The sequence below is a fragment of the Gluconobacter cadivus genome (assembly GCF_015244745.1).
Classification (GTDB): Bacteria; Pseudomonadota; Alphaproteobacteria; order Acetobacterales; family Acetobacteraceae; genus Gluconobacter; species Gluconobacter cadivus.
Genome location: NZ_JABCQI010000009.1, coordinates 1 through 56360 on the forward strand (window position 1 = coordinate 1; position 56360 = coordinate 56360).

Annotated in this window: 61 protein-coding genes and 1 tRNA gene (1 of these 62 running past the window's edge); 40 read left to right on the top strand and 22 right to left on the bottom strand. The window is 55.7% G+C overall.

Annotated elements, in window-relative coordinates:
* Positions 1–34: 34 nt before the first annotated feature.
* The 4 genes from HKD28_RS12725 (at position 35) to HKD28_RS12740 (ending at position 3463) form a co-directional block, all read left to right on the top strand.
* Positions 35–111: transfer RNA gene (locus tag HKD28_RS12725), tRNA-Met, on the top strand.
* A 283-nt stretch (positions 112–394) separates the two neighbouring features.
* The gene (locus HKD28_RS12730; RefSeq protein WP_194268647.1) at positions 395–1861 is read left to right on the top strand and encodes a catalase; all 1467 of its coding nucleotides are present in this window, start codon (positions 395–397) and stop codon (positions 1859–1861) included.
* Between the two features lie 90 nt (positions 1862–1951).
* Entirely contained in the window at positions 1952–2416 is a 465-nt protein-coding gene (locus tag HKD28_RS12735) for a nuclear transport factor 2 family protein (RefSeq protein ID WP_194268648.1), read from the top strand.
* A 126-nt stretch (positions 2417–2542) separates the two neighbouring features.
* Positions 2543–3463, top strand: a complete 921-nt coding sequence (locus tag HKD28_RS12740; protein WP_194268649.1) for a LysR family transcriptional regulator — start codon at positions 2543–2545, stop codon at positions 3461–3463.
* A gap of 24 nt (positions 3464–3487) precedes the next feature.
* On the opposite strand, the gene HKD28_RS12745 is transcribed toward HKD28_RS12740, so the two are convergent.
* The 6 genes from HKD28_RS12745 to HKD28_RS12770 all read right to left on the bottom strand — a co-directional run bounded on the left by HKD28_RS12745 (position 3488) and on the right by HKD28_RS12770 (position 8632).
* Complete coding sequence (locus HKD28_RS12745; protein WP_207728993.1) at positions 3488–3892, bottom strand: DoxX family protein; 405 nt, start codon at positions 3890–3892, stop codon at positions 3488–3490.
* A gap of 202 nt (positions 3893–4094) precedes the next feature.
* Entirely contained in the window at positions 4095–4682 is a 588-nt protein-coding gene (locus tag HKD28_RS12750) for a YceI family protein (protein WP_194268651.1), read from the bottom strand.
* Between the two features lie 4 nt (positions 4683–4686).
* On the bottom strand, positions 4687–5298 hold the full coding sequence (locus HKD28_RS12755) for a cytochrome b (protein WP_194268652.1): 612 nt from the start codon (positions 5296–5298) through the stop codon (positions 4687–4689).
* Positions 5299–5302: 4 nt separating this feature from the next.
* Complete coding sequence (locus tag HKD28_RS12760; RefSeq protein WP_194268653.1) at positions 5303–5920, bottom strand: YceI family protein; 618 nt, start codon at positions 5918–5920, stop codon at positions 5303–5305.
* 143 nt (positions 5921–6063) lie between these two features.
* The gene (locus HKD28_RS12765) at positions 6064–7671 is read right to left on the bottom strand and encodes a Na+/H+ antiporter (protein ID WP_194268654.1); all 1608 of its coding nucleotides are present in this window, start codon (positions 7669–7671) and stop codon (positions 6064–6066) included.
* A gap of 52 nt (positions 7672–7723) precedes the next feature.
* Positions 7724–8632 (bottom strand): LysR family transcriptional regulator, encoded by a 909-nt coding sequence (locus tag HKD28_RS12770; protein WP_194268655.1) that lies wholly within the window; start codon positions 8630–8632, stop codon positions 7724–7726.
* 118 nt (positions 8633–8750) lie between these two features.
* Between HKD28_RS12770 and HKD28_RS12775 the strand changes: the two genes are divergently transcribed.
* Positions 8751–9839, top strand: coding sequence for an alkene reductase (locus HKD28_RS12775; protein ID WP_194268656.1), 1089 nt, complete (start codon positions 8751–8753; stop codon positions 9837–9839).
* 361 nt (positions 9840–10200) lie between these two features.
* On the opposite strand, the gene HKD28_RS12780 is transcribed toward HKD28_RS12775, so the two are convergent.
* From HKD28_RS12780 to HKD28_RS12790, 3 genes are all read right to left on the bottom strand, one after another.
* The gene (locus tag HKD28_RS12780) at positions 10201–11286 is read right to left on the bottom strand and encodes a hypothetical protein (RefSeq protein WP_194268657.1); all 1086 of its coding nucleotides are present in this window, start codon (positions 11284–11286) and stop codon (positions 10201–10203) included.
* 322 nt (positions 11287–11608) lie between these two features.
* Positions 11609–12034 carry a hypothetical protein gene (locus HKD28_RS12785; RefSeq protein WP_207728994.1) on the bottom strand — a complete coding sequence of 142 codons (426 nt, stop codon included), beginning with the start codon at positions 12032–12034 and terminating at the stop codon, positions 11609–11611.
* Positions 12035–12176: 142 nt separating this feature from the next.
* Entirely contained in the window at positions 12177–13694 is a 1518-nt protein-coding gene (locus HKD28_RS12790) for a hypothetical protein (RefSeq protein ID WP_194268658.1), read from the bottom strand.
* A 373-nt stretch (positions 13695–14067) separates the two neighbouring features.
* Between HKD28_RS12790 and bfr the strand changes: the two genes are divergently transcribed.
* The gene (gene bfr / locus HKD28_RS12795; protein WP_194268659.1) at positions 14068–14556 is read left to right on the top strand and encodes a bacterioferritin; all 489 of its coding nucleotides are present in this window, start codon (positions 14068–14070) and stop codon (positions 14554–14556) included.
* Positions 14557–14599: 43 nt separating this feature from the next.
* Here bfr and HKD28_RS12800 read toward each other — a convergent pair whose 3' ends face one another.
* Both HKD28_RS12800 and HKD28_RS12805 read right to left on the bottom strand, forming a co-directional pair.
* Positions 14600–14800, bottom strand: a complete 201-nt coding sequence (locus HKD28_RS12800) for a (2Fe-2S)-binding protein (RefSeq protein ID WP_194268660.1) — start codon at positions 14798–14800, stop codon at positions 14600–14602.
* An 87-nt stretch (positions 14801–14887) separates the two neighbouring features.
* Complete coding sequence (locus HKD28_RS12805; protein WP_194268661.1) at positions 14888–15352, bottom strand: Lrp/AsnC family transcriptional regulator; 465 nt, start codon at positions 15350–15352, stop codon at positions 14888–14890.
* Between the two features lie 117 nt (positions 15353–15469).
* Between HKD28_RS12805 and alr the strand changes: the two genes are divergently transcribed.
* The 5 genes from alr to HKD28_RS12830 all read left to right on the top strand — a co-directional run bounded on the left by alr (position 15470) and on the right by HKD28_RS12830 (position 19779).
* On the top strand, positions 15470–16618 hold the full coding sequence (alr, locus tag HKD28_RS12810; RefSeq protein ID WP_194268729.1) for an alanine racemase: 1149 nt from the start codon (positions 15470–15472) through the stop codon (positions 16616–16618).
* 85 nt (positions 16619–16703) lie between these two features.
* Positions 16704–17150: an RrF2 family transcriptional regulator gene (locus HKD28_RS12815; RefSeq protein WP_194262735.1), complete on the top strand. Its 447-nt coding sequence runs from the start codon at positions 16704–16706 to the stop codon at positions 17148–17150.
* Between the two features lie 208 nt (positions 17151–17358).
* The gene (locus HKD28_RS12820) at positions 17359–17676 is read left to right on the top strand and encodes a DUF2849 domain-containing protein (RefSeq protein ID WP_194262736.1); all 318 of its coding nucleotides are present in this window, start codon (positions 17359–17361) and stop codon (positions 17674–17676) included.
* Positions 17673–19346 (top strand): nitrite/sulfite reductase, encoded by a 1674-nt coding sequence (locus HKD28_RS12825; protein ID WP_194268662.1) that lies wholly within the window; start codon positions 17673–17675, stop codon positions 19344–19346. Before HKD28_RS12820 ends, HKD28_RS12825 begins: the two co-directional genes overlap by 4 nt.
* Complete coding sequence (locus HKD28_RS12830; RefSeq protein ID WP_194268663.1) at positions 19333–19779, top strand: DUF934 domain-containing protein; 447 nt, start codon at positions 19333–19335, stop codon at positions 19777–19779. The genes HKD28_RS12825 and HKD28_RS12830 overlap by 14 nt, the downstream gene beginning before the upstream one ends.
* Here the strand turns inward: HKD28_RS12830 and corA are convergent.
* A complete protein-coding gene (corA, locus tag HKD28_RS12835) occupies positions 19776–20753 on the bottom strand; it encodes a magnesium/cobalt transporter CorA (protein WP_194268664.1) in 978 nt (325 codons plus the stop codon). The genes HKD28_RS12830 and corA overlap by 4 nt on opposite strands.
* 182 nt (positions 20754–20935) lie before the next feature.
* On the opposite strand from corA, the gene trpB reads away from it, so the two are divergent.
* On the top strand, positions 20936–22174 hold the full coding sequence (trpB, locus tag HKD28_RS12840; RefSeq protein WP_194268665.1) for a tryptophan synthase subunit beta: 1239 nt from the start codon (positions 20936–20938) through the stop codon (positions 22172–22174).
* Entirely contained in the window at positions 22171–22983 is an 813-nt protein-coding gene (gene trpA / locus HKD28_RS12845) for a tryptophan synthase subunit alpha (protein WP_194268666.1), read from the top strand. The genes trpB and trpA overlap by 4 nt, the downstream gene beginning before the upstream one ends.
* Before the next feature lie 43 nt (positions 22984–23026).
* Here trpA and HKD28_RS12850 read toward each other — a convergent pair whose 3' ends face one another.
* On the bottom strand, positions 23027–23590 hold the full coding sequence (locus HKD28_RS12850) for an HdeD family acid-resistance protein (RefSeq protein ID WP_194262742.1): 564 nt from the start codon (positions 23588–23590) through the stop codon (positions 23027–23029).
* 273 nt (positions 23591–23863) lie between these two features.
* Here HKD28_RS12850 and accD point away from each other — a divergent pair, with 273 nt between their 5' ends.
* Genes accD through HKD28_RS12865 form a run of 3 tightly spaced genes read left to right on the top strand, consistent with a single transcriptional unit; the run spans position 23864 to position 27614 of the window.
* Entirely contained in the window at positions 23864–24733 is an 870-nt protein-coding gene (accD, locus tag HKD28_RS12855) for an acetyl-CoA carboxylase, carboxyltransferase subunit beta (protein ID WP_194262743.1), read from the top strand.
* Positions 24733–26055 carry a bifunctional folylpolyglutamate synthase/dihydrofolate synthase gene (locus HKD28_RS12860; RefSeq protein WP_194268667.1) on the top strand — a complete coding sequence of 441 codons (1323 nt, stop codon included), beginning with the start codon at positions 24733–24735 and terminating at the stop codon, positions 26053–26055. Before accD ends, HKD28_RS12860 begins: the two co-directional genes overlap by 1 nt.
* 44 nt (positions 26056–26099) lie before the next feature.
* Positions 26100–27614 (top strand): replicative DNA helicase, encoded by a 1515-nt coding sequence (locus HKD28_RS12865; RefSeq protein WP_099286014.1) that lies wholly within the window; start codon positions 26100–26102, stop codon positions 27612–27614.
* Between the two features lie 540 nt (positions 27615–28154).
* Here the strand turns inward: HKD28_RS12865 and HKD28_RS12870 are convergent.
* Positions 28155–28463, bottom strand: a complete 309-nt coding sequence (locus HKD28_RS12870) for a helix-turn-helix domain-containing protein (protein ID WP_235993467.1) — start codon at positions 28461–28463, stop codon at positions 28155–28157.
* 197 nt (positions 28464–28660) lie between these two features.
* Between HKD28_RS12870 and HKD28_RS12875 the strand changes: the two genes are divergently transcribed.
* The 24 genes from HKD28_RS12875 (at position 28661) to HKD28_RS12990 (ending at position 48290) form a co-directional block, all read left to right on the top strand.
* Positions 28661–28966, top strand: coding sequence for a transcriptional regulator (locus HKD28_RS12875; protein WP_194262746.1), 306 nt, complete (start codon positions 28661–28663; stop codon positions 28964–28966).
* Complete coding sequence (locus tag HKD28_RS12880) at positions 28966–29532, top strand: hypothetical protein (RefSeq protein WP_194268668.1); 567 nt, start codon at positions 28966–28968, stop codon at positions 29530–29532. Before HKD28_RS12875 ends, HKD28_RS12880 begins: the two co-directional genes overlap by 1 nt.
* Positions 29533–29972: 440 nt before the next feature.
* Positions 29973–30125 (top strand): hypothetical protein, encoded by a 153-nt coding sequence (locus HKD28_RS12885; protein ID WP_194268669.1) that lies wholly within the window; start codon positions 29973–29975, stop codon positions 30123–30125.
* 76 nt (positions 30126–30201) lie between these two features.
* Positions 30202–30570 carry a hypothetical protein gene (locus HKD28_RS12890; protein WP_328750532.1) on the top strand — a complete coding sequence of 123 codons (369 nt, stop codon included), beginning with the start codon at positions 30202–30204 and terminating at the stop codon, positions 30568–30570.
* Positions 30554–31867, top strand: coding sequence for a phage terminase large subunit (locus tag HKD28_RS12895; protein WP_194268671.1), 1314 nt, complete (start codon positions 30554–30556; stop codon positions 31865–31867). Before HKD28_RS12890 ends, HKD28_RS12895 begins: the two co-directional genes overlap by 17 nt.
* Before the next feature lie 46 nt (positions 31868–31913).
* Entirely contained in the window at positions 31914–33332 is a 1419-nt protein-coding gene (locus HKD28_RS12900) for a phage portal protein (protein ID WP_194268672.1), read from the top strand.
* On the top strand, positions 33329–33844 hold the full coding sequence (locus HKD28_RS12905; RefSeq protein ID WP_228125544.1) for a phage scaffolding protein: 516 nt from the start codon (positions 33329–33331) through the stop codon (positions 33842–33844). Before HKD28_RS12900 ends, HKD28_RS12905 begins: the two co-directional genes overlap by 4 nt.
* A gap of 70 nt (positions 33845–33914) precedes the next feature.
* Positions 33915–35294, top strand: coding sequence for a DUF4043 domain-containing protein (locus HKD28_RS12910; RefSeq protein ID WP_194268673.1), 1380 nt, complete (start codon positions 33915–33917; stop codon positions 35292–35294).
* Between the two features lie 54 nt (positions 35295–35348).
* Entirely contained in the window at positions 35349–35750 is a 402-nt protein-coding gene (locus HKD28_RS12915; RefSeq protein ID WP_194262753.1) for a hypothetical protein, read from the top strand.
* A gap of 10 nt (positions 35751–35760) precedes the next feature.
* Complete coding sequence (locus HKD28_RS12920; RefSeq protein WP_194268674.1) at positions 35761–36360, top strand: hypothetical protein; 600 nt, start codon at positions 35761–35763, stop codon at positions 36358–36360.
* Positions 36361–36372: 12 nt separating this feature from the next.
* A complete protein-coding gene (locus HKD28_RS12925) occupies positions 36373–37359 on the top strand; it encodes a hypothetical protein (RefSeq protein WP_194268675.1) in 987 nt (328 codons plus the stop codon).
* Positions 37360–37455: 96 nt separating this feature from the next.
* Complete coding sequence (locus HKD28_RS12930) at positions 37456–38943, top strand: phage tail sheath protein (protein ID WP_194268730.1); 1488 nt, start codon at positions 37456–37458, stop codon at positions 38941–38943.
* Complete coding sequence (locus HKD28_RS12935; protein WP_062108428.1) at positions 38944–39369, top strand: hypothetical protein; 426 nt, start codon at positions 38944–38946, stop codon at positions 39367–39369.
* Positions 39366–39683 carry a hypothetical protein gene (locus HKD28_RS12940; protein WP_194268676.1) on the top strand — a complete coding sequence of 106 codons (318 nt, stop codon included), beginning with the start codon at positions 39366–39368 and terminating at the stop codon, positions 39681–39683. The genes HKD28_RS12935 and HKD28_RS12940 overlap by 4 nt, the downstream gene beginning before the upstream one ends.
* Positions 39684–40137: 454 nt before the next feature.
* A complete protein-coding gene (locus tag HKD28_RS12945; protein WP_194268677.1) occupies positions 40138–40695 on the top strand; it encodes a hypothetical protein in 558 nt (185 codons plus the stop codon).
* Between the two features lie 18 nt (positions 40696–40713).
* On the top strand, positions 40714–41628 hold the full coding sequence (locus tag HKD28_RS12950; protein WP_194268678.1) for a hypothetical protein: 915 nt from the start codon (positions 40714–40716) through the stop codon (positions 41626–41628).
* 4 nt (positions 41629–41632) lie between these two features.
* Positions 41633–41845: a hypothetical protein gene (locus HKD28_RS12955; RefSeq protein WP_235993468.1), complete on the top strand. Its 213-nt coding sequence runs from the start codon at positions 41633–41635 to the stop codon at positions 41843–41845.
* A complete protein-coding gene (locus tag HKD28_RS12960; protein ID WP_194268679.1) occupies positions 41842–42903 on the top strand; it encodes a hypothetical protein in 1062 nt (353 codons plus the stop codon). The genes HKD28_RS12955 and HKD28_RS12960 overlap by 4 nt, the downstream gene beginning before the upstream one ends.
* The gene (locus tag HKD28_RS12965; RefSeq protein WP_194262761.1) at positions 42900–43523 is read left to right on the top strand and encodes a phage baseplate assembly protein V; all 624 of its coding nucleotides are present in this window, start codon (positions 42900–42902) and stop codon (positions 43521–43523) included. The genes HKD28_RS12960 and HKD28_RS12965 overlap by 4 nt, the downstream gene beginning before the upstream one ends.
* Positions 43520–43879, top strand: a complete 360-nt coding sequence (locus HKD28_RS12970; RefSeq protein ID WP_194262762.1) for a phage tail protein — start codon at positions 43520–43522, stop codon at positions 43877–43879. The genes HKD28_RS12965 and HKD28_RS12970 overlap by 4 nt, the downstream gene beginning before the upstream one ends.
* A gap of 44 nt (positions 43880–43923) precedes the next feature.
* Positions 43924–45063, top strand: a complete 1140-nt coding sequence (locus HKD28_RS12975) for a baseplate J/gp47 family protein (protein ID WP_194268680.1) — start codon at positions 43924–43926, stop codon at positions 45061–45063.
* A 41-nt stretch (positions 45064–45104) separates the two neighbouring features.
* Complete coding sequence (locus HKD28_RS12980) at positions 45105–46343, top strand: hypothetical protein (RefSeq protein ID WP_194268681.1); 1239 nt, start codon at positions 45105–45107, stop codon at positions 46341–46343.
* A 4-nt stretch (positions 46344–46347) separates the two neighbouring features.
* The gene (locus HKD28_RS12985; RefSeq protein WP_194268682.1) at positions 46348–47034 is read left to right on the top strand and encodes a hypothetical protein; all 687 of its coding nucleotides are present in this window, start codon (positions 46348–46350) and stop codon (positions 47032–47034) included.
* Positions 47034–48290: a glycine-rich domain-containing protein gene (locus HKD28_RS12990; RefSeq protein WP_194268683.1), complete on the top strand. Its 1257-nt coding sequence runs from the start codon at positions 47034–47036 to the stop codon at positions 48288–48290. The genes HKD28_RS12985 and HKD28_RS12990 overlap by 1 nt, the downstream gene beginning before the upstream one ends.
* A gap of 5 nt (positions 48291–48295) precedes the next feature.
* On the opposite strand, the gene HKD28_RS12995 is transcribed toward HKD28_RS12990, so the two are convergent.
* From HKD28_RS12995 to HKD28_RS13030, 8 genes are all read right to left on the bottom strand, one after another.
* Complete coding sequence (locus tag HKD28_RS12995; RefSeq protein ID WP_194268684.1) at positions 48296–49609, bottom strand: cytochrome c; 1314 nt, start codon at positions 49607–49609, stop codon at positions 48296–48298.
* A complete protein-coding gene (locus HKD28_RS13000; RefSeq protein ID WP_407925772.1) occupies positions 49606–51381 on the bottom strand; it encodes a GMC family oxidoreductase in 1776 nt (591 codons plus the stop codon). The genes HKD28_RS12995 and HKD28_RS13000 overlap by 4 nt, the downstream gene beginning before the upstream one ends.
* Complete coding sequence (locus HKD28_RS13005; RefSeq protein ID WP_194268685.1) at positions 51381–52082, bottom strand: gluconate 2-dehydrogenase subunit 3 family protein; 702 nt, start codon at positions 52080–52082, stop codon at positions 51381–51383. The genes HKD28_RS13000 and HKD28_RS13005 overlap by 1 nt, the downstream gene beginning before the upstream one ends.
* Before the next feature lie 152 nt (positions 52083–52234).
* Positions 52235–53056 carry a hypothetical protein gene (locus HKD28_RS13010; protein WP_194268686.1) on the bottom strand — a complete coding sequence of 274 codons (822 nt, stop codon included), beginning with the start codon at positions 53054–53056 and terminating at the stop codon, positions 52235–52237.
* Between the two features lie 19 nt (positions 53057–53075).
* The gene (locus tag HKD28_RS13015) at positions 53076–54035 is read right to left on the bottom strand and encodes a hypothetical protein (RefSeq protein ID WP_194268687.1); all 960 of its coding nucleotides are present in this window, start codon (positions 54033–54035) and stop codon (positions 53076–53078) included.
* On the bottom strand, positions 54032–54961 hold the full coding sequence (gene hslO, locus HKD28_RS13020; RefSeq protein ID WP_062108400.1) for an Hsp33 family molecular chaperone HslO: 930 nt from the start codon (positions 54959–54961) through the stop codon (positions 54032–54034). Before hslO ends, HKD28_RS13015 begins: the two co-directional genes overlap by 4 nt.
* Positions 54961–55905: an ornithine carbamoyltransferase gene (argF, locus tag HKD28_RS13025; protein ID WP_328750548.1), complete on the bottom strand. Its 945-nt coding sequence runs from the start codon at positions 55903–55905 to the stop codon at positions 54961–54963. Before argF ends, hslO begins: the two co-directional genes overlap by 1 nt.
* Positions 55902–56360 carry the final stretch of an aspartate aminotransferase family protein gene (locus tag HKD28_RS13030; RefSeq protein WP_194268688.1) on the bottom strand. 738 nt of this gene lie beyond the right edge of the window, so 459 of the gene's 1197 nt are visible here — the last part of the coding sequence; the start codon falls outside the window, past its right edge; it ends in the stop codon at positions 55902–55904. The genes argF and HKD28_RS13030 overlap by 4 nt, the downstream gene beginning before the upstream one ends.

Sequence of the window (56360 nt, forward strand, 5' to 3'; positions counted from 1 at the left end):
CAACTCTCAATCCCCCAACATCACACAATACCCACGCGGGGTGGAGCAGCCCGGTAGCTCGTCAGGCTCATAACCTGAAGGCCGCAGGTTCAAATCCTGCCCCCGCAACCAACTGAACTGGCGATGCGAACGCATCACAAACCCCACTCCGGAAACGGGCTGGGGCTTTCGTGCGTCTGCCCGGAATACGGAGTATTTATCGGGATTATCCAGCAATTAACGCGGATAATCATGATATGGTTAGAGGCGTGTTTGTCTCTAATGGCTGGAACCACTTTGTATGGCTGTGCGTAGTGTCTGAATATTCAGTCAGATGTCATCTTTTAGACGACGTTTGACGAGCTGCGTCGGTGTTTTGCGGTTCATATTCAGAAAGTGTTCGAAGGAGATGGTTATGACGGATGAGACGAAAACAATTCATACGACTGAATCGGGTATCCCTGTCTCCAGTGACGAACATTCTCTGACAGTTGGTGCGGATGGTCCGATCCTGTTGCACGACCACTATTTGATTGAACAGATGGCGGCGTTCAATCGCGAGATGATCCCGGATCGCCAGCCGCATGCTAAGGGAAGTGGCGCGTTTGGCCGGTTTGAAGTTACCCAAGACGTCAGCCGATATACCTCGGCGAAATTTCTTCAGCTTGGTGTGGTGACTGAAGTTGTAGCGCGATTTTCAACAGTTGCCGGCGAAGCTGGAAGTCCGGACACATGGCGCGATCCCCGCGGTTTTGCTCTGAAATTTTATACTGAAGATGGCAATTTCGATATGGTCGGCAATAACACGCCGGTCTTCTTCGTGCGCGATCCCCTCAAGTTTCAGCACTTTATTCACTCGCAGAAACGCCGCGTCGATAATGGTTTGCGCGATAACGACATGCAGTGGGATTTCTGGACACTGAGCCCAGAGACCGCGCATCAGGTAACGTGGCTGATGGGTGACCGCGGCATTCCGGCTAGCTGGCGTCATATGGACGGGTTTTCCAGTCATACCTATTTGTGGGTGAATGCGACGGGAGAGCGCTTCTGGGTCAAATATCACTTCAAAACCGATCAGGGCATCAAGTGTCTGACGCAGGAGCAGGCAGGTCAGCTTGCAGGCACTGACGCCGATTATCACCGGCGCGATCTTCATACGGCGATCAAACGTGGTGAGCATCCGAGCTGGACGCTCAAGATGCAAATCATGCCGTATGAAGAGGCCAAGACCTATCACATTAATCCGTTCGATCTGACTAAGGTCTGGCCGCAGGGCGAATATCCCCTGATTGAGGTCGGCAAACTGACATTAGACCGCAATCCGACGGATTTTCACTCCCAGATCGAACAACTCGCGTTCGAGCCGAATAATTTCGTGCCAGGAACCGGACTGTCCCCTGACAAGATGCTGCTGGGGCGTTCGTTCGCTTATGCGGATGCACATCGGGCACGGCTGGGCGTGAACTACAAACAGATCCCGGTTAACGCGCCGAAATGCCCTGTTCACGGCTATATCAAGGGTGGTGCGATGCGGATGCGCGAGGCGCGCGATCCGGTATATGTTCCGAACTCAAAGGGTGGTCCCGTTGCCGACGCGCAGCGCTTTCCGGAAAGTGCAGTCTGGGCGGCAGATGGCGACTTCGTGCGTGCGGCTTATACATTGCGTCCGGACGATAATGATTTCAGTCAGGCCAATGCCCTGATTAACCACGTTATGGACGATGCGGCGCGCGACCGACTTGTGAATAATATTGTCGGCCATGTGTTGCAGGGCGTTGAAGAACCCGTCCTGTCGCGAGTGTTCGAATACTGGTCGAAAATCGATGCGACCATCGGATCACGGGTGAAAGACGGTGTGCTTTCCAAACGGACTGCACATTAAAACTGTTTGAAGTTGGGGTCTCGACGCATGGCCTGAGGCGGTGGAAGCTGTAGCCGTTTTTCCACAAGTTTTTGGAACCGGAGATTTATTATGTCTCGTCCGCCACTACCGCCTTTCAATGCCGAGACCGCCGCGCTTAAGACACGGTTGGCCGAAGATGCGTGGAACAGTCGTAACCCGCAAAAAGTCGCGCTTGCGTATAGTCCTGACAGCCGGTGGCGCAATCGGGAAATATTCGTACAAGGGAGAGAAGAGATCGTCTCTTTCCTGACTCACAAATGGGCATGTGAGCATGAGTATCGACTTATCAAAGAAGTCTGGGCGTTTTGGGGGAACAGGATCGCAGTACGCTTTGCCTATGAGTGGCATAATGGCGAGGGACAGTGGTTCCGGTCTTACGGCAACGAAAACTGGGAGTTCGATGAAAACGGTCTGATGAAACGGCGTTTTGCCGCGATCAATGATTTGCCGATTGAAGCCGGTGCTCGGCTGTTTCATTGGCCACAAGGAAGACGGCCGGATGATCATCCGGGTCTTTCGGATCTGGGGCTTTGAAAGGGCACATTGCAGTCGACTAAAAAGCCTGCGATTATTTCCAAGGTGGGTTTTGTGAGATTTCCTCCGTGACATGCTCAGAAACCGGCAGCGTGTGGCGAACTGCTGGTGTCGGGGATTGTTGATATGAGGTTACCGGATTTCGAAGCCTGGGCCATTTTCGCCAAAGTGGCTGAACGCGGTTCTTTCGTACGGGCAGCCGAAGAGCTTCAGCTTTCCAAACCGACGATTTCGAAAGCCGTCAGTCGTCTGGAGCAGTCTCTAGGTGTGGCGTTGTTCAGCCGGAATTCGCGACAGATGTCCGTGACGGAGACAGGTCGTATGCTGCTGGGGCATGCGAACCGGATTCTTGCTGAAGCAGAAGCTGCTGAAAGCGAAGCCCGTGGAGGCACTCATCGTCCTTCAGGCCTGATTCGGGTTGCTGCTCCCATGACGTTTGGAATCAGACATCTTTCCCCCGCTCTTCCGGCCTTTTTGGAGAAATATCCGGATATCGACATCACCGTGGACTTTAGTGATTCCCTCGTTGATCTCGTGGCTGAAGGTTACGATCTGGCTTTGAGGATTGCATCTCTGGCCGATTCTTCTCTGCGCGCCCGGCATCTTTGTGGAGTCCGCCTCCTTCTGGTCGCAACGCCGGAGTATTTGGATCGTATTGGACGTCCGACGCATCCGCGTGATCTCGAAGGGCAGAAAAGCTTCGTTTATACAAATACGTCCGCTCCCGGTACATTGCGCCTGACCTCCACAAAAACCGGTGAGGACTATGTGCTGTCTCAGGCTTCGCGCTTTCGGGCAGATAATGCAGAGGCTTTTCTGCCGGCCCTGAAAGCGCATCTGGGGTTTGGTTTGTTTCCCGAATTCATGGTCTGGGATGGTATGCAGGATGGTCGGTTTGAACAGATCCTGCCGGACTGGGATGCCGCAAGCATTGCGCTTTATCTCGTGACATCCAGCAGTACGCTCCGGCCTTTCCGGGTCAACGCCTTGATGGATCATCTGGTCTCGGCGTTTGAACATCCCCCCTGGGCCAACACGACCACATGAGGTTGGGCCAGAAAGATTGCGGACTTATCGACGCAGGGCGTCCACAGAGAAACGACCGGCCCCTGAAGCAGCAAGAGCGAGAAGGCCGCCTGCAATACTGAAATTCTTGTAAAAATGGATCCACATATCGTAACGGATCATACCATCGAACGTCCAGTAATGATGCCCGATGAACGCGGTGATGATCGTATAGACAGCCAGAAGAATGGAAAGCGGCGTCGTCAGGAAACCGGCGACAAGAGCCAGTCCGATACCGAGTTCGATCATGATGGCGATAATAGCGGACACTGTCGGAACCGGGGCACCTGTGCTGGCCATATATCCTACGGTTCCCTCAAAGCCCGTCAGTTTGCTCCATCCCATCAGAACGAACAGAAGGGCCAGAAGGATGCGTGAGGCGAGAAGAACCTGATCGCGTGGAAAGGCCATGTTCATCGGTTTGTCTTTCGTGTTTGAAAGTATCTGACATTCAGCCGGAAGCTTGCAGGACTGCTCTTCGGGGCTGTTGATGTCTGTTTTACCGACGCTTCATGTGCTAATAAATGGAAATGATAGAAATATTATGTTTCCATTTTTTTATTTAAAAGGCCGCGTCCATTCCGTCAGCCGAAGGACGCAGCAATGAATTCTGTTACTGATGCGGCGATGACCCAAACGTCTGGGTTGCGGTAACATCAATGCTTACACCCACCTGAAGCGCAACCCACTGCCCAGTAGCCCACGGCCCCTGACCAACGCCGAAGGCGGAGCGGATCAGATCAAGATGGCCTTTGGCGTGAGCTGTCTGGCCACTGATATCGAGTGTGAAAGGCAGGGTTTCGGGCCTGCTGACACCACGGATCGTCAGCGTCCCAACAGCTTCGTACGCATTACCGCCTTTGGCCCGAAAGCTGCGGGCTTCAAACGTCGCAGTCGGAAAACTGGCCACATTGAACCAGTCACCGCCCGGCATGGCCCCATCACGCTGTTTGTCCGCTGTCGTGGCGCTTGCGATATCGATTGTAATTTTCGCATGCCCATCTTCGGGATAAGCCGGATCGAAAGAGATGGTTCCGCCGAATTTTCCGAAATGTCCCGTAAAGGCATTTCCGGTCTGTGTTCCCGAAAAACTGATCGCGCTGTGAACAGGATCAATCGTCCAGTCTGCGGCGAAAACAGGTGTCGCCGCCAGAACGCTCATGGCAAACGCTGAAAAGACTGCTTTTTTAAGGAAAGCCATGATGTCAGTTTCCGTGTCTGGGAACGGGCTTTCTACCAATGGCAGGAAGCATCTGTCGCAGAGTATTATCGTTCAGAACGAAATGATGACGAAGGGCGGCCGCGATATGCAGACCAATCAGCGCCAGCAGAAACCAGCCGCCCCAATGATGAACCGCTTTCAGTGCGGCTTCGACGGGTGCCTTGTTCTGCAACGTTGAAAGCACCGGCAGATCGGGCCAGAGGATGGTACCATACAGAAGGGTTGGAATGCCCAGAGCGGACACCGACACCATGGCCCATCCGCTCAGCGGCATGAATATTTGCATGCCGTACAGAGCACCATGCGTCAGATGGGCCGCCACGCGCTCGAGCCCTTTCGTGTCACCAGGAAGCTCTGGAGGCCTGTGCGTCAGGCGCCAGACAATCCGCAGCGCAATGAGGACCATGACCGTAATACCGATCGACTTGTGAAGCTGGTACAGCTGAAAAACACGCATTGGATCGAGGGACAGATGATCCATGACCAGCCCCATGACAATCAGGGTCAGGATTCCCGCAGCGATCAACCAGTGAAGGAGGATCGCCACGCCCGTATATCGCGTGATCCCGCGGCTCTGCTTTGCGGGCGCTGTCATGAACTCAGCCCTGCTTTTCGAAAGCGCCAGCAATCCGCAGCTGCACGGCATCGCTGACATACGGGACATACATCTTCACGCCGAAATCGCTGCGCTTGATGGTGCCTGTGGCTTCAAAACCGGCTGTGTATTTCTTGTCGAGCGCGTTCACACCTGCGCCGATGAAATGAACCTTCAGCGTCTCAGGCTTCGTAACACCATGGAGCGTCAGATTGCCGGTGACGATGGCATCGGCTTTGCCCGTGCGGCGGACGGAGGTGGATTCAAACGTGGCGTTCGGATACTGCGCCGCATTGAACCACTGATCGCCCTTGAGTTCTTCGGTCAGCTTGGCGCTGGTCGTCTGAATCGATCCAACCGGAATGCTCACGGAAAGATGGGATGCGGCCGGGTTTTTATCATTGAGGTCCAGTGTGCCGGAAACGTCCGAAAAGACGCCCTGATAGTTCGTGAAACCAAAATGCAGAACGGAAAAGCCAACCTGAGTATGGCTGGGCTCAACGTCATAGGTGCCGGACTGCACCTGTTCCGGGGCCGTGACGACCTGAGCTCCTGCCGGATGCGGAATGACGGATGCAAATGTCAGGGCGGTGAGGGAAAGCAGAAAGAAAGAGGATTTCATGTCGGGTTCTCTGGTCAGAATGAAGAGGCAGGGACGGAGAGACAGGGCCTGAAAGAACCTGTCGTGCATCCTTGTTGACCAGAAAAATAAGTGAGAATTACCGGGCAATAAACAAAAACAACAGAAACTCATTGTTTCCTTTTTTACACTATCTTTTCCTCCGAAGCCCCCAGATGACCAGCCGCCTCGATTTCCTGCATATCCATGGCCTGTTCCATTTCCCGCAGAACCCGGTCATGGATCTGCCCTGCATGATGCAGGCGCAGAATTTCCTCCCGGCCCGCTCCGATGGCCTTCAGAACGGCTTCATAATGGGCAATTTCCTCAGGGCGATGCGTCGCGGTATCCTCTGCATACTGACGTGTCACATGCAGGCGATAGCGATATTGTTCCAGAAGACGTGGATGCCGCTCACTCCCGTCCGGAAGCCGGGACGCCTCTTCAATGGCACGAAGCTGCGCCTCGGCAACAGCAATCCAGGCCCGGTTTTCATCCGACTGGATAACACGCAGTTCTGACGCTCCATTGATCCTGAGCAACCCGATCAGAGGCGCCAGCGTCGTCCCGTGAACCAGAACGGTGACCAGAATTGAGACAAAGGCGCAGGCCAGCGCCAGATCACGTCCGGGAAATCCTTCCGGAAGTGACAGGGCCGCCGTCAGGGTCACGACCCCTCGCATGGCCGCCCATCCCATAATCGTTGAAATGGCCACAGAGGGACGCGCGAACCGTTCCGGCCAGCGCCGACGCAACAGACCGACAATTCCGTCCGACGCGAAAAGCCACACAAACCGGGACAGGACCATCGCCACCAGTACGATCCCGACGGGATAGACGAGATGGTGCAGAATATCAGGTGTGCCTCGAAGACGGCCCAGAACACCCCGAAGGGATAGCCCGATCAGAATGAACAGAACGGATTCCAGCAGAAAGACGAGCACTTTCCAGAACGCATGAGACTGCAGGCGTGTTTCCGCATCAAAATCCCTGTGCTGATGCCAGCCCAGAACCAGTCCCGTGGCGACGGTGGCCAGAACACCCGAAACATGGAGATGGTCCGCACCGATATAGGACACTTCCGCCAGAAGGACCGTCGTAATGATAACCATGTCACTGTCGCGCAACCGACGGATGACAAACAACCCAAGAAACCCGGCGACAAGACCAATCAGCACCCCGCCAACAGAGACGACACAGAATGTTGTCAGGGCCTGAAGCGGACGGAAAATTCCTGTCAGAGCAGCGACAACCCCAAAGCGGAACAGAACCAGCCCAGTCGCATCATTCAGCAGGCTCTCCCCCTGAAGCAGTGACGTGACCCGACCGGGTAACGACAGGCGCTCCAGAGCCGCTTCGGCTGCAACGGCATCGGGCGGAGAAACGATCGCGCCTAGCGTGAAGCACGCGGCCCATGGAAGGGCGGGAACGACGAGATGCGCCGCCACACCTACGGCTGCGGTCGTGAACGTCGTGGTGCCAACAGCCAGAAGTAGAATGCCGGACAGATTTTTCCGGAACTCCCGCCAGGCCGTAAACCATGCACTGCTCATCAGCAGGGGCGGAAGAAAGACAACCATGACCAGTTCGGGGTCGATCGTGACTTCAGGTGACCAGGGCGAAAGAGCAAGCCCCGTACCACCCAGAATGAATGCCGCCGCAGGAGGGAGCTTCAGTTTCCGCGATAACAGCTCAAGAATCAGGATGACAGTCAGAAGAAACAGAAAATACTCGTAACGCGCCGTATCAGACATGTTGCGTCCAGTGCTGGAGCCTGCTCGGGAAGAGAGGGATGTGATTTCGGATCTAGCACATCGAACGCGACACTGTTTCCAGTTCTCCGACCACTCCAGCAACGAAATCCGAAAAAGCCCGCGCCTTGGCACTCGTCAGCCTACCGGAAGGATAGACGAGCCACAGATCAACAGGCGGCAAAGACCAGTCCGTCAGGCAGCGGACCACCGTTCCGCATTCCAGTTCCGGCAGGAACATCCAGTCCGCCGCAATGGTCAGACCCAGATCCGCAAGCACGGCGGCCCGGATTCCTTCGGCCGCACTCAGGTTCAGACGCGGGCTCAGTGTTGCACTTACGTCTTTTCCCTGCTGGTGGAAGACATATCTCCCCCCATCATCCCGCGCATAGGTGACAGCCTGATGCAGAGCAAGGTCTTCCGGCGTCTCCAGAACCAAGGACTGTTCCAGATACCGGGGCGTTGCAAGAACAGAGCGCCGCCCTCTCGCGAGGCGTTTTGCAATCATCGTGCTGTCGTTCAGAGGCCCCACACGAATGGCAATATCAATTCCTTCCGCCACCAGATCCACACGCCGGTCATCAAGTTCGATATCCATTTTCAGCCGGGGATGCTTCTTCAGAAAATCTCCAAGTCGGGGCACAATCTGAATCCGCCCAAAGGTTGTCGGAACCGCAACTCGGAGCCTTCCCTGCAAACTGAGCGTACTGTCACGCGCCGCGGCATCGGCGTCCTCCGCATCGGATACGATCCGGGCCACGCGCTCGAAATAGCGCTGTCCCGCATCTGTCGGTGTCAGACCATGCGCAGAGCGAAGCAGAAGCTGTACGCCCAACTGACGCTCAAGCTGCGCAACAGCCTTCGAGACTGCCGGCTGTCCGAGATGCATCAGCCGCGCCGCCGCAGAAAAAGAGCCACTTTCAACGACCCGTACGAAAACGGTCATGGCCTGAAGACGATCCATTTTATTATTCCGCTATGGAATTCTCTCTATACTGAAATGACGACTGCCAATCCAATACGGAAATCTCCATCCTCTGAAGCACGCCGCGGATGGCGCGTTTCACACAGGATTGTTTCCCATGGCCGATCTTCTCTTTTCCCCGAAATTCGTAGGCCCCATGCGGCTCGAACACCGCGTCGTCATGGCCCCCCTGACCAGAATGCGTTCTAGCATCGGCAATCTGCCCAACGACCTGATGCTTGAATACTATACCCAGCGCGCCACGCCGGGTGGTCTGCTCATTTCTGAGGCCTCTCCAGTTGCCCTGACGGGATATGGCTTTGAACGGGCCGCCGGAATTTACGATGACGCACAGATCCCCAGCTGGAAACGCATCACGGATGCCGTTCACGCCAAAGGGGGACGCATGTTCCTGCAACTCTGGCATGTCGGTCGTCAGTCCGCGCGCAGTCTTCAACCCGGCGGCGTAGCGCCTCTTGCTCCATCCGCCATCAGAGCGGACGGCACGGCATGGACGCTCAACGGCACAGTCCCCTATGACATGCCCCGAGCCCTGGAACTCAATGAAATTCCATCCCTGATCGACGCCTACCGTCAAGCCGCAACACGCGCCCTTCAGGCAGGATTCGACGGCGTGGAAATCCACGGCGCCAACGGCTACCTGCCCGACCAGTTTCTGCAGGACGGTACAAACAAGCGCACCGACGCCTATGGCGGCCCGATCGAAAACCGCGCGCGCTTTCTTCGGGAAATTACTCAGGCGGCCATAGACGTATGGGGTGCTGATCGCGTCGGCGTCCGACTCACACCAAGCGGATCTTACGGATCGATGTCCGACAGCAACAGACACGCCACGTTCAGTTATGTCGCCACGATGCTGGAAAACATGGACGTCGCCTACTTGCACATCGTTCAACCACGGATCGGCGCGGATGCAGAACCCGATCCGGTCGACGTGTCTGTCCTGCGTCCTCTGTTTTCTCGAACCATCATCGCAGCAGGCGGTTTCACAACCGAAAGCGCGGAAAGGCTTCTGGAATTCAAGGACGCAGACCTGATCGCATTCGGACGCGCTTTCATCGCCAATCCGGATCTGGTCTTGCGGCTGCGAAATCACTGGCCATTAAATCGATATGACCGTTCAACTTTTTATGGTGGGGACTGTCATGGCTATACGGACTATCCGGCGTTTAGAGAAAAATTGTAATTAAAGGACGTCATTTTTAATGTTTTGCCTTGGCAGACTTCAATGTTCATGACCTCCATTGTGAAACAATTTTTTAGAGGAGAATCGAAAACCCCTTTGATTTTGGATACGGCCCTATAATCCTTTAGCTACGATCGGCACACAAACACGCTTCATTTAACACTAAGGCAGATCATCGAAATATTTGTAAGAGCACGATCATGGAGATCCGGAGGTAAATTGACTGACGATATCCAAAAGTAGTCTTTATCCTGAAAATTATAACAAACCCACGCTGTGTTATGATAAAAATACATTACTATAAATTATTTCCGATTATTTTTTGGTTCGATTTTCCCAATAATTAAAATATATTATAAAGTTACTTAGTTACCGGTATGGTCACGATGGCTCCTGGTGGTTGTGTGGTTTTTGATAATTCTAAAAGCATTTGCGTAATTGTAAATGCTAATTTGCTTTTAAAATCTTTCCGGTCTATCCAGTAGTAATATTTATCATAGTATATAGAAACAAATGAATTTTCTATTTTTTTTCTGCCATATTTTATTTTTATGAGGGGTTTTTCTTCATAATCTAAATCCATAGATGTTCCGCCTGCTGAAAATTCATCTTCTGGAATATTTATTTGGTAGGCAACTTGACCCAGTATTGATAACATACTACGAGATAAAATATTGATTTCGCCTGGATTTGGGGTTCCAGAGCCATAAACGACTTCCATGCGTTTATAGTTAGGAGAGAAATTCAATAATTTTTTGGTGGTTTGTGTAATTTTTTCTAAATTTGGATTCGATGTCGGATATATATTCAAAAAAACATGACTCGCTCCAGAGGGTTTCCCTTTAAATTTAGGAAATTGTTGAAGCTGAATCTCTAATAATCCTGATGCTTGAAGTAACCTTAAATCATGTATTAATTCGAAGAATTCATCGGTATTATAAATTGTATTATTGTCTACATCTCCGTTTCTTCTTGAGAAGGGTCTATTATTGCTCATTGAATTAATTGATTGAGCTGAAAGTTGCAATAAAATATCAATTGGTAACCCTCCCATCGCAAGAGGCAGCAAACTGGCTGGAGAAAGAGGACTCAAAAAACTGTGTGCGTAAGCATCGCCTGTCACGGGTTGAAAAGTAAACGTTGGGTTCTGTTGTAATTGCGTCGATACGCCACCGTTGGGGCGAATAGGAAAAGTGTCTGAGGCGACGCCGAGAAAGGCATTTTGTTGGAATTGATAGCCTGAAATTAATTGTGTTGTGTCTAGAAGACCTGGAGTATCGGCATATCTAAGTCTAATAAGATTTTGAAGAGTTTGTCTTTTATTTGATTCTATAATTGACACAGAATATTCGTCTTGATCTTTTCCTAGTCTTTGTGATCCTATACTGTAGCAACCACCAAGGCTAAAACAAAAAAACACAATAACTATTTTATCTAATTTTAACATAATCAATCCTAAAATATAGTAAATTTGATTTATGAATATATTTTGAGATGCTCATGAAATATAACCATAAATTATTGTCAAGGTATTTTTACATTTATTTGTAAATTTATTGAGAAAAATCTTATACTAACTTGTTGTTTTTCTATTGAAAATTAGATATCAAAATTATTACGAGATGAGATGGATATTCATCATTCCTATGTATTGCAATATAATAAACTATGATAATTAACAATATTATTATATGTTGGGTATTTATATTTTAGCGCAATAAGTTTTTATAAAAATAATGGCTTATTGCGCTAAAATTTTTAGATGATTTTTACCAGCCCCAGCCTGGGCCAAAACCGTAATCTGGGCCAAAGCTCTCCCCCCAGGGCCCCCAGTCTCCCCAGTTCCATTGGGCATCTTGGTAGTCTTCAGCAGTCATTTGTTGTTCGTTGGCGATATTCTGTTGTTGTTGATACGCTAAATAGCGACCGTAAGCGGCTTGGTTTCCAACATATAGACAACCACAAACTGTCGGATCGGCGTAGACATAGGTTACTGTGCTCCCGTGTATCCGGCGTATAAAATGATGTGACGGGAGTTTTTTGAGCATAGCAATCTGCTGAGGCGTTGATGCGGGTTTCATCAGAAACCCTGCTGCAGCAAGATGGTCGTCTTTTTGAGTGGTAATTTGCTGCGGCGATTCACAGGCAGACAACGCGACCATGCAAAAGAGTGAAGTTAAAATGGTTTTTCTCATTATTAAACCTCCGTAAATAAATGCTCATATTGGTTGCCATGCAGATCGTTAGATTGCGGCATTGATATCTATGTAAAAAACGTCCTAAAGTTCCCTCGGGGCCTAATTTTTTCAAAAAATTTGGAAAATATAGAAAGAATTTTTATTCTTTGCCATGTGTTTTATGGTTTTGGTCGATTTTCTCGAAAAGAGATTCCATTATGGGAAGTTTCTTATTACCGTAACCTACACCTAAAGAAACATGCATTAAAATTCTTTCTGGATTAGATAGAAAATGCTCTACATTCCCACTATTTAATGATTTGTTATCAAGTACCGATATATTGACATTTTCATTCTGTGTGGTCACATAATTCATAACGGGCTGATCGCCGAAGCGATCAATTTCGTGTTGACGTGTGAGTCTTCCTACAGAACATATCATATCAAAAATTTTCTTTGTTTCGCCATGGTCGCTAAAGATCATAATCCCAGAGGTGGCTTTCCAGAATGGGAGGGTACCTATTTCACTGTTCCTTGCAAACATCCAACCACCGAACCAGTTAGTCCCAATATCCCATTCGCTTTCATCTATTTTTTTTACGGAACAATTTGCTTCTCTGTAAAGACAGAAATCTTCAGAACATAGGGCATCTTTAATAATTTTATTAACATCACCTCCAACAATAATATCAGTATCTAAGTAAAAAATAGGATTATATTTCTCTACATCATAAAGATATATTTTATATCTTTCGAAGATAGGGTTTTTATTTGAGCATTCCTTTACTTCGATATTAAACTGAAAATCAAGTGGGAGAAATTTTAAAGTATCTTCTTGAGATCGGTCTGATATTAAAAATATTTTACCAGAATATAATCCAAATTTTCGTAGAGAAATTATCGATAGTGCCGCGCATTTATAATATTCATCTGATCCAAATACACAAAAATATACTAATGGATTTAGTTTTAATAGTGATCTCTTCCTTTTGAATGAGTCTAGAATGTATATTTTATTTTTTCGTAAATCCCTTAATAATAATGGCCCTGGTCTTCCGCTAATATTGTATGTTTCAAAATTACAATCTACAAATGTTTCTGAATTAATTTTATTGAAGTTTTTAAAAAAAACCTCTTTTCCGCTGCTTTGTTCAATCCACGTTTCGTTCTTGGCCTCTTGAAGCCAACTAAAGGTATCCCAAGAAAGAAGAGCAAAATTTTCCCAAGAAAGAAGATTTGTTGTGTTAAATTTAATTTTTCCTTCCAGTTCAGCTGTTAAATTAAATCCGGATAAGTTAAAAGATATTCCATCCTCTAAACTTCCACCTATATTAACTAATATTGGTTTTTCTTTTGAGGAAAATTTAAAATTTTCTTTTATTCCATCAGTTATGAGAGCATCCAATTCTGATAAATTGTTCTTTCTTAAAAACCAAACTCCGTCCGTTACCTGATATATAAGAAGAGGATTTATATTTTTGTTGGGATCATCATGGTAAATATTTCCATCCTGAGAAACACATAAGATGGTTTTATGAGAAGAAACGACTATCGAACAATCTGATTCAGTAATATCGTGCAGCCAGCTAAAATTTATTTTCTTTGATTCAAGAGAATTAAAATTATCTTCTTTTGTCTGGTGTTTTTTATTTTTCTTTGTGAAATTAAAAAACTTCATTTCATCGTCTTTCTTCTAATAATTTTTCTTGAATCTAAAACTTTTTTAAATTCTGAGCAATAGCTTCATAGTTTTCTAAAAAATATAAATGACTAACCTGTATTAGTTAACAAACGGGCGAGCTTTGTGCACGAGGTGTTCAATTGCCTGCGGATTCGAAGCGCCGTAATACGCTATAAAGTCTACACCTGATCTTTCACACCTTCTTCAATTTTGCGGCCGCGAAGCTTTGGATTGCGCCTTTTGCCAATGTGTTTTGGGTTTCTCTAATTTTTGCAAAAATCATATAAACTTTGAAGCGTGGCTAGGGAGATATAATTTTCTTTTATGAGTTTTCTTCGATAAAATTGCATTTTTATGGAAGGTTTGAAAAGTGGCTATTAAAGATCCTGTTGTGATTGAGCATCTTAATACGCAGCTCACGAATGAATTGACGGCAATAAATCAGTATTTTCTTCATGCCCGCACACTGAGGCATTGGGGTGTGACCCATTTGGGAAAAAAAGAGTATGACGAATCCATTGAGGAGATGCGTCATGCGGATTGGCTGATCGAGCGTATTCTGTTTCTCGGAGGGCTGCCGAATGTGCAGCGTCTGAACTCTATCCTGATTGGGCAGACGGTTCAGGAAATTCTTGAATGTGATCAGAGGCTGGAAGAAAAAGCGATTCAGGATCTGCGCGAAGGTATCGCTTATTGCGAGAGTGTCCGTGATTATGTGTCACGAGATCTGCTTCTGAAAATCCTTGTCAATGAAGAAGAGCATGAGGATTTCATTGATCGCCAGTTCGACCTGATCAAGCAGATCGGGATTGAGCGTTATATTCAGAAAAACTCTGCTGCGGCTCCCGATCAGGACTAATAGAAGCCGTTTTCAAAACAACCCGGCTTGTCCGGGTTGTTTCTTATGCGGCGTTTAGATGTGTCTGTTCGGAATGGGCTTTCTGCATTGCCGATCTGAGTAGACAGACAATGCCGGGGACGCAGTTGCCGCATTTTGCCGTGCATTTTCGGGCTGAATAGATTTCCGCTGGTCGAGACGCTCCGTTGTGGATTGCGATTTCGATATCCTGATGGGACAGCGCGTTGCATGAGCAGACGATCATGAAAAAGCAAGCCTTCGTTCGCTGGAACCGATTTCAGAAACCTACCTTAAATGCAAATGGTTCGCAAATGCATTTTTGTGCATGCAATTACGCTGAGTCCTGACTGATCCACCGTTGAACGACAGGACGGATTGCGAAATTGCTCTGGATGCGGACGACGCCCGGAAGGCGTGAGAGTTCTTCTTTATGGATGCGCTCGTAGTCAGCAAGATCTCGGGCTGCGACATGGAGCAGGTAATCGGCTTCACCTGTCATCAGGTAACACTCCCGAACATCAGGACATTCCCGGATGCGGGTTTCAAAACGACGGAGCGTTTCGTCTGTCAGGCGTTCAAGCGTGATCTGTACGATAACGGTGGTCAGCTTGTGAGCTGAGCGTTCGTCAATGACCGCGCGATAGCCACGGATGATGCCGCGTTCCTCCAGTAGGCGAACGCGCCGCAGACAGGCGGACGGAGAAAGCCCGACACGTTGTGCCAGATCAGCGTTGCTGAGGCGCCCGTCATGTTGAAGGATTCTCAGGATGGATTCGGTGATGCGGTCGACGATCATGGTGGCATTATCGGTCTATTTTCGCAGAATCGATCATATATTTTTCGCTTATTGGAATATTATATGATTATCGGGCAGGATATTCTAGCGCACAACGCGATAGTCTCATTTCTCATGATGAGTGCATGTTCTGATCCTTTGTGGCCTTCTTCTCGTGCTGGAGCCCGTCTGACGGTGGATCTGGGCGCGATCGCCTCGAATTATCGGTATCTTCAGAAACTTGCAGCGGATGCTGCCTGTGCGGCTGTCGTGAAGGCCGATGCTTACGGACTGGGTATCGAGCGTGTAGCGCCGGTTCTTGAGCAGGCGGGGGCTCGAGAGTTTTTCGTCGCGCATGTTGATGAGGGGATCAGGCTGCGTTCCGTGGTTTCGCGAAAGGCCCGGATTACGGTGCTTCACGGCCCGAGACCGGACGCAACGGCAGAGTGTGTGCAATATGGATTGAGGCCGGTTCTGAACAGCCTTGATCAGATTGCTGTGTGGCGCTCTGAAGCGGTCAAGGCGGGGCGGCCGTTGGAGGCTGCTCTTCAGGTGGATAGTGGCATGTCCCGGTTTGGGCTTTCTGGCGCCGATCTTGACGTGTTACATGAGGACGGGGCGCTTATGGAGGGGCTGAGTGTCAGTCTGGTCATGAGTCATCTGGCTTGTGCGGATACGCCCGATCATTCGGCCAATGGCGTCCAGAAACAGCAGTTGCTGGAGATGTCGGCACGGTTGCCGTCTGCACCGTTGAGCCTGTCGGCATCGTCGGGAATTTTTCTGGGGCCGGACTATCATCTGGATGTCGTTCGTCCTGGAGCGGCACTTTATGGAATTGCGCCGAATCTGGCTGGTCCGAATCCGTTGGATCAGGTTGTCAGGCTTCAGGCCCATGTCTTGCAGATTCGTGAAATTCTCCCAGGCGATGGTGTTGGTTACGGGATGACATATCGCCCTGAGCGGCCACGGAAAATTGCCACTGTGGCTATAGGGTATGCCGATGGATTTTCACGGCGTGGCGCCGGGCAGGGGTGTGCGTGGTTTGAAGACATCTGTCTGCCAATTCTGGGGCGTGTTTCGATGGATTCCCTGATCGTGGACATTTCGGATGTGCCAGAGGGCATGCTGCGAGCCGATATGATGGTGGATCTGATTGGATCCCGGCGCAGTGTGGACGACGTGGCGGCGGCAGCGGGGACAATCGGATATGAGGTCCTGACGTCTTTGGGGCACCGCTTTTATCGGGAATATGTTGGAAATGGGGAAACGTTCCAAAAGGGCGATTGACATTCCAGCATGGAAAACAAGATAGACGAACTGAAATCGGATTATGTCATGATGGCATGGTCTGGCGTAACAAATCGGAATTCTCATGTATCTCCGTCGTGACAGAGCTTTGACCGCTGTATCCATTATGTTGGACGTCGCTTTCCATGCGGGTCGATCCGGGGTGGTGAGTGGCGCGGATATTGCCCGCCGTGGCGATATGCTGCGTCGGGGGATCGAGCCTGTGTTGCAGGGCCTCTCTCGGGCCGGTCTGTTAGCAAGTGTACGCGGGCCGAAAGGGGGGTATCGTCTTGGCAGGCCTCCGCGGACCATCACGCTGAATGAAATTGTCCGGACTGTTACGGAAGATCCGGAAATGCCCGAAGAGGGCATCAACCTTCTGCGGGCCAAGGTACTCGAGCCGTTCTGGCAGCAGATGGATCAGGAGGTGTCGGAGAAGATGGCGTCCGTCACGCTGGAGCACCTGCTTCAGAATGCGGAGGAAGCGGGCATGCAGCGGCCCAGCAGAGCACCAATTTCCTTTTCAATATAACATTATAAAAAAGTATTTTGAAAAAACTACGAAATGGGTTTTAGAGGACGGAATATCTTACCATAAGGGATCAATCTTTGATCTGGTATGGTGAGTTCCATGTCCTTGGTGTTTCCTTTGCTTGCCGTTTGCAAGCGGGGAGGAGGACGCATTCATGACGGGGCCAGCCGCAGGGTAGGGTCCGTATTCGTCAGGAAGGTGAGCGCTGATGAAACGTCCTGTAAGACTCGAACTTGGTCAGAAGCTGGTTCTGACGGCCAACCGGCTGCTGGACGGTCGTACCGTATGGTGGCGGGAAGACGGGACATGGGACCTTCGGATCGGGCAGGCGGTTCTTTTGGACGCGGATGTGGCTGAGACGGCGCTTTCCCGGGCGGTGGAAGAGGCCCAGCGTGAGGGGGTTGTCGGGGTGTATGATACGGCGGTTTTGCCTGTTGTGCCTCCTGAACCCGTGACTGTTCGTGAAAAAATCCGGGCTCATGGCCCGACCGTGCATCCGGAATTTGCAGTGGAGACCGCACAGTGAGCGTTCCTGTCGGCCATTATCAGTATGACCGGATTGACCGGGATTTTCTTCGGGCGCGGATTGCCGAGTTTGAGGGGCAGGTGAAGCGTCGTCTGGACGGGACGCTGAGCGAGGACGAATTTAAGCCTCTGCGGCTGATGAATGGGCTGTATCTGCAGCTTCACGCCTATATGCTGCGGGTGGCCATTCCTTATGGCATTCTGGACAGTCGGCAGTTGCGCAAGCTGGGTGAGATCGCCCAGCGCTATGACCGCGACTATGGGCATTTCACCACGCGGCAGAACATCCAGTTTAACTGGATCCGGCTCGAAGATACGCCGGATATCCTGCGCGAACTGGCTGAAGTAGACATGCATGCCATCCAGACCAGCGGGAATTGCATCCGCAATGTGACGTCGGACGAGTATGCTGGGGCTGCGGCGGATGAGCTGGTGGATCCGCGGGTTCATGCGGAAGTGCTGCGGCAGTGGTCTACGCTGCATCCTGAGTTCACGTTCCTGCCGCGCAAGTTCAAGATTGCGATTTCGGGTAGTCCGAATGACCGGGTGGCGGCGCGTTTCCATGATATCGGGATTCTGGCCCGTCCGGGTGAGGATGGGGCTCCGGTGTTCCGGATTTTCGTGGGCGGGGGACTGGGGCGGACGCCGGTAATCGGCGAAGAGCTGTTTGACGGTGTGCGGGAAGAGCATCTTCTGGCGACGCTTGAGGCGATCCTGCGCGTCTATAATGCGCATGGACGGCGGGACAATATCTACAAGGCGCGGATCAAGATTCTGGTTCAGGCAATCGGGGTTGAGGCCTATCGGGAGGCTGTGGAAGCCGAGCTGGGCCAGATGGAGCTGGACCGGTATCGGCTGACGCCCGAAGCAGTTGCGGCGATCCGGGCGCGTTTTGCCGTGCCATTGCTTGAGGCGCCGGACGATGCAGATGCCGTACTGACGCAGCAGCGGAGGGACGATCCGCTGTTTGAGCGCTGGGTGCGGAGCAATACGCATGTTCACCGCGATCCGGGGCATATTATTGCGACTATTTCGCTGAAGCCGGCGGGCGGGATTCCGGGGGATGCGACATCGGCGCAGATCGGGCGTCTGGCGGATCTGGCGGATGCATATTCGTTTGGAGAAATCCGGATCACGCATTTGCAGAATGTGGTTCTGGGGCATGTCCGCAAGGACCGGTTACGGGATCTGTGGCTTGGACTGTCTGAAGTCGGGCTTGCGGAAGCGAATATCGGGCTGATTGGCGATATCGTGGCGTGCCCGGGGCTGGATTATTGTGCGCTGGCGAATGCGCGGTCTATTCCGATTGCGCAGAAGCTGGGTGCGCGTTTTGCGGATACGGCGCTTCAGGCGGAAATCGGGGCGTTGCGGATCAATATTTCGGGCTGCATCAATGCCTGTGGGCATCATCACGCCGGGAATATCGGACTTCTGGGCGTGGACAAGCGCGGAGAAGAGTTCTTCCAGCTGACGGTTGGTGGCCGGGCCGAGAATGGTGCGGCGCTTGGGACGATCCTGGGGGCAGCGCTTCCGGAAGACGAGACCGTTGATGCGATCGCGCGGCTTGTGGACTGCTATCTCGGGCTTCGGGAGAGTGGAGAGACGTTCCTTGAGACTCTGACGCGTCTGGGGCATGAGCCTTTCAGGGAGGCGGCGTATGAAGCTGTTTGAACTCGGTGAGCGGACCGCGCAGGTTCATGATGTGCTGGTGACGGTTGCGGAACTGGCGGAACGGGATGATGCGCGGGCTGTCCTGCTGGAGAGTGCGGACGATCCGGCGCTTTTGCGGCCTTATCTGAACCGGCTGGATCTTGTGGTGCTGCGGTTTCCGATCTTCAGGGATGGGCGTGGGTTCACGCAGGCCCGGGAATTGCGGGAATATCTGCGGTTTTCTGGAGAAATCCGTGCGGAGGGGCATATTCTGCCGGATCAGGCGGCGTTTCTGCGTCGGTGTGGGGTGGACAGTGTCGTTCTGCCGAAGAATGGCAATGGCGATCCCGAGCTGTGGGAGAAGCAGCTTCGGCAGTTTCCGGTGGCGTATCAGCGGTCGGTTCTGCCGGAGCGCCCGGTCGGGCCGGGGCTGCGGGTTGAGGAAGCGTCTTAACGGGCGCCAAACCAGCCGCGCCTCCAGAACCAGAACAGCGGCAGGAGAACCGACAGGATCATCAGGATCAGGCTGTAGGGATAGCCGTATTTCCATGACAGCTCAGGCATGTCGTGGAAGTTCATGCCGTAGATACCTGCGATGAGGGTTGGCAGGATGCCGATGGCGCTGACGACGGTCAGGACCTTCATGCCGTCATTTTGTTCGATGCTGATGAAGCCGAGCGTGGCGTCCAGCAGAAACTGGACCTTGTTGACGGTCTGGGCGTCGAAGTCGTTGAGGGATGCGATGTCTCGCCCGGCGACCTTGATGCGGGTTTTGAGGGCTTGTGGCTCTTTCTCGGTTCGGTCGCCGATATAGATCAGGACGCGGTCGAGGCCGAGCAGGCTGTCGCGGATCATGGAGGCGAGGTCGCCGCTGTGGCCGAGGCGGCGGAGGGTTTCGCGCAGCATTTCGGCGGCTCTGGCGGGATCGCGGGGGCTGCCGGTACTGAAAACGCGTTTGGAGATGGCGTCGAGGTCCCGGCCGAGGCCTTCCAGTATGTCGGCGAGGCGATTGATGATTTCCTCGATGATTTCGACGAGGATTTCGTTGGCGGAAGGGCTCCCTTTGGCCGGATCGCGTTCGGCCTGACGGCGACCAACGATATCGAAACCGTAATAGTCAGTATAGCGGACCGTGATGAGGTGGTTGTCTGTCAGGACGAAGCCGATGGGCAGGGAAAAGGCTGTGTTTTCCTCGCGTCTGACGAGGGGAGTCGAAAGATAGAGGGTGCCATCCTGTTCGTGATGGCGGGAGGAGCTTTCGATTTCCTCAAGCTCGTTGCGGCGGGGAATATGGGTGTTGAGGGCCTTTTCTGCGCGGGCGACCTCGTCGAGAGTCGGGTTGATGAGGTCGAGCCAGACCGCTTTGGAGATATCGACGTCCGGTCCGGTTTCCCGGGCCGGAGCGCCTGCGGGGCGCACGAGGAACATCAGGCGGATCCTTGAGGGCAATGGAAAGGCTGTGAGGCTCCCTCATGTCCTGCCTGAGGCGGGTTCGCAAGGTGCAGGGGGTGGGAATTGTTGCGGGAGAGGCCTGAAAACGGCGAGACGGATGGACGGCGGGGGCTGCTCTTGGTATCGCATTGGAGCCCTGAAGCGGAACCGAGTGCGGTATGACGAACACATCTTCCCCCCTATCTTCCTCTCTGGCCAATTCGCTTCGTTCCGGCCCTGACCAACGGGGACGGTTCGGGATTTTTGGTGGCCGCTTTGTTGCGGAAACGCTGATTCCGCTACTGTTCGAGCTGGACGAGGCCTATCGCGCTGCGCAGGCTGACCCCGCGTTCCGCGAAGAGCTGGACTATTATCTGAAGGATTATGTCGGTCGTCCGAGCCCGTTGTGGTTTGCCCGGCATCTGACGGAAGAGCTGGGGGGGGCGAAGGTCTACTTCAAGCGCGAAGAACTGAACCATACAGGGTCGCACAAGCTTAACAATGTTATGGGGCAGATCCTCGTAGCCCGACGGATGGGCAAGACCCGGATCGTTGCAGAGACGGGTGCGGGGCAGCATGGTGTAGCGACGGCGACGGTCTGTGCGCTGTTCGGTCTGAAATGCACCATTTACATGGGTGCGACGGACGTTGAGCGGCAGAAGCCCAATGTGTTCCGGATGCATCTGCTGGGTGCGGAAGTGAAGCCCGTGACGGCCGGGGCGGGGACGCTCAAGGATGCGATGAACGAGGCGATGCGCGACTGGGTGGCCAATGTCGCGGATACGTATTTCCTTGTGGGCACGGTGGCCGGCCCGCATCCGTATCCGGAGATGGTGCGGGACTTCCAGTCCGTGATCGGGGTTGAGACCAAGGAGCAGATCACGCAGGCCGAAGGGCGTCTGCCGGATGTGATTGTGGCGGCTATTGGTGGCGGTTCGAATGCGATGGGGATTTTCCATCCGTTTCTGGACGATGCGGATGTGAAGCTGATTGGTGTCGAGGCGGCGGGGCACGGGCTGGATTCCGGAAAGACGGCGGCGTCCATTTCCCGTGGGCGGCCGGGTGTGCTGCATGGCAATCGGACCTATCTGCTTCAGGACAAGCACGGCCAGATTGAGGAAGCGCATTCGATCAGCGCGGGGCTGGATTATCCGGGGATAGGGCCGGAGCATTCCTGGCTGAATGATATCGGTCGGGCCGAGTATGTCGGCGTGACGGATGAGGAGGCGCTTGAGGCGTTTCAGGTCTGTACGCGGACGGAGGGCATTATCCCGGCGCTCGAATGTGCGCATGGACTGGCGCATGTCATGAAGATCGCGCCTACGATGGCGAAGGATCAGATCATTGTTCTGAATGTTTCCGGTCGTGGGGACAAGGATATCTTTACTGTGGCGCATCATCTGGGAGTGAAGCTGTGAGCCGGATCCAGACACGTTTTGCAGTTCTGAAACAGGAAGGACGCGGGGCACTGATTCCGTATCTTCAGGCCTGTGATCCGGATTATGACACCTCGCTGGAGCTGCTGCGGGCGATGCCCGCAGCGGGGGCGGATCTGATCGAGATCGGTGTGCCGTTTTCTGATCCGTCTGCGGATGGACCGACCATTCAGGCAGCGGCCCTGCGTGGACTAAAGGCCGGGGCGACGCTGGGGCTGGTGCTTCAGATGGTCCGGGCGTTCCGTGAGACGGACAGTGAGACGCCGATCGTGCTGATGGGGTATCTGAACCCGATCGACAGTTATGGCCCGGCGGAGTTCTGTTTCGATGCGGCGCAGGCGGGTGTGGACGGGATCATTGTCGTCGACATGCCGACCGAGGAGGCGGACCTGCTGGATGCTCATGCGCGGGAAGCCGGGTTGGACATCATTTCTCTGGTGGCGCCGACGACGTCGAATTCCCGTCTGTTCCATGTGCTGCGGGATGCCACCGGGTTTGTCTATTATGTGAGCATTACCGGGATTACCGGGACGAGCAGCGCGAGTGCTGCGGATCTGGAGAAGGCGCTGCCGCGTATCCGGGAAGCGACCAATCTGCCTGTGGCGGTCGGGTTCGGGATTTCCACGCCGGAGCAGGCGCGGACGGCGTCTCGGATCGGAGATGCGGCTGTGGTGGCTTCTGCTCTGATCAAGACCATGGCGGGTACGCTTGAAGACGGGCGGGCGACGGAGCGGACCGTTCCGGCTGTTCTGGCGCAGCTTGAGGCATTGGCTGCGGCTGTTCGGGCTTGATGTTTGGCATTCCGACAGGCTGAGCCTGTCGGAACGTGTTTGATCAGGTGTTGTTGCGCAGAGAAAATCCGAACATCATCGTTGCGAAGCCTGCCATCAGCAGTTCTACGGCGATGAACATGCCGATCAGCCAGAGGCCGGACCAAGGCAGTGTCATATAAAGCAGGATTCCCACGACGAGCGTGATGAGGCCACTGAGGGCCAGCATGATCCAACTCTTGTTGGTGCGGTGTCCGCCAGCCCAGAAGGTTCGGGCGAGGCCTGCGAAGATCAGGCAGCCTGCGAGAATGGCCGTGATGAAGATCGAGCCGGTTGCAGGTTCCTCAATCAAGAGGATGCCGCCAAGGATGTAGAGGCCGCCGATCAGTCCGGACAGCCACTGGTTCGGGACAGGAAGGCCGCGATGGGCGAAACTCTGCATGACCTGTGCGACGCCGCCCACGATCATCAGGACGCCGAGGACCACCATGCTGGCGAGGGTGGTGGCGATGGTGTCGAGGGCGGCCAGAATCCCGAGAACGATCAGCATAGCGCCGAAGCCGATGAACCAGCCGGGTTTAAGGCCTTGGGGGTTGGGAAAGCGAAGGGTGTTGAAGCTGTCGGACATGGTTTTCTCCGGTTGGGAGCTGGGTTTGTTTTGGCTGATCTCTATCGGGAGGCCTGCCGGTTTCGTGACACAACGCATGATATCGCGGTTCGTATCAGGCAGGATGACATGTTTTGTAAGGTGGGTAGGAGAGATAAGGCAGGGTAGTTGATGGTTGGGCTGGCATAATCAATGTCCTGACGCTAAAACGCGCCCAGAGAATGTGGCCCTTCGCCGGGCTTTACCCCTACTCCGTCCTTTGTTCTGAAGGCGGCCAGAAAGTAATGAGACGACATGAGCTGGATGACCGACTACGTCCGACCCAAGCTGCGTGGCCTGCTTCAGCGGGATGTGCCGGACAATCTGTGGACTAACTGTGAATCCTGCGGGCAGATGATGCTCACCAAGGAACTGGAGCGGTCCGAGAAGGTCTGTCCGCATTGCGGCCATCATATGCGTGCGACGGCGAAGGAGCGTCTGGGCTGGACGTTTGATGGTGGGGAATACACCACTATCGAGTTGCCGAAGATGCCGGTCGATCCGCTGGGGTTCAAGGATTCCAAGCGTTATACGGATCGTCTGAAGGATGCGCGGAACAAGTCCCATCTTGATGAGGCACTTGTGGTTGCGCATGGTCTGATCAAGGGACAGAAGGCTGTGGTTGCGGTCATGGCGCCTGAGTTCCTGCTTGGGACTATGGGAGCTGCGCTGGGTGAGGCATTCGTGGCGGCCTGTCGTCTGGCCGTTCTGCAGAAAGCGCCGCTGGTGGTCTATACGGCTTCGGGTGGGGCGCGGATGCAGGAAGGCGCTGTCAGCCTGATGCAGATGCCACGGACGACGATCGGTGTGCAGATGCTGCAAGAAGCGGGTCTGCCCTATGTTGTTGTCTTTACGAATCCGACGACGGGTGGTGTCTCGGCCTCCTTCGCGATGCTGGGGGATGTGCATATTGCCGAGCCTAATGCGCTGATCGCGTTTGCGGGGCCGCGCGTCATTCAGGATACTGTTCGTGAGAAGCTGCCGGAAGGCTTCCAGCGGTCGGAGTATCTGCGTGAGCATGGGATGGTCGATATCGTAGCCAAACGCTCGGAGCTGCCGGAACTGCTGGGGCGGATTCTGGGCATTATGACGCGTCAGAAAACCGTTTCTGACTCGGCGATCTGATGACTGCGGAGCGTGGGGCGCCTGTTCGGCTGTCCGGCGAATATCAGGGGCGGCCGGGGGCTGTACTTGCGCGGCTTCAGGAGCTTTATCCGGCGCTAATCGATCTTTCGCTGGGGCGACTTGAGGTGCTGCTGGCAAAGCTGGGCCATCCTGAGCGTCATCTGCCGCCTGTGATTCATGTGGCGGGGACGAACGGTAAGGGCAGCACATGCGCCAATCTGCGGGCGATTGCTGAAGCGGCCGGGCTGCGGGTGCATGTCATGAGCAGCCCGCATCTGGTGAGCGTGACCGAGCGGTTCCGGCTGGCGGGGCGGTTGGTGGATGAGGATGTGCTGGTTGCTGCGCTTGAGACGGTCGAACGCGTTAATGCCGGTGCTCCGATCACGGTTTTCGAGGTTCTGACCGCTGCGGGGTTCTTGCTGTTTTCGCAGATTCCAGCAGATTTGGTAGTGCTGGAAGTCGGGCTTGGGGGACGGCTGGATGCGACCAATGTGGTGCCGAAGCCTGCTGTTTGTGTGATTACGCCGGTCAGTCTGGATCACGAAGCGTTTCTGGGGGGCACTGTTGCGGCGATTGCCGGGGAAAAGGCTGGGATCATTAAGGCTGGAGTTCCAGTTGTTTCGGCGGTCCAGGCACCGGACGCTTTGAATGTCATTCGGTGCCGGGCTGCGGAACTGGGTGCGCCACTTCGGGTGGTTGGACAGGATATCTTCGTCACTGAACAGGTGAATGGTCTGAATTACCGGGATGCGGACGGTGTTCTTCCCCTGCCGTTGCCTGCATTGAAAGGCCAGCATCAGGCCGGCAATGCAGGGCTGGCCGTGGCGGCTTTGCGTGTGTCAGGGCTAAAGTTGCCTCTTGCGGCCTATCAGGGGATTGCCCGGACATTCTGGCCTGCACGTTTGCAGAGGCTGAACGGCACGTTGGCTGGGATGCTGCCTGAGGGGTGGGAACTGTATCTTGATGGCGGACACAATCCCGATGCCGGACAGGTTCTTGGGGCGGTGCTGGAAGGCTGGAAAGACCGGCCTGTCCACGTGATTGCGGGTGTGAAGCAGACCAAGGATGCCTCCGGGTTCCTGAAGCCGATTATCGAACGTGCCGCTTCCGTTCAGGCGGTGTCTGAGCCTGGGCAGCATCTGGCGATGCCGGTTGAGGAAATCATTGCCGCTTCTGGTGGGTGGGCGATCGCCGGTCCGACGGTCAGAGCGGCGTTGGAGCGTCTGGTTTCCGAAGGGGGCGCCCCGGCCCGGGTATTAATTTGTGGCAGTCTTTATCTGGCGGGTGTGGTTCTGGCAGAGGATGGCTGGATCGCCAGTTAATCCGTTTCTGGGGACGGAGTGGGATGTTAGAAGGGCGCGTGAACATGATCGAATCGCATTCCTCTCCGTCCGCTTCTGATGCTTCCTCAAACGATGGAGATCTGGGTCTCCTGCTGAGGCGCAGTCCTCCGTCCAGTGTTGCTGCCGAACAGGCACTGCTGGGCGCCATCCTCACGAACAATAAAGCGTATGAGCGGGTTTCGGATTTTCTGGAGCCTGCTCATTTTTCCGATCCGCTGAATGGTCGGATCTATGAAGCGATTGCCCGGCGGATTGAGCGGGGGCAGTTGGCTGATCCTGTGACTATGCGGGCCGAGTTCGAGCATACCGGTGTTCTGGATGCGGCGGGTGGGCCTGCCTATCTGGCCAAGCTGCTGACGGCGATGGTCGGAATCGTCAATGCGGGTGATTACGGGCGGGTGATCCATGATGCCTGGGTGCGGCGCCAGCTGATCGATATTGGTGAGACGGTCGTTAATAACGCTTTTGGAGCGCGGCCTGATCTGGACGGATCGGATCAGATCGCGGCGTCCGAAGAGGCGCTGTTCAAGCTGGCGACGGAGCGAGGTCAGGAAGGCGGTTTCGTTTCTTTCACCAATGCTCTGACGGAAGCAGTTAAGGTTGCGACCAAAGCCTATCAGCGGACAGGCGACGTAGTGGGGCTCACGTCAGGTCTGCGGGACTTCGACAAGCGGACCGGCGGTCTGCATCCTTCCGATCTGATTATCCTTGCCGGTCGCCCTGCAATGGGCAAGACGGCGCTTGCGACCAAAATTGCGTTTTCGGCGGCGCGCTCGATTCTGCGGGATGCTGAGGATAGTGGGGAAAAGCCCAAGGGGTCGGTCGCTATTTTCTCGTTGGAAATGTCATCTGAGCAGTTAGCGACCCGTATTCTGTCGGGTGAAGCTGAGGTTTCGGGCGAAAAGATCCGACGTGGTGATATCGGGCAGAAGGAATTCGACCGGTTTGTCCGTGTGGCACGGGAGCTTCAAAGGCTGCCGCTCTATATTGACGATACGCCAGCGATTTCTCTCTCCGCCATGCGAACGCGCTGCCGGCGGTTGGCTCGGACGCAGGGCTTGAGCCTTGTTGTTGTGGATTATCTCCAGTTGATGCGGCCTGCGATCGGGACCAAGCCTGACAGTCGTGTTCTGGAAATTTCAATGATTACGCAGGGACTTAAGGCGATTGCGAAAGAGCTTTCTGTGCCGGTAATTGCGCTGTCCCAGTTGTCGCGTCAGGTCGAATCGCGCGAAGACAAACGACCCATGTTGTCGGATCTGCGCGAATCGGGCTCGATCGAGCAGGATGCGGATGCGGTCATGTTCGTATATCGCGACGAGTATTACCTGCAACAGCGTCAGCCTAAAGACAGCGCTTATGACAGCAATGACAAATTCCAGGTTGCGACAGAAGAGTGGCAGCGCAAGATGGCGTTGGTGCACAATAAGGCCGAACTGATTCTTGAGAAGCAGCGGCATGGCCCTACCGGAATGATCCAGTTGTATTTCGAAGGGGAATATACCCGTTTTGGGGATCTGGATGTTATTCATGAGTAACTCTCCGGAGGAGGGGAGTACTTTGAATGGCGTTGTATCTTGATAAGGGGCAGCGTTAAAAGTACGCGATATTTGCTCGAAAAAATCGTTATGCTTTTTTCGGGAATGTCTTGGCTAGAGAGCGGACATAGAACGTCGTAATTGGTTAATTAATACAAAACCAGTACGAATTTCATCAGGATTCTACGCCTAAAAAAAGCTGAAATATGAAACTCTTCCCGGCGGTTTCGCAAAAGGGAGGAGTGCATCTTTTTTCTGGATTATGGCTGCAATGCAGAAAAAGAGCGGCAGCTAAAACCTGTCATAATGGCTCAAAGCCACATTTGTTTCTTGACCCAGTGGCACAGTGCCATTAATTTATCGTTAATCGGTGGTTGCCATGGGGGCGATTGACGGGGAAGGAAAGGAGCCGGTCATGAGTTCAGACTGTCTGATGGCCGGGGATATTTCCGATTTGTTCATTCCATCGATGAAGCGAATTTATCGTGTTGTATCGAATGGGGGGCACCTGAATGCGTATGGAAACCAGTGAAACGGTCACTAATGGATCTCCTCATCTGGTCTCTTGGGCGGATCAGGTGTGTCGGAAGGCGTGTTTCTGTCCGTGTTCTGAGCCATGTCTTGTCGCTGGAGCACCAGTTCTGGGTGCAGAGCAGCCAGTCGCAGGGCCAGTTCTTCGTCGGTACGACCGTTCAGGACGCCTTTTAGAAGAAAATCGGTCGATACGCGCAGCCGGTTCGAGAGCGCCGCAATGAGAAAGACGCTAGGCGCGCGGTCGCCGCGTTCAATCTTGTTCAACGTGGAAGCGTCCACGCCGAGCAGGCGGGCGCATTCGCTCTGGTTGGGCATGACGAGCTCACGGGCCCAGGAAATGCGAGTTCCTATGGCTCGTTGGAGTGTGGTCAGAGAGTCTGGGCGCTTGTGTTTGGCCATGAGGCCTTTTTAGCAATGGCTTTATGCCAAATCCAGAAGAAGTTTTTTTTATCATACTCTATGGCATTTTGCCAAAAATTAGTGGCAGTTCCATACTGAGGAAGGATGTTGAGATGAGGCAGGTCAAATCAGGTTCCGTACCGCGTCGTGTATCCGCAAGCGCCCTTGCTGCCATGCTTGCGTCTGATGGTTGGCTACCGGAGCGTGGGAGCGTGCGCAAGGGGCGTCGTCGTTCCGCACAGAAAACATCCGGGAAGTCTACGCCGCGGGCTCGCGTGGTAATAGATCGGGAGACGGCCGAGGCTCTTCCTGCAGGGCATCCTGTCAGTTGGAATGCGTTGTGGGGCGCGGATCTGGTCCCGGTTTTTCCGGGATTACAGCCAATGGGCAGTCGTGATGCCGGTATGGAGATCAACTGATGTTTGGAATGGTGCAGGAGGTGTCTTTGTCAGGCGCGCATGCGGGATCTGACGTCATGGTGAAGCCGACTGCGGAGCGGTATCAGCATTCCGAGATCCGTGAAGAGAATAAGGCGTTCCGGGTCGTGAATGCGGTGCAGTCCATGTATGACGCAGGCGATATCGGAGACGACGAACTGGTTGCTGCGGATCGGTGGTATCGCGAATATGTTTTCGCGTCTCTTGGAGTGATGGAAAATCCGCAGTCTGATGGTCGTGTGAGGGAGCGTGGTGACATCCATACATGGATGATTGGACGGGGACAGTGTTCTGCGCGGATGAGCCAGATTCGTGAGATGCTTGGTCTTTGTGCGCATGTGCGTCTTGAGATGCTTCTGGCACGTGAGATGTCGTTTTCGGCGATGGCGCGACATCTCTATCCAGCGCTGTCGGAAGGGCGTGCGCGAATGAAGGTTTCGGCGCAGTGTGCGTTGCTTCTGGAGCAACTGGCGCATGTTTATGAGGTGATTTCTAGAAAGAAACATAAGAAAAAATCTGTTAACGATAAATTATCTATTGATATGTGAGCGCGGTTTTGATATAAGAAATGCATACTGAAGAATTATACATAAATATCCAAAGCCGATCTTCTGAAAAGGGGGTCGGCTTTTATTTTGGAAGTTTCCTGACAAATGGAAAAGTGTGAAATTTCTTCTGGTAGTGTTGTGTTGTCTGGTCGTCAGTCGTTTATTGTCCTTCAAAATAAATCCGATTCACTTGTGGGATGCCCATTTGTGTATGAGGGGGAGCCAGTTCATCGGGCAGATGTCGCTTTGGAATGGCACGAACTGGTGGATGCAGGTCTTTCACGCCTGGATGTGAGATGCAGGTCCATTCCCTGTCAGCGTTCGGTTTTGTCGGTGCGAGTGATCGGGCGGGTTGCGCCGGAAACTTTGGCACGTGTGGCTGTGCGGGCTGAGCGTGAGCAGATGCAGCGTAATGTGGAGGTTCAGGCGCGGAAAAGAACGTGTCAGAGCAGCGTGCATCTGCGGCCGAAACCGGTTCGGGCTGTCTGGCTGGAGGGGGGCATGATGATGAGCCGCAGGGAGGCTGCGCTGAGATCTGGCTGAGGGTCGGTTCTCAGGTCGATCTGGGGAAGAAGGTTAAAGCAGATGGGTGAAGAAATATCCGGCAAATGTTCCTTGCGGCGGGAGCAGTCAGAAGAACGGAAAAAAAGGTTTCTCGAGCATCTGTCTGTGAGTGGAAATATTTCGGAAGCCGGACGTGTTGCAGAGGTTCGGCGGAGTACGCTGTATCTCTGGAAAGAGGCAGATCAGGATTTTTCATCCCGCTGGGAAGATGCTCTGGAGGAGGCTGCGGATGCTCTAGAAGCGGAAGCGCGGCGGAGGGCTGTAGAGGGATATGATGAACCCATTACATATGCGGGGCGTGTTGTCTGCGATCCGGATACGGGAAATCCTGTTGTCCGCAAGCGGTACAGTGATAGTTTGATGGCATTTCTGCTTCGGGCGCATCGTCCATCCCGTTTCAGGGCTGGTATGGAGGCTGATGGACGCTCGGGAGTAATCTCGATCAATATCAGCAGTGATGACAGCGCCCTTTAGGCTGAATGACTCGCAGCGTGAGGCGGTGCGACTGCTCGGTGGGCCGGCAAGGCATATTCTTCTGAGAGGTGGGTCGCGGTCGGGGAAGACCTTTGTTCTGGTTCGGGCCGTTGTGATACGGGCGTTGAAGGCTCCGGAAAGTCGCCATGGTATTTTTCGTCATCGGTTGACGGCCCTGAAGGCGTCGGTTCTGCGGGATACGTTTCCGAAGGTTATGCGGATGTGTTTTCCGCAGGTTGGATGGAAGTTGGACCGGCAGGACTGTGTTGTAACGTTTCCGAATGGATCGACGATCTTTTTCGGAGGGCTGGATGACGAGCAGCGGACCGAGAAGATTCTGGGTCTGGAATTTGCGACGGTTTATCTGAACGAGGCCAGTCAGATCAGTTATGGCGCGCGGAACATGCTTCTGACGCGTCTGGCACAGAAGACGGGCCTTGTGGTCAAGGAATATATCGATGCCAACCCGCCTACGATGGGGCATTGGCTTTATGCGCTTTTCGAAAGCGGGATCGAGCCTAAATCGGGGGAGCCGGTAGGGGATCGGTCGCTTTATGCGACGATGATCCTGAATCCGCAGGCGAACCGGGACAATCTGAGCGAGGGTTATCTTGCCAGCCTGGAAGCGCTTCCCGAGCGGGAAAAACGGCGGTTTCTGTATGGTGAATATCAATCGGTTGTCGAAGGTGCGTTGTGGCGGCTGGAGATGTTCCGTCGGGAGGCGGCGATTACGGCGCAGAGCCGGGCGGATGTTGCGGCTCGGATGCGGCGTATTCTGGTGTCTGTTGATCCTTCTGGGGCGGCGGGACCGGAAGACTACAGGTCCGACGAGATCGGGATTGTGGTCTGTGGCGTTGATGCGGCTGGTGTGGGGCATGTTCTGGAAGATCTGTCTGCCCGGGATAGTCCGGCGGGCTGGGCTGCCCGGGCCTTGCGGGCATTTGATGACTGGGGTGCTGAACGCATTGTTGCGGAGCGGAACTTCGGGGGGGCTCTGGTAGAGGGCACGATCCGGAGTGTGCGGGCGCATGCTTCCGTCAAGCTGGTGACGGCGGCGCGGGGCAAGGCGGCGCGTGCTGAGCCGGTTGCGGCGCTCTACGAGGTTGGCAGGGTTGTGCATCATGGCCGGTTTACGGCTCTGGAGGATCAGCTCTGTCACTTCTCGGTCAGTGGATATCGCGGGCCACGGTCTCCGGACCGGGCGGATGCGATGGTCTGGGGGCTGAGTGAACTGATGCTTGCCGGAAACGGTGGCATGACGGGCTGGAGCTCGTCTGGATTTTCGCTGGCGCGCTGAGCCGACCGTTTCAGGTCGGCGAGTGGCCTGAAACAATGGAGAACACATGGACTGGTTGTCCCTGCAACAGCGTTATGCTGTTCCTGCGGGTGCGTCCGCGCGGACGGCGCGGCTGCTGGCGCTCAAGCGTGTTCTGGATGGGACGCAGTATGATGCGCTGCCGCACCCGTTCTCGATGGAGAAGTCGGGAGCGGGCGAATATATCCCGTTATCCAGTCGCCGTCCTTCGGTCCGGACCAATCTGTGTCGGACGGTTGTGGATGAGGCGGTTTCGCTCCTTTTTGGGGACACGCACTGGCCGGGTCTGGTGACGGACGATGCGCGGGTGGCGCATGCCATGAGCACGTTTGCTTCGCAGACCAGACTGGCGTCGCTTCTGATGGAAGCGGCGCGATTGGGGTCTGTCGGGTCGGTTGCGATCCTGTTTGAAGTGTCCGCAGGGGTTCCGAAGCTGTCTGTTCTGGAAACGGCTTATCTGACGCCGTTCTGGGATGATGCGACGGGCGAACTGTTGCGGGTCGAAGAAAGGTTCCTGGTCCGGGGGCGAGATCTGGCGGCGCAGGGTTATCCGATTGCGGGTGAGCTTCTGGGCGCGCAGTTCTGGTGGCAGCGGGTCTGGACGCCGGTCGACTGTGCGGTGTCCGTGCCGTGGCTGGTGGGAATGGATGGTGGGGTTCGGGACGAGAGCCGTTCCGTTCGTCATGGGCTGGGGTTTGTGCCGATTGTGTGGACGCGCAATCTGGGTGGACCCTGTGGGCGCGATCCGGAAGGCGAGTGCACGTTCGAGCGGGCCATCGATACGGTGATCGAAGCGGATTATCTGCTGTCTCAAGCAGGGCGGGGGCTGAAATATGGCTCCGATCCGACGCTGGTCCTGAAAACGGGTGGCTTTTCGGACGGGGTGGCGCATCAGGGCGGTGCGGCTTCGGCGCTGACGCTTCCGCCTGAGGGAGATGCGAAGCTTCTGGAGATCAACGGCAATGCTGCGGGCGCGGTGCTCGATCATTATCGGGAACTGCGGTTGGTGGTGTTGGAGCAGCTTCATGGAAACCGCGCGCATGGTGACAGGGTTGGCGGCGCGCAGTCCGGCAAGGCCATGGAGATGATGTGTCAGCCGCTGATCTGGCTGGTGGATCGACTGCGGCATTCCTATGGGGAAGGGGCGCTGCTGTCGATTTACCGGATGGCGTGTCGCTTTTCCTGTGTTCTGGAAAACGGGCTGCGGCTTGGGGGCGAACTGGTCAAGGACCTGCCGTATTGCCGCATGAGTTTGCGGTGGCCGGCGTGGTTTCCGTCCACAGACCCGGAACTGCTGTCGCTGGTGCAGGGGCTGGTGGTGGCGGTTTCCAATGGAATTCTGAGCCGTGAGACCGCGGTTCGGATGTTTGCAATGGCATCGGGAAATTCTGATCCGAATACGGAATGGAAAATGCTGGAGCAGTGGTGTGCTTCTGAACAAGCATGAGTGTTGACGGGGGAATGATGTCCGGAACTGATGACACCATTGAGGATGTGGATGCTCTGCGTCAGGCGCTGAATGAAGCGCGGAGCGAGGTTGAGGCGGTCCGTCAGGAAATGACGGATGTTGTGACGCGGCAGGAGACGCTTCAGCGCAGTCATGAAGAAGCGCTGACCCGGATGCGGGAGGAGAGTAACCGCGAGGTTATTGTGTCGGCGCTCAGGGCGGAAGCGATCCGCAATGGTGCCCATAATCCTGATGATGTTGTGCGGCTGATTGATCTCAAAGGGATCGAGCGGGGCGAAGACGGCTCGGTGGTTGGTGTGTCCGAGGCTTTGCAGCAGGCCCGTCAGGAGCGGGCCTATCTGTTTGGTGAGGTGCTGCGGCCTGGATATTCGAGCGGAACGACGGTCGGGCAGGCAGCGCCTCGTCCGGGCGGGGTTGAACCGTTCAATGCGCGGGCCGTCAGCGAGGCGGATTACGAAACGCGCAAATGGCAGTTTCTGGCTCAGAAGTGAGCTTCGGAGCGATATTTGACCGGGTCTGATGGCAGGCCGGGTTCAGACAACACATTTATGGAAAAAATACATGAGCATTGATAATTTTCCGGTTCAGCTTCAGGCCGCCATTCAGCAGGGTTTTCTGGCCCGCGAGTTCGAAAATGGTCTGAAATCCCGTCTGGGCTTCCGCCAGGTTGCCGATCGCGAAGTGTTTCCGAACGCCATTGGTGAGACGCTGACGAAAACACGCAAGAGCCTTAAGGCGCCTGTGACGACGCCGCTCAATCCGACGGGGAATACCAATTTCGATAATGGTCTGAGCCCTTCTGGTTGGGCCGTTGAGCAGTATACGCTGTCGATCAACCAGTATGGCGATACGATCGACCTGAACATGGTGACCAGTGGCGTGGGGATCGCGTCGCAGTTTCTGGCCAACGCCAACACCAACGGTGTGCAGGCGATGCAGTCTCTCGACCGGCTGGCGCGCAATACGCTGTTCGGTGGTGCGCAGAATGGTGTGGGCGGCTATCTGGGCGGTAATACGCGCGTGACGGCGACACTGGGAAGCGCTGGGAATACCATTTCGGTTGATGACATCCGGGGTTTCCAGTCTGTGATCGTTCATGGTCAGGTGACGGCGCTCAGTGCGACCAATGGTATGACGGTGACGGTGGGCAGTGATGTTTATACACTTGTCAGCGTGGCGGCTGATGGGACGAATGTGTCTACAGCGCCGGGTGGTGTTTCTGGGCAGATGACGTTCTCGGCTTCAGTTTCTGTTGCGGATGGGACGGAAGGTCAGGCCGTTGTAGCCTCCACGGCGCCGATGGTGATCCGTCCGAATGGTCGTCTGACGACGGCTGCGTTGCAGACGGCCAGTGCGAGTGGTTTGGCTGATACGCTGGGCATTCAGCAGGTTCTGGCGGGTGTGGCGACGTTGCGGCGCAACAACGTGCCGATGATTAATGGGGCGTATCACTGTTATCTGGATGATCTGCAGCTTCTGTCGCTCTTCCGGGATCCGGATTTCAAACATCTGTATCGTGGCGCTTATGGTTCGGAAGAGTATCGTTCCGGGCAGGTGATTGAGCTTCTGGGCGTGCGGTTTATTCCGACGACGGAAGCGCCGCAGCAGGCGTCGCTTGGAGCGGGTTCCATTCATCGTGCGCTTCTACTGGGGCAGGGTGCTCTGATCGAAGGTGACTGTGCGCTGACGGGGCATTCCGACATTCCGGATGCCGAGCGGGCGCTGATCGAGATGGTGGACAGCGTGGCGATGGTGACGCGTGAGCCGCTGGATCGACTGCGTCAGATCATCGCGCAGTCCTGGTACTGGATTGGCGGTTTTGCTCTGCCGACCGATGTGACGGCGGATATGACGGTCATTCCGACGGCGACGAACAGCTATCTCAAGCGGGGTGTTGTGATCGAGAGCCTTGGTACGGATGCTCTTGGTCTGACGTTCTGACCTATTTCCGGCCCCTGTCTTTGAGGCCGGGGCCTTTCTTGCGAGGGGAATGACATGTCCGGAACGGTTGGTTTATCGACGGATATTCTCTCGGAAGGAGAGAAAATGGATATCCGACGGTTCTGTGGGTATCCCGCGATCGGATCGCGGGAAGGAAACCAGGAATCATGGCGTTTCTTCCAGGTGGAAGGCGCGCTGGAATGGCGGATGAATTATCTGTCTGCGGCGGAGTTGCAGCAGATCCGGCTTTATCTGTCGCAGCTTTATCCGCTCGAAACCGCAATCACGGCGTCGTCGGACAATCTGGATACGGCGCGGGCGGCGAGTTGGTATCACAATGGTCGCGAAGTGCAGGACCGGATGATGTTGTTTACGTTGTGGCGTCGTCGTTTGTGTGCGTTTCTGGGTGTGACGGGTGGACTGGAACTGCAGGACGGCCGGGCAATCGTGGTTTGAGGAGGGCATTGTGCAGCAGGCAATGATCGCAGCCCGACTTTCCAGAGGATATGCCAAAGCGGCGCAGGTTCTGGGAGCTTTGGGCGAGCAGTATCGTCCTTCGAGCGGTCTGTCGCCGATGAGTGTGCTTTATGCGCAGCCGATGCTGGCTTTCGACGTAGATGCCGGGTTTTCGTTTGAGCGTCCGATTGGATGGGGGATTCCGACGGAATATGTGCTGACGGATCGCCGGGATGATACGCAGGTGGGCGATATTCTTGCTGCGAGTGGTCGGACGTATTTCGTAGCATCCGTAGAGCCTCTGCGGCCGCCGCTATGTGTGGTGTGTAGCCGGACCGTGTCGGTGAGCGGTGTTACAGGAGTGGTGCAGACGCTCGTATCGGACTGTCCGGCGGCTATTATCATGCGGGCGAAGGGGGAATCTTCGGGAAGTGGTGTTCCGGGGGCGACACGGCCGGGCCAGTCCGTAATGTATCTTCCGCTTCTGCCGGGAGTTGTTCTGACGCCTTATATGACGGTTACGACCGATTTGGGGACGACCTATACGGTCAATGCGGTGGAAACATCCGGGTTCGGTATTCGGTGCACCATGTCGTTTCAGCAGGTCTGAGGAGGGAGAAGAATGACGGATGCCTCCAAAGTCGGGCTGGCGCTCGCCTATAACTGCGCGCAGGTTCTTTATCCGCAGGGGCTGTCGGGTGTTTCTGTGACAGGGCGGCAGGTGGTGTTGCGGCGGGGATGGCTTTTGCCGAGCGATCTTTTTACAGCTCAGAATATTCGCAACAATATCGATTTCGTAACCGTTACAATGGCGTCGCGGAAAATGCCGGAATGGGCGGAACCACTGGGGCGCCCTTGGCGGGTGCAGCAAAAGGTTGAGCCTACGGTCGGAGTTGTTGTGACGGATGGGACGGTTGAGATCGTTTTTTCCGGTACTGCGACGCCGGCGGGAGTGGTGGCGGTCTGGCTGGATGATATGCCACAGGGAGGGGAACCTTCTGCGGCTTATGCGGTGACGGCTCAGGATACGCCCGAGACGGTTGCTGCGGCTTTGGCGGCGGCTTTGACTGGCGGTGTGACGAATGGTGCGGTTGTCAGTGTGTCGGGGCGGGTTCTGAATGGTTATGCCGGTGGCTATGGCCAGTCGGTGCGGGTGACGCGACGGCAGGCGCAGCTCTATCGGGTTTCGATCTGGACAGCGGATGCGACGGCGCGCGAGACGCTCGCATCTGTTCTGGATACCGCGCTGGCGGAGCAGAGCTGGATCAGCACTCTGGACGGGAGGGAAGCTCAGCTTCGCTTTCAGAGTGTGGAAGATGTCGACACGATGCAGAATGAGGCGTTGTATCGGCGGGATTATTTCTATGAGCTGGTATTCGATACCCTGCAGGTGCAGTGGGCGTCCGAAATGCTGTGCGGGATTGGAAACCTGTCCGCAGGGGAGGGGCTTTCGGCATCTTTCGGCGTTCTGGCACCCGGGGTGGCTAATCAGACGGTGACGGCGGCTCTGGAGGCCATGCAGGCTGTGGTTGCGGCGCAGGCGGTGGCTTCGGCTTATCCGGGCCTGAGCGTCGACCGTTTCGGGACGGTGGTTGCGCTCGGCAGCTGACGCAGAAGCTGGGTCATAAAAGCTGAAATTTCATCAGGAAAGCGGGTGGCCTTCATGGAGGTGCCCGCTTTCTGCATTTTGGAGAGCGATCCGGGGATGTCTCTGGTCTATCAGGCGGGAACGCTGAACACCACGGCACTGACCGTGCCAAATCTTTATGTGCAGATTGCCCAGCCGCAGACGCTGGCCCTTTCGGGCGTATCGTCTTCGGTGTTGGGGATTGTGGGAACCGCTGGCTGGGGGCCGGTGGGGATGCCGCTGCCGATCGGAGGCATGAGCGATTATGTCGCGGCGTTTGGGGGTAAGCAGAACAAGACGACCGATGCGGGTCTGGCGGTCAATATTGCTGTCATGCAGGGAGCGTCGACGTTCGTGGTTGTTCGGGTGACGGACGGAACGGATGTGGCGGCTTCCGGTACGCTTGACGGGGTGACGATTCAGGCTGTCTGCACTGGAAGTGCGGGTAATGGCATTGTTGCCGCAGTGACGGCTACGGGGTCCGGCTATGCGCTGGCGGTGACGCATGCCGAGCTGGGTTCAAGGACTTATGCCGGTGCGGACTGGTCCGGGATTGCCGCTGCTGTGGCGCAGGATCTGAGTGCGCTCGTGAAGGTTGTGTTGCCGGAAACGGTTCCGGCTGTGGCTGCTGCGAGTGTGACGCTTTCAGGCGGCACGGATGGTGGTGTTCCGACCACGGCGCAGTTCCTAGGGCAGGATAGCACAGTCCGGACGGGCATGTATGCGCTGCGTGGGCAGGGATGTGCCGTCGGGCTGCTACATGGTGTGTCGGACAGTACGTCCTATACGGCGCAGGCAGCTTTTGGGACGTCCGAGGGGGTCTATATGATCGCCGTGGGTCCCGCCGCGGATACGGTGACGAACGCGATTGCGGTCAAGGCATCAAGTGGTCTGGATGCGACGTCGGTCAAGCTCATGTTTGGGGACTGGCTGTGGTGGGATGATGACAGCAATGGTGTGATCCTTGTGAGTCCGCAGGCATTTGCGGGTGGCAGGCTGGCCGCGCTTTCACCTGAACAGTCCAGTCTGAACAAAGCGCTGTCGGGGGTTGTGGGAAGCCAGAAGGCCGGTCTGACGGGAAGCAGTGCGACGTATTCCACGGCGGAACTGTCCGTGCTGTTTACGGCTGGAATTGACGTGATCTGCAATCCGGCGCCGGGCGGAAGTTACTGGGCGGTACGGTGTGGGCATAATTCGTCCAGCAAGAGTACCATGAATGGCGACAACTACACGCGTCTGACGAACTATATTGCGTCTTCGCTTGCGGGGGGCATGGGTGGTTATGTCGGCGAGGTCATTAACGACACGCTGTTCAGTGATATTCGCTCGACGCTACTGGGCTTTTTGTCGTCTCTGCTGTCTCAGGGTATTCTGGGCGTCCAGAATGGTGAATTACCCTACAGTGTGGTTTGTGATTCGAGCAATAATCCGCAATCCCGCACGGCGCTCGGGTATGTGCAGGCGGATGTGGCTGTTCGATATCAGGGCATCAACGAGAAATTCATTGTCAATCTGCAGGGTGGCGCGTCTGTCACTGTATCGTCTGCTTCGGGGAGTGTCGGCTAAATGGCAAATCCATATAGCATTGGCCGGGATTGCCGGATTACGGTTCTGTGGAATGGCCAGCGGGTTGATCTGAGGGATGTGACGTCTTTCAGTGCGGCTCAGGAAACGCATGCTCTGCGTGCCAACCCGCTGAATGGTGTTCCTCTGGAATTCAATGTTCCGAATGGCTGGCGGGGAGCGTTCCAGATTGCCCGCGCCAATGCGGCGCTGGACAATCTGGTCGCGGCTGTGGAAGCAGCCTACTGGAATGCGGGGACGGTCGGAAGCGGGACGATCTACCAGTACGTTACGGAGCCGGATGGTTCGACGAGCACATGGGAGTTCAGTAATGTGTCCATGCAGTTGAAAAGTGATCCCTGGCAGGCGGATCACATGATCCATCAGACGGTCCAGTTCTTTGCTTCTACGAGGACCAAGATTTCGTGAGTAATTTTCCGCAGGAAATTGTTCTGTCAGATAAGCGCCGTCTGACGTTGCGCGAGATTGATCCGGCGGACATGCTGGATCTGATTGAAGCGGCGGGAAGTGCGATCAATGGGGCTTCAGCGTCTGCGTGGCTGGGCTACGCGGAAATGATCTGTTCCGTGACGGCGATTGATGGTGTGCCGGTTCAGATGCCGCAGAGCAAGGATGAGATCCGGGATCTTGCGCGGCGTGTCGGAAAATCTGGGATTGCTGCGCTGACGCCGCTTTTTGAACGTGATGCGGATGAGGATATCCGGGACGTCGCAAAAAACTGAGTCGGCACTCCGGGTTTCAGGAGATGCTTTATCTTCTGGATCACGGGGTGCCGTGGGATGTTTTGCGGGGGTGGTCAGGGGCGCGGCGTCTGGCCGCGTGTGTCATTACCGGTGAACGGGAAGGACACTGTTTTGACTGGGAAATGATGCGGTATCAGGGAGAGATATGATGCGGGAGAATATCTGGCGGAATATTCTCTTGGTCAGGACATTTTTCGGTCAGTCTGCCAGAGGGATGCTGCGAAGGGAGACGCCGATTTCGGCCGTGCCGCGTTTGCGGAAATCGGGTTGGGCGAAGACGGCTCATGCCAGAAATCATCCGGGGATTGCGGTCAGGATGGCGTATTCCGGAACGCGGGAAACATCCAGTACTCGGAGCGTACCCGGCGCAGGGAAGCCGACTGGGTTGCGAAATGAGGCGCACTTTTCAAGGCAAAAAGGGGATGAGGTATCGATGCTGCCCTCTTTTTCTGTCAGATCTGTTGTTGCTCTTGCCGGGAACAAGGGGCGGATTAAAAGGGTATCTACCTTTCCGAATTCTCCGCGGCAGATGTCTCAGCTGCGTGTCAAACAAGATAAAATAGTTTCTAATAAAAAACGTATTAACTTTGTTTTCCGAAGAACTGTCTCTCCGGAAAGACAATTGGGGTTGCTCGAAAGAATATTCCCTTCAAAGTCTGCGAGGCGTGTTGGGAGTGCTGCATCGTCCGTTGTTCTTGAGACGATGCGGCGGTCTGGAAACTCCTTGTTTGTGCCGCAAGCTCGGCCTCTCCTTGCGGGGGAGGGGATGTACGGAACGACCGGGCGGGAAGAGAAGTCGCAGCATGTTTTTTCAGAGGCTCGACCATCCCACAATACTGAAATTGTGAATGATCGTCTGGAGCATGAGGTGAGGAGCGGGGATTTTATATTGGGTCATCGTGATGCCCGTCTGGCGGCGCGTCGTTCTGGCGGAGGTGTGGATGAGATCATGCAGCCTCAGTATCCCGGTCGCAGTATCGGATTTTTCTGACAGAGGAGATGTTCCCTGATGGGTATTGGCCTTTCTGACATAGAAAATGCCATTGGCGCTGTGGGGCGTTTGGGGGCGTCGTCGCCTGTCATACTGGGAAGTCTGGTTCTGACGGGAATTGAGGTTCCGGACACGCTGCAGGTTGGCGGTCGTCAGATGCTGGTTGTGCATCGTTTGCCAGGTGGTGGGCGTGTTGTGGACGCGCTGGGCAATGATCCGGGGCGGCTGGAACTGCGGGGGCGTTTTCTCGGTCCTGACGCGCAGATGCGCGCGCAGGCAGTCGAGCGCATGCGCATGGCGGGACAGCAGGTTGCGTTCTCGGCGGCGGGTCTATCCGTACAGGTATGGATTGCGCAGTTTACTTACGTCTATCAGGCGAAGGGGGCTGTCTGTTCCTATAAGCTGGTGCTTGAGAGACCTCAGGAAACGACGTCCGTTCAGAGTCTGTCGACCCTGTCCGGTTTGTTGGGAGATGACGTCGGGAGTGCTCTCGACAGTTTTTCCGGGGTTGTTTCGGATGTCGCCGAAGGCGTCTTTACGGCAGCGGGGCAGGTGTCTTCGGTTGTCGGACAGGTGATGCCGCTGGCCAGTCTGGTTGGTGCAGGTGGTTTTGCTTCGAAAGTTACGGATGCACTGGGGACGGTCAATGGCATGGCGCAGAGTGGGATGAATCTCGCAACCGTTCCCTCCGCGCTGGCGTCTGTTGCGGGAGGGTTGCAAAATGCGGGAAGTGGTTTGCAGTCCATTATCGTCGGGACGGGACAGAATGTTGAGGCCATCCAGCCGGTCAACAGTGTTTCGCTGAATACTCTGGGTCAGAATGCAGCGCTTCTGAGTGCGGCGGCTGATGCGGGAGGGTTGGTCAACCGGTCTGCGGCGAATATTGCGGTGGCTAAGGGGCAGGAGACGGCTTTGCCGTCCGTTTTCGCATGAGGGAATGATGCAGGATATTATTGTCAGTGCTGCGGATATTTCCTTGTTTCATGTGGCGGCGCGTGAACTCGGAGATGCGTCCCAATGGTGGAGAATTGCGCAGGTTAATGGAATGGTTGACCCGGATCTGGGCAGGATTTCTGAGACGGTTGTTCTGAAGGTTCCATCGGTTGAGCCTGATCTGGTGTCCGGTCTGCCTGATGGAGCATTGGAATGAGTGTCAGAAACCTGGAGGTTCAGGTTCTTTTTGACGGGCAGGTCGATCCTGTTCTGGCGCTTGTGCAGTTTGAAATCGACGCCAGCCGTTATGAGGCGTGCGATATTGCTACGCTTCGACTGGCTGTCAGAAAGCAAGGAGTGGCAACGCCATGGTTTGAGGCGGAGCAGCCTGCGCGGAAGTGGGTGACACTTCAGATGCGGGATACCCAGAATATTGCGGCGGCCTGGACGACGCTGTTTCAGGGGCGTCTTGATCACATCGATTATGTGGCTGAGCATGCCATTCTGGAAATGGAATGTCGTGATGCGCTGGCAGCGTTGATGGATCTGCGTGTTCAGGATGCGTGGCTCAACCATACCCAGCAGGAACTTCTGGAAATTATGGCGCAGGCGGCGGGGCTTGAGGCACGGATTACGTTGCCTTCGGATCAGGCGGCGTTGATGGCGGGTCAGTTCTGGCAGATCGAGCATAAACGGGGTGCTCTTATGGGACAGCACCGTTTTCAGACTGCGGCGGATCTGGCGTTTACGATCGCAAGGGATGCGTTCTGTGACCTCTATGCCGACGGAACCTCTCTTGTCTGTCAGCCGCTGGGGTCTGCTTCGGATGCTGATGCGCAGGTGACGGATATGCGTCAGGCGGTTCTTGAGACCGGAATTGCGCGCGATTTGCAGTTGTTGGCGGGTGTGGTCGTTCATATGGCGTCGTGGGATTCCCGGCAGAGAAGTACGACTCACGTCTATTACGATGGTGTTTCTTTTTCTCAGGACGCACCTTCGGAAAATTCTACCATCCATACATTCCGTGTCCCCGGGCGTCGGCTGGAAGACTTGCAGAGGCTGGCGCGGGGAAAACACGCTCGCATTGTTGCTCATGCATTGTCTGTCCGAATTAAAATTCCTGGAATTATCGGAGTTTCGCCACGGAATTTCATGACCGTGGCGGTGGGAAATGGTGAGAAAACCCTGGGGATCGATCAGGTTCTCTCACGCTTTTCCGTGGAGCAGGGATTTGTGCAGCATGTCGTTCTAAGAGATCGGGGAGGTGAGGCATGAATGACGCCCGTTTTGATGCGGCCGCTCTGCAAGGTCGGACGGCGCATACCATGTTTGGGATCGTGTCTGCCGTTGATCCGGTCAATCATGCCGTCAAAGTTCGCATTCAGCCTGAAAACATAGAAACAGGCTGGATCCCGGATGCGTGCGGTGTGCATGCGGGGGATCTTCGGATTGCACGTCCGTCTTCTCCGGGAACGCATGTTGTGTTGCAACCGGTTGAGGGAGACGGAGAGCATCTGGTCGTGACGGGAAGTGTGTATGACACGGTGGTCATGGCGCCCGTGTCTCCGCTGACCGGTAAGGTTGCACAACCCGGCGAATTTCTTGTCAAAGGCGGGTGCGGTCTTCCGCCATTGTCTGCTTCCGGAAGTGTTGGGGCATCGTCTTCCGGTGCGGGGTGGTTACATATTGGTCCGGATGGTGTGGCGGCGGGGGCGGGAAATGCGTCTCTCCTTATCAAGAACGGGACGATAAGTCTTTCTGTTGGTGGAACGGATATGACGCTGACATCTGCCGGACTGACTCTCTCCGGAGGGGATATTCGCACCGACCAGCATTCTCTGAATGAACATATTCATCTGGCAGGAAGCCAGAAAACGGGAGGGCCGCTTGGATGATCGCTCTTTCGCATATTTTCGGGAATGATCTGGTTTTGTCCGCCGGAGGGCTTCAGACAGTTTCGGGATCGGAGCTTACGAGGCAGGGATTGCTGAGGCGTCTGCTGACGGTTGCGGGAAATTATGTCTGGCAGTCCGATTATGGGGTGGGGCTTCCGCTTATGGTGGGGCAGGTTATTGCTCCGGAAGCCATGGAATCCGTCATCCGGGCGCAGGTTCAGGAAGATGCCAATGTGGACTCTTCAGAGGCCGTGACTGTCACCGTGACGGATGAGGGGCTAGGCATTTGCAGATGTGATGTTTCCTATGTGGATGCCGGGTCCGGCCAGCAGCAGAGCCTGTCTTTTTCCTACTGAAATAATGAGAGCGGCACAGTATTGAACCGCTCCAAGAGGATGCGATGTCTCTCTCTTTACGTTCCTTTTCCACGACCGTTTCCACTGCGGTGACAACGGCGCAGGCATCCTGTTCGCAGTTGCTGGACGTTTCTATCGGTTCTCCCGTTCGGGCCCTGATGGAAAGTGTTGGCGGTGTTGGTTTATGGTTGCAGTATCTGGTGTTGCAATCACTGTTACGCACACGCCTGTCGACGTCAACGGGATCAGACTGTGACAGTTTTGTCTATGATTTTGGCATGAGTCGATTGCCCGGCACGGCAGCGACAGGTGTTGTGACGTTTACTTCTTTTCTGGCCAGCGAGCAGTCGGCAGTTATTCCTCCAGGAGTGATCGTGCGGACAGTCGGGGGGATCTCCTTTGCGGTGACGCAGGATCAGACTTTGCCGACATGGTCTGCCTCTGCGGGAGGGTATGTGCGGGCAGCGGGCGTTGCGACGTTGTCGGTTCCTGTGTCTTGTCAGGTGGTCGGATCGGTCGGAAATGTTTCGGTTGGTGCGATCTGTCTGATGGGAACGGCCGTAGCGGGGCTGGATACGGTGACGAATGGTGCACCCTTCCTTAATGGTTCCGATCAAGAAACGGATAGCCAGTTAAGGGCACGCTTTCCGCTCTGGCTGGCCGCAAAAGCCTCGGCCAGCAGGGCTGCGGTGGGTAATGCCATTGCCAATGTCCAGACGGATTTGAGTTATTCGCTGCGGGATGGTCTGGATACGGCAGGGAATGCGCGAAGCGGCTATTTTACGGCTGTAGTGAACGATGGAAGTGGTGTTCCGTCGGACCAGCTTTTATCAAATGTCTATGATGCCATTGATTCTGTGCGGGCTCTTGGGGTCGGTTTTGCTGTGCAGGCGCCTCAGGATCTGACGGTGAATGTATCCATGGATGTCATTGTGCCTTCGTCTGTTCCGATTCAGCAGGCCGTGAGCGCCATCCAGTCGGCCGTGTCCAAGGATATTGCGTCCACGACAGTGGGTGATGGTTATCCGTACAGCCGCCTGTCCTATCTGGCTTATGCTGGTGCGGGCGTTACCGTGACGTCAGTTCTGAATGTCCGACTGAATGGCGGGCAGATCGATATTCCTGCAAATGGCAACCAGGCACTCATGGTTGGGAATATTCAGATCAATGTCACTCAGGGTTGAGGGGGTGAATTCTGAATTCTTGGGACGGATGAGGACTTTTTATGGCTGTATTTAATACATATCCCAAACTCGACTCCCTGACGGGAGAAGAGGTTGTCGTACTGGCAGATTCCAGCGGTACACGAACCGTTACGGCGACGGTCTCCCAGATTATCGAGGCACCCGTCAGTGTTGCGGCAAGTGGGCAGTTCTACTCGGATAAGGGCGCTCAGATAAAACGGTTTGCGGACCGGCTTCTGGTGGGTGTTGCAGCCGATAATCCTACTTTGAGTGACAGGGCAAGTTCGTCGCAGGATGACTGGCTTTCGGAAACCATGGGGGCAACATCCATCGGTCCCTGGGCATTGCAGGATGCTCAGTGTGCGTCGCTTGCACAGTTTGGCAACAGTGCGTTTGTTGCGGGGTCGCGCACATCCGATGCCGTGACCGGTAAGGCGTTGCTGGGTTTTCAGCCGAGTTCCATCGGGGTGGCGTCCTGGGGAATTTCCGATGATACGTCCAGTCCGACAACCACAACCGCTTATGCCTATTATGGCGAAGCGTGGCGTCTGGCCGGAGTGAATTATCAGCCAACTTTCGGAATGGAGCTTGAGGCTGTCAATTTTGGGGGCCTTGCAGTGGGACAGTCGACGCCTTATGCGCCAAATGTTGGCGGGGGCGTCTATGGGATCCAGCTTGGCGCAGGTGGCGGCCAGACATCGGGGACTTCCGATGCTGCGGCAGGTATGGTGTTCGTTTCCAATCCGAATTCATGGCAAACGGGCATTGTGTTTGGGGCCCAGTCCCTGACTGGGACGGATGGCAAGGATTCCGGATATGCCTCCGCTGTTTCCCTTGCGCGCAACCAGGCTGTGGAGTGGCACACTCCTGAGACCGTTTCGGGTGTAGCCGGGTCCAATGTTGGTGCATTTGTCCGTTCTACCGTGACGGAACGCACCAACGGCATGCGTCAGGAATTTACGGATAACGGGATCCTCTTTGGTAATATCGAAGGTGAGACGCTGTTTTCTGTCGCTAGCATGCCAAGCCCGACCAACGCGCTTCAGGTTCAGGCGGGCGCCGGGACACAGGCAGCCGGTCTGTATGTGCAGGAAGGGAGCGGTGGATCAGGAAATCTGGGGCTTTTTCCAGCAAGCGGCGGGGAGTTGCAGATTACGTCTCCGGTGACGGGGCCAGGGGGGACGATGCCCACTGTTGCCAATGGGGGTTTTCTGCATATCAACGTCAACGGTGCAGATTATCGTATTCCGCTGATGGCTCCAGACCAGGTCGGAGGGTGAGGGGATGGCGGTTCTTTACGATGAAGGCAAAGACATCCTCCGAGCTTCTGATGGTAGCGTTCTGCTGGATACGGGGCCTGCGCCTGGCTCTATAGAGGATTTTGCAGGGCGGTTCCGGCGTCTTTTGCCGACGGGGTGGTTTCCGCCTGCTCCTCAAGGGCTGGAAGCAGAATCCGCACCGGTACTGGCCGCAATTCTGCGTGGTTTTGGTGCGGTTTTGGCCGGAATCTGGCAATTAATGCAGGAATGTTCCTTGCAGATGCGTCTTGCAACAATGAGCGGCGCTTTTCTGGATATGGCTGCCGAAGATTATTTCGGGGATGGGGGACTGGTTCGTCAGGCATCCGAGCCGGATGTCGTGTATCGCAAACGCATCCGTGCTGCACTGTTTGCCGAACGCAACACCCGTCAAGCTGTAACGAATGCGCTTGTTGCGGTGACGGGTGTGCAGCCGGTGATTATCGAAACCCTCAATGCGTCCGACTGTCATGCGCTTGCCTGTGAATCGGTTCCTGCCATGGGCGGGGGGTACGGTTATGGTGCGCAGGCCCTGCGTTACGGCAGCCTTCAAGGTGGTCAGTTTTTTGTGGAAACACAGTTGGGAAAAGCCGCAGATCTGGCGACAGTCTGCCGTGTTGTCGATCAGACAGCAGCCATGGGCGTTACCGGCTGGATCAAGGTGAAAAATTAATGGATCGGGCCATCGTTTATGCGGGATCAATCCCGCTCGATACGGATCTGCTGCGGGCAGGGCGCTATACCAAGGCGGCATTCGGTAATCTGGCGTCCATGCTTTACGGACCTAATGTCATGGCGGCCTCGGGACTGGGATGTTCGGCGGCTTATAACAGCCTGAATCTGACGATTGAGGCAGGGTCGATTGTTGCTCCCGGCGTTATGGATGCTTCCACCATTGGTGGCAATGGTGGAGGTCTGGCAGCGGATACGACCGCTCTCACATGCCAGTATATCAGCACGGCCTCGCAGACCATTACTCTGCCAGGCTCCGGCAACACCTATACGATTTATGCTCTCTGTTCCGAACAGGATGCTGACCTGACGGTGCTTCCGTTCTTCAATGCCAGCAATCCCTTCCAGACACAGGCTGGTATTGAGAACAACGGCAGCGCGCTTCCTGTGCGTCGGACGGGCACTATGACCTTTGTCGCGGCAACTAACCCTCCTGTTGCTCCGACGGGTGGGTGTGTTGTAGCGCTTTATACGATTACGGTGCCGCAGGGAGCGTCTACTCTGGCGGGAGTAACGGCTCAACCAGGACAGGTGTTCTGGCCGACCATTCCTGAGCTGGCGACGCAGGCTCTGCTGAAGGCGTCGACCGAACCCATGACACTCGTGACCGGAAATGGCTCGGTTTCCATCCCGGCCTGGGCATCCAGAGTGGAATTGCGCGTTATCGGTGCCGGTGGGGGTGGCGCGGCCTCGCAGGCCACGACGACTGCCAGTTCGTTTTCTGGTGCCGGCGGCGGCGGCGGCGGGGATGCCTGGGGCATTTATACCGTCAGTCCAACGCAGGGCAGCGGACTGGCGATTACGGTCGGGAATGGCGGCGGGTCCGAACAGACGGGTGGTACGTCTCTTGTCAGCTATCTCGGGCAGACACTCCTGCAGGCCGAAGGCGGACAGGGTGGCACGTTCTATTCCACGACGGGGTCTGCAGGCGGTGTCGGTGGAAATGCTTCTGGCGGTACCGTCTGGAACCAGAGCGGAACGTCCGGTGGTGATGGACAGTGTAACGCCTACACGTTCTCAGGCTATGGAGGCGATGGCCCGTGGGGTGGTGCAGGGCGTTGCGGCAATCAGGGCGGCCGGAACGCCACACGATATGGCGCGGGCGGTGGTGGCTCCTATTCAGCGACGACCGACGGCGCATCGTCCAGTGGGGGCACAGGATATCAGGGCTGTGTCCTGTACCGTTTCCTGCCCTGACAGGCTCAGTTCAGCGCAGGTGTGTCATCCGCCATATCGGAAGGTGGCATGCTTTTGCTGAACTGTTCCACCTCTTCTGCCGAAACAGGGGAGGCGTTGTTTCCCCATGCATGCCGGATGAATGTCACGACATCGGCAATCTGCTGATCGGTCAGCTTGTGGTTAAACGCAGGCATCGTGAAGGAGGAGGGAGCGGCAGTCATGGCAGGAAGGGTCGCGCCAGCCTGAATGATATGAACGAGCGACACCGGGTCGGTCTGCATCACGACGGGATTGCCTGCCAGCGGCGGAAAGACGGCAGGATATCCCTTGCCGTCAGTACGATGGCAGGCGGCGCAACGATCAATATAGACGCGCGCCCCTCGCGATGAGAGATCCGCTTTGTGAAGCTGATCCGTAATGGTGGGGTCGTATGTCCAGGCTGTCTGGGACTGGTCGGCCGCTTGAAGGCTTTTGAGGTAATGCGCGATCGCCCGCAAATCCTCATTCGTCAGTTTCTGTGTGCCATGCAGAACGGCAGACGTCATGGACCCGAAGACGCTTCCGGTCTCGGCGCGACCAGTCTTGAGGAACGCCACGATATCCTCTTCGCGCCAGCGGCCCAACCCGGTCCGGTTTTCCTGACGCAGGGACGGAGGCGTCCAGCCATCCACCACGGCTCCACCAGACAGATAAAGACTGCCGCCATCGGCCGTCAGGGCTTTTTCCTGCATGGTGATGGCGCGTGGAGAATGACAGGCTCCGCAATGGGCGGGCCCTTCCACGAGATAGGCGCCCCGTGCCAGTTGGGGATCGGTAAATTCTCCGGCGGTGCGGGTGATGGCCTTATGAGGCGTGGGCGCAAAAATCCAGCGCCAGAACGTCAGTGGCCACCGCATAGACAGCGGCCACTTAATCTCGTTGTCAGGCGTTGCAACGGAAGCCGCTGGAACGCCTTTCCTGAAATAGACAAACAATGCGTGAATATCGCTGTCTGTCATCCGGGCATATGAGGGAAATGGCATGGCGGGATAAAGGGTTGAGCCATCCCGGCGAACGCCTTCCCGTACGGCACGGCTGAACTGTGCTTCCGTATAGCGTCCAATCCCGTGTTCGGGGTCGGGGGTGATATTGGTGGAGTAGATTTTCCCCATAGGAAGAGAAAATGATACTCCTCCAGAATATTCCGGTTTCCCGTGAACGGAATGGCAGGCCGCGCAGTCGGAGGCAGCCGCCAAATAGCGTCCTTTTTCCAGAGTAGCTGTGTCAGCCTCCTGCGCGGCCGCAGATCTCGTCAGTCCGGCTCCGAGAATGACGGCGATGAAGAGAGTTTTCTTCATGCTTTTACCAGCGGGCCAGGGGATTTGAGATATGTCGCCCGAATATGGTGTGCAGCCCAGTAGGCGAGCGCGGCCACCATTCCCGTCGGATTATATCCCATACCCTGTGGAAACGCATTCGATCCGATGACGAAAACGTTGGACACATCCCAGCTCTGAAGATAGCGGTTGATCGCGCTGGTCTGGGGATTTTCTCCCATGATGGCACCGCCTCCCAGATGGGTGGTCTGATAGGTGCGTGTGTCGAAGGGTTGACCCGCATTGAGATGAACCAGATTCATTTTCGTTGCCCCCATGGCGCGGGCAATGGGTTCGATCTTGCTCACCACATACTGGTTCATGCGGATGTCGTTGTCTTTCCATGTGAAGGTCATGCGGAGCAGTGGTTGTCCGTAAGCATCCTTCCATGTGGGATCGAGATCCAGATAGACATCCCGATACGCCATGTTGCTGCCATGCGCGTCGATGCCGAGCGAATGCTTGTAGGTATTGACGAGGGAGTCCTTGTAGGCGGAGCCCCATCGCGGCGTGCCTCCCCCTCCGGCGCCGAGTGCGGCGGCAATCGGCTTTACACCCGCCTGATTGACCCAGACAGGCGATCCCCCCACAAAACCAAGCGGTCCGTGATCGAAATTCATGCTGTTGAAATCGTCAATGGCAACTCCGGCTCCGCCCGCTCCGACAAACTGGTTCGTATAGGTTGAAGGCGGTAGCCAGACGCGTGAGGACGTGATCGTTTGATAAACGAAATTGCGTCCGACTGTTCCGGTGTTGCTGACGGGATCGTAGGGTTTTCCGATCCCGGACATGAGCATCAAATGAACGTTGTGGAACTGGAACGCCCCCAGAATAATCAGATCCGCCGAGAGCGAGGTTTCTTTCCGGGTTTTCGTGTCCAGATATGTGACGCCGGTCGCTTTTGTTTTCGTGCTGTCGAGATCGACGCGCAGAACATGGGCGTTCGGGATAAGGGAAAATCTCGGATCCTGCCGCAGGACAGGCAGAATGTTCACGTTGGGTGAGGCTTTTGAATACAGGTAGCAGTCATACCCGCTGCAATAACCGCAGAAATTACATGGCCCCATCTGGCAGCCGTAAGTGTTGGTATATTGCCGCGAAGCGTTGGCCGCGGGAAGGGAATAGGGGTGGTACCCGGCATTTTTTGCGGCATCCCGGAAAACTGATGCCGAAAAAGTATCCTTCATCGCTGGAAGGGGAAAATTATCAGAACGATCCGGAGAAAAAACATTTCCGTCTCCAACGATTTTTCCCTGAACTTTGTAAGCTTCGCCTGCTGTCCCGAAAACCTTTTCTGCTTTGTCGAAAAAAGGTTCGAGCTCGTCGTAGCTGACGCCATAATCCTGAAGGTTCATACCTTCGGGAATGAATTTCTCGCCATATCGTTCGATTATGGCGCTGCGGAGCCTAAGGTCTTCAGGGGCAACGCGGAAATGAACGCCAGACCAGTGCAGACCCGCACCGCCGACGCCTTCGCCGGGCAAAAATGCTGCGAGTTGCCGGTACGGCAGGGCCGTCTGGTCCATGGTATTGCGGATCGTCAGGGTCGACTGGGACAGGTTCTGGAAAAGCCGCTTGCGGATGGCTCCGCGCAGTTCATCAATGGATTCTGGATAGGCTCCTTCAACGGGCGTCGTTCTTTCCGCCCCCCGCTCGAGCATGACGACCGACAGACCGGCTTCGGTCAGTTCCTTGGCCATAATTGAGCCGGCCCAGCCGGCGCCTACAATGATCGCATCGACATGTTTGACCATCAGGCAGTCTCCCCGGAAATGGAAACCGGACCGATGGGGTAGGACGCACCTTCCTGATTCACCCAGTCCATGAAGTCTGCTCGGGCTCCGGGAAAGCCCAGCATGACCCATCCCCCAAGGCCCCGGTTGCCACCGTAAAGCGGATCGGCAAAAGCTCCTTCTAGTGTGTTGGTCCGAAGCTGTTCGAAAAAGACACGCCCCGGAATGTCCCCAAGCTGTACCGATCCGCCTTCCAGGGCTGTCAGGATTTCGTCCTGCTGCAGAGCGGACAGAGCCGCAAATCCCTTCCCGTATTGCTGACGGGCGTAGTGCTCCACGCCTGCAATCCCTTTGCGGTACAGGTCCTTGGGGACGAACGGCAGTTGGTAGCCCAGATTGGCTGGTCCCTGCTCGAACGGGCCGGACATGTACCAGTTCTCCCCCAAAGCGTATGGGGTCTGCATCTGCCGGTCCAGGAATTCCGCAACACCGAGCGCCCTTGCGCCCGGACCGTTATGGTCAGCGGGAAACAGGCGTTCGCAGGCGGATTCGAGAAACTGGTATTCCGCAGCATTGAAAAAAGCCGGTTGATAGGGCTGGGCCGCTTCAGCAGCCAGAGCTTCGGCCCAGTGGGCATTTCCTGACGCCACCCAGAATGACGTGGTTCCCAGAAGGCCTTTCATGACACTGCGGCGCAGTGGATTGTTTAATGTCGGTTCCATGGGCGCACAGCTTTCTTCGGGGATAGAACCAAAGGGTATAGAAAATATGGGAATGGGTAATTTACAAAGCCTGTTTTCTAACGAAGACAGATGAAGCCCGCCAGACGACCGCTCATCACAACCTGCCGAGAGGCCTTAACCCGAACTGAAATTCAGTGGGTTGCGGAACTGCCCGTTGAAGGAAGTTGCAGGGTTCCGGGCTGGGGTGAGCGCTGGACGGTGGCGGGCGTGGTTGTGGTGTCGGTCTCTGCACCCGTCGGGAAAATAGCATCCGGAGCATTGGGGGCCGCAACAACGGGCGTTACGGTTTTTGCAGACGTAGGAGGTGCCGTATCCGGTGTGCTCAGTGTGGGCGTTGTGGGTGCTGTGACCGGCTTAGCTCCCGGAACGCCCAGTGTCTGCTGCTCTACGCCGCCATTGACGATTGGCGTTCCCGCAGCATCTGTCATCCAGGACAGGAGCTTCTTGCGGATCTGAAATTCCAGCTCCACATTCATATCCTGCATCATCTGGTTGGTAAGGGTATAGAGTTCCTTGCGGGATGTCGGATCGCGGTCTCCGGCGTCCAGCTTGCGCGTGATGCGGGCATGAACGAATCCGGTATGCTGGTTGTTGGCATCCGCGACATTCAACTGCACATCCATGGCGCCTTCCACCGCATTGTTGCCCGCACGGTTCAGATAGGCCTGCTTGATGATGAAGTCTGCCTTGCCCGAAGTCCCGCTGGCGACCAGACGCTGTGCGGCCATGTTTTTAAGCGCCTGATCCGGTGCAATGGGTGCTTTGGCCGACAGGGAATCCAGTGCAGCAGGCGCTTCGTCCTGAACGTCGATCGAAGCCACATTCAGATGGATCTGAGGAAGATAGCTGTAATCGGTCGGGGGGAATGTCTCGTCCGCAGTTTCGTCCGAGCAGGCCGTCAGACCCAGAGACAGCATCAGGGCTCCCAGACCGGTCCAGTAACGTATGCGCATATCCTGTCTCCTGAAGGCTTTACCGACGACTGAAAAGGGACTTGATCCGGCTTTTCAGCCTCTGTCCAGAGGCTGGAAGGTGGGAAGTGGGCGCTGGCGGCTGGGACAGCGTATAAGACGGCGTCTCTTTGGGAGGCGAAGGAGGCGGCGTTTCTTCCGGGGGCGTTGAACGAAAACCGGAAGCCTGCCCGACCCCAAAATCTTCGGCTCTGAACGGGCGTGCGTCCCGGATCAGGGACACATATTCGGGATGACGTGCATACCAGCCCAGAATCAGCCCTGGAATCATTGCGGCTGCTGGATCATCGCTGATCAGCATCGGAGCATCGGGATAGTAAAAAGACGGACGCAGCGCCGGAAATGCCTCATTCCAGATCAGGTAAAATACTGTATCGGCGTCCTGAAAGCGGCTTACACTGAGCGACTGCACCTGAAAGGTGATCTGGGCCAGCAGCGGCAGCGCCGTGAAGGGCGACGAGACGATCAGCGGACCCTGCCCGCGCTGGGCTGCCAGCAGGGCTGTGAGCCGGTTTTCAGCAATCTGCCGCCCGTTCGGACAGGACAGGGCTTCGCCGCTATCGGCATGACCAGACGGCAGCAGCAGCGTATGGGGCGCAAACCCTCCAATCCATGAGCCGGAGAGTTCATTGACGGCGATTTCAGGCAAAGTTTCGCAGGACGGACTGGCCTGCGGGGGGAGGGGAGCACCTAAAACTCCAGTCGCCAGCGGCCAAAACACTCTGTCCATCGCCACCAGAAGACGCTTCCGGGCGGCCTCATCGAGCGTCAGAACATGACTTGCGCAGTAGTCATCCCCTTCAAGCCACCAGCAGGCCTGCTTGCCGGTCGCATCTTCTTTGAAAACCACAACGCTGAAATCATCTGCCACAACATCCCGACTGCTCGGACTCCAGCCGGGATAAAGCTGCTCGACCGGAAAGCCATCGAGCTTCACGCCATCAAGCAGGGGCAGAGTCATGCAGTCCGTTCTCCCAGTTCCCCGCGCGTAAAGCGGAAACCGACATTGCAGAATTCACAGTTCATCGTGATGGCGCCATTTTCGACCATATGGTCGAGGTCGTCCTCGGGGAATGTCTCCAGAACGGAGGCCAGTCTCGCCCGGTTGCATCGGCAGCCATAAGCCAGCGCGCGTGGCGTCCCGACACGGACGTCCAGCGTGCCGAAAAGCCTCTGGATCAGGCGCTCGTTGGACAGGTCCGGGTCAAGGATCTCCTGCTCCGTCACTGTCGCGGCCAGCGTACAGGCAGTTTCCCAGGCGTCCTCATCCTGTTCGGACGCTTCGATCCCGCCTTCTGCCGCGATCCGCTCCAGAACAAGTGCCCCGGCCTTCCATCCATCCGCCGATTTCGCACAGAACAGCCGGATCCAGCAGTCATGCTGCTCGCTGGTCTGGAAATAGTTCACGGCCATGTCCGCCAGCGTCGTACCGGTCAGATCCACGATGCCCTGATGCCGGTCCATGTCCGGCCCCTGATCAATGGTGAACGCCATATAGCCGTCCCCCAGAAGGCCCTTGGCCGTCTCAGGGAGGGCATCCCGATCCGCATCCTCGCGCAGACGCGCGAAGAACCGCAGATCCCCGCTGTCTGTGGCATCCGTCACGAGCATCGAAACCGGACCGTCGCCCTTGATCTGGAGGGAAAAGGCCCCCTTGAACTTCAGAGCCGACACCATGGCCGCCACGAGGGCCAACGCCTCTCCCCCAAGCTGCGAGACGGCATCCGGATTGTCATGTCGCGACAGGATGGCATCTGCCAGAGGCCCAAGTCGCACCAGACGTCCCCGCACCGGGGAGCGTTCCAGATAAAAGGGCGTAACGCCGCCCGAGACGACCATGTTCGGAACATCAGGCCGGTTCGTGTCGAGGAAGGGGGGTGTATCCATCAACTGTTTTCTTTCCCAAGAGCCCAGAGCAGCAGGCCCTTCTGCGTGTGCAGGCGGTTTTCCGCCTCATCGAAGACAACGGACGCCGGGCCCTCAAAGACCTCCGGCGTCACTTCTTCCCCGATATGGGCAGGCAGGCAGTGCAGGAACAGGGCATCGGGCGCAGCTTTTGCCATCAGCGCTGTATCGACCTGATAGGGCTGGAACACCTTGAGGCGGGTTTCACGGTCCTTGTCGCCCATGCTGACCCATGTATCCGTCAGCACGGCATCCGCGCCCGCGACGGCTTCCGCCGGATCGCGGAAGACCTCGATCGTCGCACCATGGGCGCGGGCCCACGCCACGGCGTCCGGATTGGGCGCGAATTCTTCCGGCGTTGCCAGACGGACATTGAAGCCCAGCAGGGCCGCGCCTTCCATCAGGGATGTCGCGACATTGTTGCCGTCCCCGATCCAGGCCAGCGTTTTGCCGCGGATCGGCCCGCGATGTTCTTCGAACGTCAGGACATCCGCCAAAATCTGGATCGGATGGGAGACGGGCGTCAGGCCGTTGATGACCGGAACCGAGCTCCACTTCGCGAGTTCTCGCAGATTGGCGTCATTCCCGGTCCGCAGCACGATCACGTCCAGAAAACGTGACAGGACGCGGGCGGTGTCGGCCACAGTCTCGCCCCGGCCAAGCTGCATGTCGCCCGGCGAAAGGACTGAAACGGACCCGCCAAGCTGCCCCATCCCGACCTCAAACGACACGCGGGTGCGCGTCGAAGGCTGGGCGAGGATCAGGCCGAGGGTACGGCCTTCCAGCGGGCGATCCGGATGCAGGGGCTGACGGCGCCCGTTCTGCATAGCCTTGACCTTTGCGGAAAGGTCAATGATCTGCCGGATGATTTCGGGGCTGAAATCGCGCAGATCCAGAAAGTGCCGGGGGGCTGTTGTCGCACTCACGATGCTTTCTCCTGCGTGGCAGAGGCTTTCAGGGACAGGGCGGCTTTCACCAGCCGCTCGCAGGCCTCACGACATTCAGCTTCCGTGACGATCAGCGGCGGGACGAGACGCAGCACATTGTCTCCAGCGCCTACGGTCAGAAGGCCCTGATCCAGAACGGCCTGCATGACGTCGCCCACAGGCGGCACACAGTGCAGGCCGCGCATCAGTCCAAGACCGCGGACATTGTCGAAAACGCCTTCCGAGCGGCTGATAACGTCTTCCAGCATCTTGCCGAACGCGTCTCCGACCGTGCGGACATGCTCCAGAAAGCCGGGGCTCAGGATTTCTTCCAGAACGGCTGTACCAGCCGCACAGGCCAGCGGATTGCCGCCAAAGGTCGTCCCGTGGGAGCCCGGTGTCAGGTGCCGCGCCAGTTCTTCCGTCGCAAGCACGGCACCAAGCGGGAAACCACC

Bases quoted from the DNA above. Each gene is read 5' to 3' on its own strand.
- HKD28_RS12770 (WP_194268655.1), bottom strand. From the start codon at position 8,632: ATGGATCGTCTTCAGGCCATGACCGTTTTCGTACGGGTCGTTGAAAGT.
- HKD28_RS13010 (WP_194268686.1), bottom strand. From the start codon at position 53,056: ATGCGCATACGTTACTGGACCGGTCTGGGAGCCCTGATGCTGTCTCTG.
- HKD28_RS12870 (WP_235993467.1), bottom strand. From the start codon at position 28,463: ATGCCCAACCAGAGCGAATGCGCCCGCCTGCTCGGCGTGGACGCTTCC.
- HKD28_RS12945 (WP_194268677.1), top strand. From the start codon at position 40,138: ATGCTGCCCTCTTTTTCTGTCAGATCTGTTGTTGCTCTTGCCGGGAAC.
- HKD28_RS12970 (WP_194262762.1), top strand. From the start codon at position 43,520: ATGATCGCTCTTTCGCATATTTTCGGGAATGATCTGGTTTTGTCCGCC.
- HKD28_RS12875 (WP_194262746.1), top strand. From the start codon at position 28,661: ATGAGGCAGGTCAAATCAGGTTCCGTACCGCGTCGTGTATCCGCAAGC.
- HKD28_RS12820 (WP_194262736.1), top strand. From the start codon at position 17,359: ATGAAACGTCCTGTAAGACTCGAACTTGGTCAGAAGCTGGTTCTGACG.
- HKD28_RS12955 (WP_235993468.1), top strand. From the start codon at position 41,633: ATGATGCAGGATATTATTGTCAGTGCTGCGGATATTTCCTTGTTTCAT.
- HKD28_RS12915 (WP_194262753.1), top strand. From the start codon at position 35,349: ATGTCCGGAACGGTTGGTTTATCGACGGATATTCTCTCGGAAGGAGAG.
- HKD28_RS12935 (WP_062108428.1), top strand. From the start codon at position 38,944: ATGGCAAATCCATATAGCATTGGCCGGGATTGCCGGATTACGGTTCTG.
- HKD28_RS12865 (WP_099286014.1), top strand. From the start codon at position 26,100: ATGATCGAATCGCATTCCTCTCCGTCCGCTTCTGATGCTTCCTCAAAC.
- HKD28_RS13015 (WP_194268687.1), bottom strand. From the start codon at position 54,035: ATGACTCTGCCCCTGCTTGATGGCGTGAAGCTCGATGGCTTTCCGGTC.
- HKD28_RS12800 (WP_194268660.1), bottom strand. From the start codon at position 14,800: ATGATCGTCTGCTCATGCAACGCGCTGTCCCATCAGGATATCGAAATC.
- alr (WP_194268729.1), top strand. From the start codon at position 15,470: ATGAGTGCATGTTCTGATCCTTTGTGGCCTTCTTCTCGTGCTGGAGCC.
- HKD28_RS12990 (WP_194268683.1), top strand. From the start codon at position 47,034: ATGGATCGGGCCATCGTTTATGCGGGATCAATCCCGCTCGATACGGAT.
- HKD28_RS12860 (WP_194268667.1), top strand. From the start codon at position 24,733: ATGACTGCGGAGCGTGGGGCGCCTGTTCGGCTGTCCGGCGAATATCAG.
- HKD28_RS12930 (WP_194268730.1), top strand. From the start codon at position 37,456: ATGTCTCTGGTCTATCAGGCGGGAACGCTGAACACCACGGCACTGACC.
- HKD28_RS12900 (WP_194268672.1), top strand. From the start codon at position 31,914: ATGGACTGGTTGTCCCTGCAACAGCGTTATGCTGTTCCTGCGGGTGCG.
- hslO (WP_062108400.1), bottom strand. From the start codon at position 54,961: ATGGATACACCCCCCTTCCTCGACACGAACCGGCCTGATGTTCCGAAC.
- HKD28_RS12730 (WP_194268647.1), top strand. From the start codon at position 395: ATGACGGATGAGACGAAAACAATTCATACGACTGAATCGGGTATCCCT.
- HKD28_RS12765 (WP_194268654.1), bottom strand. From the start codon at position 7,671: ATGTCTGATACGGCGCGTTACGAGTATTTTCTGTTTCTTCTGACTGTC.
- HKD28_RS12965 (WP_194262761.1), top strand. From the start codon at position 42,900: ATGAATGACGCCCGTTTTGATGCGGCCGCTCTGCAAGGTCGGACGGCG.
- HKD28_RS12995 (WP_194268684.1), bottom strand. From the start codon at position 49,609: ATGAAGAAAACTCTCTTCATCGCCGTCATTCTCGGAGCCGGACTGACG.
- HKD28_RS12925 (WP_194268675.1), top strand. From the start codon at position 36,373: ATGACGGATGCCTCCAAAGTCGGGCTGGCGCTCGCCTATAACTGCGCG.
- HKD28_RS13000 (WP_407925772.1), bottom strand. From the start codon at position 51,381: ATGGTCAAACATGTCGATGCGATCATTGTAGGCGCCGGCTGGGCCGGC.
- HKD28_RS12790 (WP_194268658.1), bottom strand. From the start codon at position 13,694: ATGAAGTTTTTTAATTTCACAAAGAAAAATAAAAAACACCAGACAAAA.
- HKD28_RS12950 (WP_194268678.1), top strand. From the start codon at position 40,714: ATGGGTATTGGCCTTTCTGACATAGAAAATGCCATTGGCGCTGTGGGG.
- HKD28_RS12740 (WP_194268649.1), top strand. From the start codon at position 2,543: ATGAGGTTACCGGATTTCGAAGCCTGGGCCATTTTCGCCAAAGTGGCT.
- HKD28_RS12980 (WP_194268681.1), top strand. From the start codon at position 45,105: ATGGCTGTATTTAATACATATCCCAAACTCGACTCCCTGACGGGAGAA.
- corA (WP_194268664.1), bottom strand. From the start codon at position 20,753: ATGTTCCTCGTGCGCCCCGCAGGCGCTCCGGCCCGGGAAACCGGACCG.
- HKD28_RS12815 (WP_194262735.1), top strand. From the start codon at position 16,704: ATGTATCTCCGTCGTGACAGAGCTTTGACCGCTGTATCCATTATGTTG.
- accD (WP_194262743.1), top strand. From the start codon at position 23,864: ATGAGCTGGATGACCGACTACGTCCGACCCAAGCTGCGTGGCCTGCTT.
- HKD28_RS12750 (WP_194268651.1), bottom strand. From the start codon at position 4,682: ATGGCTTTCCTTAAAAAAGCAGTCTTTTCAGCGTTTGCCATGAGCGTT.
- HKD28_RS12735 (WP_194268648.1), top strand. From the start codon at position 1,952: ATGTCTCGTCCGCCACTACCGCCTTTCAATGCCGAGACCGCCGCGCTT.
- HKD28_RS12910 (WP_194268673.1), top strand. From the start codon at position 33,915: ATGAGCATTGATAATTTTCCGGTTCAGCTTCAGGCCGCCATTCAGCAG.
- HKD28_RS12880 (WP_194268668.1), top strand. From the start codon at position 28,966: ATGTTTGGAATGGTGCAGGAGGTGTCTTTGTCAGGCGCGCATGCGGGA.
- HKD28_RS13005 (WP_194268685.1), bottom strand. From the start codon at position 52,082: ATGGAACCGACATTAAACAATCCACTGCGCCGCAGTGTCATGAAAGGC.
- HKD28_RS12805 (WP_194268661.1), bottom strand. From the start codon at position 15,352: ATGATCGTCGACCGCATCACCGAATCCATCCTGAGAATCCTTCAACAT.
- HKD28_RS12895 (WP_194268671.1), top strand. From the start codon at position 30,554: ATGACAGCGCCCTTTAGGCTGAATGACTCGCAGCGTGAGGCGGTGCGA.
- HKD28_RS12745 (WP_207728993.1), bottom strand. From the start codon at position 3,892: ATGGCCTTTCCACGCGATCAGGTTCTTCTCGCCTCACGCATCCTTCTG.
- HKD28_RS12760 (WP_194268653.1), bottom strand. From the start codon at position 5,920: ATGAAATCCTCTTTCTTTCTGCTTTCCCTCACCGCCCTGACATTTGCA.
- HKD28_RS12755 (WP_194268652.1), bottom strand. From the start codon at position 5,298: ATGACAGCGCCCGCAAAGCAGAGCCGCGGGATCACGCGATATACGGGC.
- HKD28_RS12830 (WP_194268663.1), top strand. From the start codon at position 19,333: ATGAAGCTGTTTGAACTCGGTGAGCGGACCGCGCAGGTTCATGATGTG.
- HKD28_RS12985 (WP_194268682.1), top strand. From the start codon at position 46,348: ATGGCGGTTCTTTACGATGAAGGCAAAGACATCCTCCGAGCTTCTGAT.
- HKD28_RS12780 (WP_194268657.1), bottom strand. From the start codon at position 11,286: ATGTTAAAATTAGATAAAATAGTTATTGTGTTTTTTTGTTTTAGCCTT.
- HKD28_RS12785 (WP_207728994.1), bottom strand. From the start codon at position 12,034: ATGAGAAAAACCATTTTAACTTCACTCTTTTGCATGGTCGCGTTGTCT.
- HKD28_RS12960 (WP_194268679.1), top strand. From the start codon at position 41,842: ATGAGTGTCAGAAACCTGGAGGTTCAGGTTCTTTTTGACGGGCAGGTC.
- HKD28_RS12850 (WP_194262742.1), bottom strand. From the start codon at position 23,590: ATGTCCGACAGCTTCAACACCCTTCGCTTTCCCAACCCCCAAGGCCTT.
- HKD28_RS12775 (WP_194268656.1), top strand. From the start codon at position 8,751: ATGGCCGATCTTCTCTTTTCCCCGAAATTCGTAGGCCCCATGCGGCTC.
- trpB (WP_194268665.1), top strand. From the start codon at position 20,936: ATGACGAACACATCTTCCCCCCTATCTTCCTCTCTGGCCAATTCGCTT.
- HKD28_RS12905 (WP_228125544.1), top strand. From the start codon at position 33,329: ATGAGTGTTGACGGGGGAATGATGTCCGGAACTGATGACACCATTGAG.
- HKD28_RS12975 (WP_194268680.1), top strand. From the start codon at position 43,924: ATGTCTCTCTCTTTACGTTCCTTTTCCACGACCGTTTCCACTGCGGTG.